Below are 57,671 nucleotides of genomic sequence, written 5' to 3'. Positions count from 1 at the left end.
GGACGAATCCAATGACTGCACCAAGCACACTTACGATGAACAAGATCAGAGCAATAATCCGTAGTACGTTCAGTCCATCGGCTGATTTATCCATCAGTGTTGGGAAAAGAATAGCCGGAATCAGCGTGCTGAACGCAATCGCGAGCCAGTAGACTGTACGTTGCTTGCCACTTACAGCAGCGGATACTGTTGCAATCTCGTTGCTAACCGCTTTACGTAGCAATGGCAGTCTGAGCAACAATGTAATCAACGGCACAATCATCAGGAAGAAACCGATCAAGGCTACAAAGTTAAAGGCTTCCTTCGCCCACCAGATCTGATTGTCCGCTCCAAGATTGGCATTGGTCTGGTTCGGTGACGTTACTCCATTAAAGGCATGAGCGTAAAAGTCGATCAGATGTCCCGTCGTTGTTGGAGAGAAATGGTTCCACGGGTGAGTCTGATTCGGAGTGAACATGATGTGCTCGCCCGTTTGCGAAGGACGTACCACTTTGCCATCAACCATCAAGTCACCAGACTGAACTTCCCGGAATTTGTCCGTTTCCGCTCTAGGTGCATCTGCCGCGAGACCAAGGAATGCTTTACCTGAGATGGTTGCGGCAAAATCCTTACGCATTACGGTACCTTTGATTTCTTTTTCAGCGGCTGTCTTCTCTTCGTCGGATTTGTTGAAGAAAAACTCGTCATACTTACCGGCAATCATCCCTACTGTACGGCTTCCAAAAGCTGCTTGTAGCTGATCCTGCGGAGCCACGGCAGCGGCATACGAATAATCCGCGCCTACAGAGATGCCTGTATAGATCATACGGTGTCCTGTTTGCAGTGAAGTCATCTCGTCCATGTACATGGAGAGCAGTGTCGAGAATCCGCCCATGGAGTGACCGCTAACGGCAACGTACGCGTTACCTTTGTCATCCTTTTTCGTGAAGTCCTGATCATAGATATATTTAGCCGCATCGAATTGAGAATAGATCCAGAACGTGCCGAACATATCTTTCACCGGAATAGGTGCACTCCAGCGAGAATCCCCATGATCATACATATCGAGTGCCAGCACGATGTAACCACGTCTGGACATTTCAATGGCAGGTGCATCCTGCATTTCTTTGGTGTTCAAATAACCATGCGTCGTAATAATAACCGGTCTTTTGTCATCGGCACCCGCGCCTTTTGGCATGTACAGCAGACCCGATAACGTTCCGTGATCGGCCTGGAATTTGATCTCTTTAACCTTGACGGAATAGAAGGATGTGTTGAACATGCCGGCAAACAAGCTGCCGAAAATGACTAGAACGAGTGATAAAACCAGCAACCCCTGCGGTTTTTTCAAGAATGATGTGACTGTTCTCATTGGTTGGCTCCTTTAAGCAATATAAAATGCCATATAACTTGAACTCCATATATTTACACATGCAATTCGATGACAGAATAACCTTCCGATCGCTGTTATCCCCAGATTTTTTGATTCCCTTTTAAAAAGGGAAAATCCGGTGATAAAGGCGAACGCTTCGCTTCTTCAGGTTTTTTCTGTCCTCTCCGTTATTGTGTAATTTAATAGTTCAAATTATATAGATAAATAGATATCACTATGCATACGCTTCCGCTTATATAATGAGCGAAACAGCATGTCATAATGCAGTAAACAGTAGGCGCCAACAATAAATCCAAATTGAGCTATTTAAATTTGATGTAAATGAGTACATGTAAATATTGACTCAATATGGCCTAAAAAAGGCACACATAACGACGCCGGACTCCGGCGCCGTCACCTGTGTCAGTTCATATCTGTATAGCCCTGTATATCTATATCGTCATACAAGCAAAATTTAATGAACTCTCTCTTACTTCAAAGACTCGGACAGCTCAGTGAAAATAACACCCAGCGCATACGCGCCAGCATCCGGATATCCCAGGCTACGGTCACCGACCGTACCTGCACGTCCCATACGCGCTACGATGTCTTCCGTTTTCTTCGCGCCTTCAACCGCTGCGGCCGCACCTTTGGCAAATGCAGACTTGAAGTCATCGCCAGATTCCGCGCTTTGTGTCCAGGCATCTGCACATGGAACGAGTGCATCGATCAGTGTTTTATCGCCTACAACCGCACCTCGTCCGAAGGAACGCTCACCTGTTGCCTGAATGCCTTGTACCGCTGCCTGCATCATTTCTGCGAATTCAGCGACATTCAAATGTTGCTTCTCACCTACCGCTTTGCCCGCTGCACGGAATGCCGAACCCCAGATTGGGCCGGATGCTCCGCCGCAATACTCCATGATCACCAGGGAGCACGCATCGAGGAATGACCCGATATCTGTTTTCTCTTCGTTAAGGATGTGGTTCCACTCACGCTTCAATTGGCGGAAGCCTTTGGCTACACTCATTCCGAAGTCGCCGTCACCGGCATGGGAATCGAGTTCACAGAACGGTACTTCGTTCTTAATGATGATCTCGCCCATTTTATCGATCAGGTAAACCATGTTATCCAGCGAGAACTGATTATTTTCAACAACAGCTACTGATGCATCCGTCTGCACCTCATAGGATACTGGAGCGTCTTCCGTCACAACTGCTTCGAGCGCTTCAGAGTAAGCAACTTGTGCCACTGGAGGACCAGACACTTTAAATGCAGGTGTGTCGCTTTCCTTAAACAACAAGGTTTTCAATTCGTCATCCAGCTTCAGAATCGTTACCGATGCACCCGCCATGTCAATACTGGTCATGTAGTTGCCTACAAATGTCGTCGCTACGTTAAGACCTGCATGTCCTGCAAGCTCACGTTGAACCGAGTTGTTGAGCAAGTACAGTTCTTGCAGAGGTGTCGCACCAAAACCGTTCACAAGCACAGCAATCTCGGCAGACGCATCCTGATCCAGCTTCATATCTTTGAGTAATGCGGACACCATACGTCCCGCAAGCTCATCTGCAGAGACGATTTTCTCCCGGCGAATACCCGGCTCACCATGGATACCTACCCCGAACTCCATCTCGTCTTCCGCGATTTCGAAGGTTGGTGTTCCCTTGGCAGGAACCGTACAAGACGTGAATCCAAAACCGATGCTGCGCACGTTCTGTGCCGCTTTCTCCGCAACGGATTTCACTTCTTCCAGACTACGTCCTTCTTCCGCTGCGGCGCCGGCAATTTTATGAACCAGAACGGTTCCGGCTACTCCGCGGCGTCCTACCGTGTACAAGCTGTCTTGCACAGCAATGTCATCTTCTACACGTACATATTGCACGTTGATGCCATCTTCTTCAGCCAGATGCGCTGCGTTTTTGAAATTCATCATGTCGCCGCTGTAGTTTTTGATGATAAGCAGTGTACCTTTGTTGCTTGCCGTTGCTTTGATCGCTTGATATACCTGGATTTGGGAAGGGGATGCAAATACATCTCCGCACACCGCCGCATCCAGCATACCTTTGCCGACATAACCAGCATGTGCTGGCTCGTGACCACTGCCGCCGCCGCTGATCAGGCTGACTTTGTCCGCTTGAATCTCTCTGCGTTTGATCACTTTATATTTTTTCAGGAATTCCAGCTCCGGGTGCGCGAGCGCAATCCCGTTGCACATTTCCATGACAACATGTTCAGCCTGGTTGATGATTTTTTTCATTTATTTTGCCTCCTGGCGTGCTTTGTACTCCCGTCCGATTCGGTCAGCTGCTGCAATCGCTGCGGCTACTTCAGGAACTGTAATCGGGAATGGCATCGCGTGGATGGATTCCTCAGGAATGCAAGCAATCTCTGCTACTTTCAACAATTCTTCTTGTGTGATGGTTTCTACGCCGATATCTGCAAGACTTACAGGCAATCCTACGGAAAGACAGAAATCCATCACTTGGTGCAATTCTTCGGTTGGTGCATTTTCAAGAACGAGCTGTGCAATCGTACCGAAGGACACTTTTTCACCGTGGAAATAGTGGTGTGTGCCTTCCAGAACCGTCAGACCATTGTGAATCGCGTGAGCTGCAGCCAGACCGCCGCTTTCGAATCCAAGACCGGACAACAGGATGTTGGTTTCTACGATGTTTTCCAGGGCTTGAGTTACCACGTTGCTGTCACTCGCTACCTTTGCTTTGGCGCCGTCTGTCAGCAACATTTCGTAACACAATTTAGCAAGCGCCAGCGCTGCATTGGTTCCTACAGCAGAAGGTGTGTATCCTTCACGGGAACCCATCGGCAGACTTGCATTCACACGGGAATAAGATTTGGATGTCGCTCTTGCCTCGAAGTAAGTGGACAATGCATCTCCCATACCGGATACGAGGAACCGTGTTGGTGCGTTAGCGATAACGGTAGTATCTACAAGCACTACGCTTGGGCTTTGTTTGAAATATGCATAATCGTCAAAAGAACCTTCCGGTGTGTACAATACTGCCGAGTGACTTGTCGGTGCATCTGTTGCTGCAATCGTTGGGCAGATAATCAGTGCATCGCCTTCAGCTACACATTTTGCTGCATCAATGGCTTTACCGCCGCCTAGACCGATCGTGCATGTACAGCCTTTTTCTTTCGCAATTTCTTGCAAACGAGCGACTTCCTCGCGTGAGCATTCGCCTCTAAAACCGCTTTCAACAAACGAGATATTGAATTTCTCTGCTGTTGCATCCAGTTTAGCTTTGACACGTTGTACATCATCCGGATGAGCAATCAACAATGCAGAATCTCCGAAGGATTTTACGAAATACCCCAGGTTCAACAATTCGTCTTCGCCTTGCACGTACTTGGTTGGGCTGATAAATGCTTTTCTCATAATATGATATGCCTCCTAAAAGTAGATTTAATAGAATGTCTTGCGGTGCAACGCTTGTCCCTCTTGACTGATATTCAGAGATTAAGGTGCCTTGCTCCGTGTTACATCAAATTTTAATTGTTGCAATTGACCTAAATATAACGCAGAAGCAAGAGGTTTACAGTGGACTTTGATAACAAATTATTATAATTTGCAATCGTAATTTTTTGCTTTTTCGCGTAATCGTGGTATGTTATTGTCATGAGATGGTTGAATTTTGACCTCCCATGTTCCATTACCCGTCCTGTTCACGTCTTAATATGTACAACTTTCAACTTTTTAACGACTCTCCGATCAAAGAATTCGGTCTGCCACGGAGGTTTTTCACATGATTAAAGAATATCTGCACATCAATAAAATACTCGATCTGGATAAGTGGAAACGCCTTCAGGATTCCCTTGCCACCGTCACCAAACTTGCCATTCTTACCGTCGATTATAAAGGCATTCCCGTCACAAGCCATAGCAGCTGTCAGACATTTTGCCAGAACGTTCGCAAAGACCCCGAGCTTCTTCCTTATTGTCAAAAATGTGACTCTCGCGGCGGTCTGGAGGCTGTTCGCCTTAACGAACCTTACGTTTATCTCTGTCATTTCAATATCATTGATATTGCGATTCCAATTACAATTGATGGCAAATATATTGGCGCGGTGATGGCTGGACAAGTCAAATTGGCCGATCCCGAGAAGGGAAGAGATCTGGAGCAGATCGTGACGTCCAAAAACGTACCCATGCATGATGCGAAAATGAAGGAGTTGCAGGCAGATTACGACCAATTACCCGTCATGACGTATGAGGAGATTGTAAAAATTTCGAATATGTTGTCGCTACTGTGCAACTATATTGTAGAGGAAGCTTTGAATAAAAACCTTCTAGTCGAGATGTTCGAGAAGGCTTCTGGCAATCAGGAGTCCGTTAACTTGTCCACCATTCTGCCAGGGTATTCGATCCGCAACATCGAGTCGATTAAAAAGGAAATGACCAATGCCATTGCGGATGCTTATCTCAAAAACAGTCCCAGTGATACGGAGAGTCTCAATCCGGTACTTCAGCCTGCTTTTGAATATATCCATAGCCATAAGAGCGAACAAGTATCGCTCAAACAAGCCGCCGAGCTGTGCCACTTGAGTCCAAGCTATTTCAGCAGGTTATTCGCCCGGGAGACAGGTGAAAACTTCACCACCTATCTCGCCAAGCTCAAAGTCAAGTGGGCCAAGCAGCTGCTGGAGGTCACGGACATGCCCGTTTCACAGATCAGCGATGAGCTGGGATTTAATGAATCGGGGTATTTTATTAAAATATTTAAAAAGTTCGAGGAAATCACGCCCGCCCTCTATCGTAAATATATTCAGGAGAGCTGATTAACCTGTGATATGTTTTCCATATCAATCATGCGCTTAATAGATATTTCACCTAATTATCTGCACTTGCTACAATGGAGTCCAGATTAGTAAGGAGGCATGACAAATGGAATATCGCAAATTGGGAAACAGCGGTTTAACCGTCAGCGAGATTTCGCTGGGCAACTGGATTACACATGGATCACAAGTTGATGATCCAACAGCACAAGCTTGTGTCCAAGCTGCATTGGAGGCAGGTATTACGACATTTGATACGGCAGACGTATATTCGGATACCAAGGCGGAAACTGTGTTGGGACAGGCTCTCAAGGGAGTACCAAGAGAGAGTATTGAACTATGCACCAAAGTCTGTCATCCAACCGGCCCAGGTCACAATAACAGAGGACTTTCCCGCAAACATATTATGGAAGCCTGCAGTGCTTCATTACAACGATTGCAAACGGATTATATCGATGTCTATTACGCTCACCGCTATGATATACACACTCCACTGGAAGAGACATTCCTTGCATTTGCTGATCTTGTTCGTCAAGGCAAGGTTCATTATATTGGGGTTAGTGAATGGACAGCTGCTCAGATTGAGCAAGGCTCCGTACTAGCTAAAGAGTTGCGTGTACCTTTCATCGCGAGTCAGCCGCAGTATTCAATGTTATGGCGTGTAATTGAGCAAGAAGTTGTGCCCGCAAGTGTACAGGCAGGTCTGGGACAGATTACATGGTCTCCACTCGCTCAAGGCATACTATCGGGTAAATACCTTCCGTATGAAGCAGTGCCACCCGGATCACGAGCAGCAGTCCAAGCAGGGAAACCCTTCTTCAACAAGCTCGCCGGTCGTTGGTTGCACGATGATGTGCTGACTGCTGTACAACAGCTTCTTCCTCTAGCGAAGGAACTAGGTCTAACTCTTCCTCAACTCGCTGTTGCCTGGGTTCTTCATCATCCCTACGTCAGCTCAGTGATTATTGGGGCATCCGGGCCAGAACAAGTACTGGAAAATGTAAAAGCTTCCGGTGTGAAACTGGATCAGGATATCCTCACTCGAATGGATGAAATATTAGGAAAATGGATTGAGAGGAATCCTGTCCTGACAGGTTAATATAGTTTAGTCGTTCTTGTCCATGTGTATAAAACGGGTGACCACACCCTGATTCATGTCCGTCCGCCAAGTCAGTAATCGACACTTGAATCTGCTCTGCCAAAGGGTGATCGTCTGGAACCACCACCATTAACGTTTCTTCCTGGAAGATCTGGAAAGACACATTTGGCGTATGCTCCTGATATCGTAAAAATCCAATATGGATCTGTCCATCTTGCAGTGCCTGCAGCTGTTCAGAAGATGCCATCTCACGCAGTGTAATTTCGATCTGTGGGTACGCTGCTCGAAATCGCCTTAACACATCGACCATCATACTGCCTGAAGCCGAATCCACAAAAGCTACCGTTATATGACCAACGATGCCTTGGTCAACCTTCTGTGTGAGATGGATCGATCGTTCAAGCTGAGTCAAAATTAATCTTGCCTGATCCAGAAATACGGCTCCCGCAGGTGTTAGCCTAACCATCTTTTTCGTACGTTCCAACAGCTTAACACCTAGTTCTTCTTCTAAATTTTGGATCTGTTGGCTCAGCGGCGGCTGAGTCATATTTAATCTTTCGGCCGCACGATGGAAATGAAGTTCCTCCGCCACGGCGATAAAGTAACGTAACTTTCGAATATCCATTACACCTGATACACCTCCCCTCTCCCCGTTACTTCATCTGCTCCTCCACCCAGATGGCAGACTCTGCATGCATCGTCATGATTGCACAAAAATCAGACTCGATCTCTACTAACGGAACATCCTCCCCGCTGTCATGAATGAGCATCATCACTTTGCCAGAGGTCTCATCCAGAACGGCTATACTACCCTCACCAAATCCGCCGATTGGAAAAAGCTGAAGCCCGCCGGGCAGGTCGTATTCTTGCTCGTACTCTCGATATGCATCCAGAAACTCGGGATACGCCCAGTCTAGCTCTTTTACTGAATACAAAGCGGGGTCACCAAAGTTACAGGCCCCGAATTCTAGCAACAACGCTCGGTATGCCGCAGGAAGCTTCACTTGGTACTTTTGCTCAAAATTCTCGATGTCCTGCTCGGTTTCAGGTTTACTGCCACTTCCCATCGTTGTACCATATGCTTGCACCAACAACTCTCGAATCGGGTCTAGTTCCACGGATCTCATCTGTTTTGTAACTCCCCATCCAGCCAAGTTAGTGCGGCTCGTAGCTTGTCCTGCGGCACCGTATCGTATCGATCCCCTGTCGACATTTCGAATGAGCAGCTATTACCTCCGGTTTTGTTCAGATACGATGTAATGGCGATATCAAACTTCTGCGCCATCTGCACGAGCAAGGGCTCTACCTCGGAAGCTGCGAGTGCAAAGTGAACGTGAAACATATTGGACACAGGCTGATCAGGAACCGTTCTGATTCCGTGGCATGCATTAAACAGTGAGGCCAGTTCCTTGGCCTGCTCGTAATAATGTCCCATTTTGCCAACACGTTCGTTGTAATAATACCGGGAGCTGAGAATATACGGGTACAACCCGATCAAGTCGCCGCCATGCCGCCGTTTCCACACCTTGGATTCCTGCATGATGTCCTGTTCCCCAGCAAGAATAGCTCCTGCAATGCCGCCAATACCTTTGTAAAAAGAGATGTATACACTATCAAACAAACTGCAAATCTCCGCAGGTGTTTTCCCATAATAAGGTGTGATCTCAAACAGCCGTGCTCCGTCCAGATGCAGCTTGATCCCTTGCTCGCGGCAATACGCCGAGATTGCTTCCAGTTCCTCGTAAGCCGGCAGTTGCCCGCCAATTTCACGCTGCGGTAGCTCAAGTAACAAACAAGCGTATTTCGCTTTAATCCCTTTCACATCGCCCAGTGTAATCAAACGATCCGCCTCGCCCAGCAAAATGCTTTCAATCTGATGCAGCTCCTTTAGCCCATCTTCTTCATGAATCTCCAGGTGAGACAGCGGATGATACGCAACTCGCTTGATACCTGCCCGGTCACACCAGATGCGAAGTGCAATCTGTTGCGCCATCGTACCACTTGGGAAAAAAACCGCCGATTCCTTCCCTAGCACATCTGCCATCTCCTGTTGAAACTCATCAATGATTGAGCCATTCCCGTAGTGGTCACTGAACGTTTCTCCATCCACCTGTTCCAGCGCTTCCTGCAGCACTTTCACTTTGCGGCTGCCGTGCCCGCCTACAATGTACGCCGCCTGACCGAATGCGTCGGTAAGTGTTAATTTGTTATTTGCCAAAATCAACCTCTCCTTTACTGTTCCGGTATCGTCATAATCTCCACTAGAGCCTGAAGTGCGTTAGAAGTATGTTCACCATGAGCATACACAAATCCTACTTCCAAACGAGAATACGGATCAGGCAGTGATACAATGTCTACCTCACCTCTGGATGCCGCTTGAACCACCGAAGAACGGGGCAATAAGGACACGCCTAACCCGGAAGTAACGCCGTTAATAATGGTATCGAGTGTCCCATATTCCATGACGTTTAATGAATGAACCCCTTGGGTTTTCAAAAAATCCTCCGCCTGAGCTCGGTGCGTGCATCCAACCTCAAAAAATAACATCGGCTTGCTGAGCAGTGTTGACATGTCATGTTCGCCCGGTTTAACGATGAGCACCAGTTCATCGTCATACATTTTTATATAATTCAGCTTCTCATGTTTGACCGGGCCATACACCAAAGCGCCATGTAACTCATGGGCGATAACCTTCTGATTCAGCTCGTGTGTGCCACCAGTGACAAGGGAATAACGTACCTTCGGATAACATGCGCAGTACTCCGCCAGAAGCGGTGTCAGGAAACGGGAGGCTGCAGTCTCAATCGAACCCAAACGAAGGTTTCCTGTCGGTGGACTTCCTTCCTGTGCGGCCTGCTCTGCTTCATCTAATAATTCCAATATTCGATCTGCGTATCCCAGCAGGTTCTCCCCTGCCGGAGTGAGCAGCATCCCCCGATTAGAGCGATGAAATAACGGCACTTGAAGCTGATCTTCCAATTGTTTGATCCGTGTGGTCACGTTGGACTGAACATAATTAAGTACAATAGCGGCTTTGCTGATACTGCCTTCGCGGGCAACCGCCTGGAATATTTTCAAATCACCTGCATCCATTTGCTTTTCACCTGCTTGTTTTTATGTGAACGTTTCTTATCTATCAATATTCATGATACTGACCTTCATTTTTGTTTATTTTACGTGTTTCCATCTCACCTGTACAATGACTCCGTAATGAGTCGTCTATCTACCTTATAAGAGCTCTAAGAACGATGACAGAATAACTTATATCATACAGGGAGGTAACATCCATGAACGTATCCAAAACGATGAATGCAATTATACATTCAGGTCAACCCGGCCTTGAAGGTCTTCAATATTCAACCTGTCCAACACCTGAAGCAGGCCTCGGACAAGTCGTTGTAGAGCTTCGCGCAGCTGGACTTAATCACCGGGATCTCTTCATTATGTCAGATCGTACGCCTCAAGACACGCCGCTTATTCCCGGATCGGACGGGGCAGGCATTGTGGTTGAAGTCGGCAAAGACGTGCAACATATCTCCATAGGCCAAGAAGTCATCATTCATCCGACGCTTGGCTGGGAGCATACCGCAGACGTACCTGTCGTTCCAGATATAGTCGGAGGCCCTTCGGATGGAACACTAGCACAATATATCACGTTGCCTGCCAGCAATGTGCTGCCCAAACCTGAACATCTCTCCTGGATCGAAGCTGGTGTATTGTCTCTGTCCGCGCTAACGGCTTATCGTGCGCTGTTCACTCGCGGCGGGCTGAAAGCAGGCGAGCACCTTCTAATTCCGGGCATTGGAGGTGGCGTCGCTACGTATGCCCTGCTCATGGCTGTAGCTTCTGGAGCCAAGGTAACCGTAACCTCCAGAAGTGAGGTTAAACGAATGGAGGCATTGCGTCTTGGGGCTGATCAAGCCTGGGATAGTCATTCGGATTGGAATAACACGATGAATTCTGGCGAGCCTGTAGACATCATTCTGGACAGCATTGGACACGTGATGTTTCCCAAATACGAAAGTGTCATCAGACCTGGCGGGCGAATTGTGATGTTTGGCGCAAGTTCAGGCGATGATTTACATCTGCCGATTCGTTCGATCTTTTTTCCGCAGATCAGCTTGATCGGCACTTCTATGGGCAGCCGTGAGGAGTTTGTGCAGATGCTGGATTGGGTAAAAAAACATAAGATTCACCCTGTGGTAGACAGCACTTATCCACTGCAAAATACGGCACAGGCGTTTGAACGCATGGAAAAAGGCGAGCAGTTCGGCAATATCGCGATTACGATGCACTAAACAACGACCTTTTTACCATGAACTTTCCCCTTATCAATGATAGACTAATGCTTAGACTGGTCTTCAGATAGGGGGTTTTGTCTTTGACTCGTTTTCTTAAACGTTACATGAAACGCGCTATCATTGTGCTGATTGTATTTTTGCTCTCTGCTCAGATCCCTCTGGTGAAGGAATTGCTGGCTAGAGGAGCTACAACCTTATACGTAGCTGTCAAATATCCAGATCAAACGATCACATTTGAACACTTTGAATATGAGCCGCACTTTGGGGAATATATCATTTCTTATAGGGCGTCAAAAGGTGCTGGCCCAGATCTCACATTAGCACCAAAAATGCTACCCATTTTCGTAAAATATGATCGATGGGACGAGCCTATGTCCGACTAAACGAGCCTGCACCACCTTCTCATTTAATACATTTCATTATTCAGGAGGTACTGTAATGTCCAATCATGAACATCTCGTCGTATTAGTTCGCAAAATCATGAACGCGGAAGGGACGGAGCAAGAGTTGGATGATATGTTAACAGAGGTGCAGGAGGCTTTGCCTTATGCAGAGGTTAGCAATCTGATTTTTTGGGACGAACGTGAGTTAACCGCGGAGCAGGTCATAGAGGAGGCGCTTCAAGTACGCCCAATTCAACTCCCACCCCAATCTTGAACTTATTCAGGAGGTGAATGATATACATGTCTAATGAAGATAAAGAAAAACATGTTGCAATTGGATCTCCTCATTTTGATGTAGCCACATCAGGAGAAAAACAGGAAGCACTTCGTCAGATCATCGAATTACATGATGCTGAACTCACTGCGCAAGTCCTTGCTCTTGGTATGAATATGCAGGAGGAAGATTTAGTACGTATCGAAGCTTGGCGTGCCCTCGGTATGGCAGAAACTTCTCCCCTCTTGCCTAACATCCGTGAAGCTGCAGGACAGCTGGTACGTAATCCCGAAGAAGACGAGGATGTACAGATTTATGCTCTACTAGCGTTAGCTCTTCTCCCCGTTACCGAAGCAGAAATTCAGCTGGCTCTGGATGTTATTCAAGCGGAAGCCTACATCCTGGTTCAAAGTGCTGCTTTTGATATTGTAAAAGCAAACAAACATCTCCCACATGCTGTGTTGGCGCTAGAATCACTGCAAACGCATCCCGATTTCGGTACTTCGGCAGCACGGGAACTTCAATCTATCTCGGGTCGTGATCATTAATGAATTCGAACGACAAACAGCAATCACCAGATCAAGCTGGCGAACGTTTAACAGAAGAAACGACTCAAACAGTACATCTTACTCAAGGCGAGATTCATGCCATTCAGAAGGCACTTCTTTTTCTCAAATTTGAATGTGAAGAGACTGAATCCTTGTTGTATGCAGGCAGCCCTTTATTAAATAGTGCACTAAGCAAACTGAGAGAAGCAGACGTTCACGGCGAATATGCCAAACAGTTTCACTCTCGCCCTAATCCCCATGCGGAAGCCTTTATGCGCAATAAGCTGGAACGGTCTTACGCCGAAGAGCATGTTCCGCATGAACGGACAGAAGCACAACTGAATGACATTTGGCAGAGTTGCATGTTCCCTTTTCCCGTGGAGCAATACAAGCAGGAGCCTGATCCCAAATAGATTAAAGCCCTTCCCTTGTGGAAGGGTACCCTACGTGAGTTGTTTATACATTAGTTTATCTCGTTAAGCGTTTCTACGTTAAGGTTCCTATCTTGAAGATTTCTGTACAATCATACATACGCCAGCCTTCGGATTCTCGGCGATCTAATAATCTATAGTTTAAATTCTTTCATTTCGGTCCACTATTGAAGCAAATTACAGGTATAATGTAGAAAAGTTGGATGATTCATTACATACAGGAGGCGAATTATGGAAACGGAAGGTTTACGGGGTGTCGAGCAGCTTGCTATGAAGAAACACAAAATCTACAAGCAAAGTTTGCTGCGATATCTGTCACGCTCCATGCTGGCCAGCATGTTTATCGGCTTCGGGGTCATCGTGGCTTTTAAGACGGGCAATTTCTTCTATATGGAGAATTCCCCGTTTACATACCCGATGGCGGCCATTACGTTCGGTGCGGCAATTATTTTGATTGCCTATGGCGGCGGTGACTTATTTACAGGCAATACGTTTTATTACACCTATGCGGCATTACGCAAAAAGCTGCGCTGGCTTGAAGTCGTTAAGCTGTGGATTGCGAGCTATAGCGGAAATCTGATGGGAGCGGCGGTGTTCGCGTTGCTGATCTACCTGACGGGACTATTTGATTCAGCCCAAGTTAACGGTTTTCTGCTAAGTGTAGTCGAGCACAAAATGGAAGCCCCGGCGATGCAGCTCTTTTTCCGCGGAATCCTCTGTAACTGGCTTGTGTGCCTGGCGTTCTTTGTGCCGATGTTTATGAAAGAGAATGGTGCCAAAATGTTTGCCATGATGCTCTTTGTGTTCTGCTTTTTCATCTCGGGATATGAGCACAGCATTGCGAATATGTGTACGTTTGCGATTGCGCTTGTGTTAAACCACCCGGGCACGATCTCGTTCGGTGGTGTGATTCACAACCTGGTGCCTGTGACGCTTGGTAATCTGGTGGGGGGCGTGTTGCTGATGGGCTTCATGTATTATGCAGTAAACAAACCGTTCCTGGACGAGGAAGAGAAACATTAATTTTTTTGAAAAATAGCCCCTCCCTGCCCGGTTTAATGACCGCGGTTCACCAGTAAGGGAGACTCAAAACCCCGGTGGTAACTCCCATACAGGAGTTACCACCGGGGTTTTTACTTTTACCTGTCGTCACTTTACTCGACAGGCTTGATGAATAGCCGCACTGAACCAAACATGCGAAGTAATTCAGATTCATTTTAAACCATTCTCACTCAAGCCTGACAGATGATTTCCCCTAATTAAGCCTCTGCTCGCTTCATCTCCAGATGAAGCAACGGAAAAGGATTACCTGAGCTGTCCAGTTCAGATCGTCCTGTCTGTACAAATCCCATCTTCTCATAAAACCGGGCTGCATCCTCATTCTGCTCATTTACATCTACTCTAAGCTCAGTGCCCTTCATTTTCATCGTTTGATGAATCAGAAATCGCCCAACGCCCTGTCCCTGAAAATACTCGTCCACGAACAGCATCTCAATAAAGCTATTGTCCAGACCGATGAAAGCGATCGGTTCTTGTTCAGTATCCAGCGCTTCCCATATTTCTACTTGTTTTTGTTCCAATGCTTCACTGACCATCTTTTTATAAAACAGAATGTGGTGCTCCTCCAGAAATGTATGCGTTGCTCGAACAGCACGCTCCCAGATGGCTACTAACTTGGCGTGATCCTGCTCCCGATAAGGTACCATTAACATGTCTTGTGCACTCTCCTTTGCCTGAAAACATAATGTAGCTCAGAATCCCATTCATACTTACTCGTGTACCGATTCGTATGTACCTTGATTCCTGCGTATATCTTAACATATCCTGTCATCCTCAGCATCTGCAAACAACACTATTATATAGGCCAATCCAATGCATAGATTACACCGCTGCTTCTCTCATTAAAAAATGGTATAACCAATAGACCGCCTCAAGTGAGGCGGTCTAAATTCATTCAGGCGCACTAATGCTGCACCTCTACCTTTTATCTTTAATTCTGAAGCTGTGCAAGAATCTGCGGATCTTTAATTTTCTTGTCCTCAGCGAGCAGTACGATCTTGGACAGAATCTCGGCAGTTCTTGGATCTTCATCCAGGAACGGCAGGAAGATTCGTCCGCGATGCTGGCTATGCACAGGCACGATATACATTGCACCAGTGGCTTGCCTGAAGACATTGCCGCTTCCCAAATGAACGGCATATTCACCCAGTTCACCATCGATTCGTGCATAATTGCCGTCCAAACGCACATTATCCATCTTGAGCAAACGCAAAGACTCACTCACAATGACATGTCGCATCTCTATGGTCGTCAGACTTGCCTCTGGGTCCACACCGCCCACATGTGCGATGCTAACCACGAGATCAATGTCACGCATGACCTCAGAGAAGAACACCTGCGGTACATCCTTCAGTTCTACAGGTTTATACGTGCGACGATCATAGAATTGAACGGTCTCCAGCGTAGGTGCTTCCGTATCTGCTGGAGAGAACCAGTCCGCCATTGCATAGAGGTTAGCGATCAAGTTATGCTCATAACTCACCTTTTGCAATCCCTCTTCATAACTTACCGTCCACTGACGGCTTTTCAACAAACTTACCGTTTTATTCGGCTGAATCTGATAACCTGCATAGCGGCGAGAAACCATACCTTGAGCAAGCTCATCTTCATTTGGCAGATACAGTTCGCGGAACACTTGTTTAAACGGCTGACGTTCCTGACGAACAAACAGATCACGCTGGAATTCACTCCACTTGCCGCTCTCATACAAATGCAGCGGATGCGCAATCAGCAATTGATCCTCTTCCTTCAAGGCATAAGTAACTCCCTCTGTGCCTGGAGCAAGCAATCCACCGGAGGCAACATCAAATCTTCCAAGCTGTTCACCTGATTTGAAGATCAACGTCCTGAGTAGCGGATGAATAACCGGATTGAGCATCAGACTCGCGATCTCCTGACGAGCAAAGGTCGTGCCTGCTATCATGGAACGCTCCAGTTCCTGTCTAGCGCGTCGATACTGATCGGTCAGATCGGACTTCAACTCCTTTAACTGTGCAATGTATCCGTCCTTTTTGAGACGAGCCGGAACCGACTTCAGCACTTTGCCTTTGCTGACAATGACGAGATCAGACTGCCCCTCCTCATCAATGACGAGTTGAGCCGTCGTATCGTCGTCCAGTGCATACGGTTCGAAATACGATTTCACCTCATCCAGCTTACGCGCTTCCATATCCCACATGAGACGTGTTACATCAACATAACCCGCGTTTCGTGCAAGGTTACCCAGTGCAATCTGGGAAGCCAACCCTTCACTCGCGCGCCGCTGTGCCCCGAACTGCTTGCTCTGCAACTGGAACTTCTGGATAAAGTCGTAACGCTCTCTTACATCCCGATCCCGTTCCTCTGCCAGCGGAATCAGACTGTAGGTCAATAAATGATCCTTGTTACGCTTGTCAGCGACCGAATCATGCATGTCCTTCAGACTGAGTTTGCCAAGCGCAGCATCCGCGAACAATTGTGATCTGCGATGGTTGGCTCCGCCAGAGATATATTTGGCACAATCGTATAACAGGTTGAATCGCTCTTCTCCAACCTCAGCATAAGCCTCTTCAAACCAGGCGATATCGAAGGCCCCATCATTAAAGTCCTGCGGGGTAATTGGAGAATAATGCGCAACAATTGTTTCCTTCTCCGCACTGAATTGTTCATTGATGTGAGCATGGAAATACCAAGCCGCACTGCGGAGTCCTTTCCAGCCTAGATGTTTCGCCACAAGTTCCATCCATTGCGGTGCATACATGGCGGCCTCCAGCAGCTTTTTCTCCTTAACCGGATACTTCTGCAACAATTCTGCCAGCAGCTGCTCATCTTCCCCAGTCCGTGGATGACAGTGCTTAATCAGATAACTGAACATTTCTTTACGCGTTGTATTCCCTTCACCATAACTATAAATATACCCACGAACAAACGTATCCTGATCCATGGCCGCAACCAGATGCACCCAATGTTCCATGCCCTCAATGCGTTCCAGTTTCATAGCCAGATTACTCACTTCAGTGGATAGTTCTCCCCGGGTCAGTTCAATCTCCAGAATGCGATTGACCACCGTATCTCGCAGATGAATCAGCTTCGGATCATCTTTGATCCGCTCTGTACGCGCCGAGGTCATGTCACGGATGAACAAATAACGTGACTGTCCGACCAACAGCTGACGGTAAATCTCCTGATCGTCAATCAGCTCTAATTGATAGGCTCGCAGGAAATCATCGAGTGACAGGAGAGACAACGGATGGTAAGGCTCTACCAGATGAGAGAATTGATAAGCTGTCTGGAAGTATCGCTTAAAGCTCGCATCGTTATACACGGCATTCCGGACGATATATTTCCACGGGTCTGTCAGAATCTGAAGCATCCCCATTTCCTTCTCCATCTGCTCTCCAGGCATACTTAAAATAATGGAAGCCCACGTCTTCTCTGCAGTCTCAAAGATTTCAGCTGAATCACTATCCAGAAATGCAGCTGAGATCAATGTATGAACCTGGTCCTTATATGGCAGTGTGCCCATCATCTCGTGCAGCTTCACCATCTCATTCAATGGGTAGGTCTGTTCGGCAAATGTTTTGCGCCAACCCTCTAGTAATGGCATCTTCCTTAATTGGTCGTAATCATACTGCTCTCGATAAAAGGAGTAATGTTCATCCAAGGTGCCGTTCAGCTTGCCTAACTGCAGTTCGACATATAGCTGTAACAGTTCAATACTCGTTAGACCGTTTTGCTCGAAATACTGCTTCCACACTTCTTCCAGCGGAAACTGATCCAGTTGTTTCATTTTCGACCGATCGCCATAAGGAACCTTGGAACGAAGGCTGGTTCCAACTAAGAGAGTATCTTTGTAACCTGCATAGTACTCCACCACATATTCATGATCCCTGTGCTCATGAACCAGTTCATTTAATCCTTTCAGGAAAGTACTGATCTTATCCAGTGAACCATTAAATATATCCTTCGGTTTGTTGCCAGAAAGGTCACGTTTTTCATCCAACAGCGGCTGCCGTTGATTCGGGTCAAATAAACCATATCCGTTGGAGGCCGTGTAACGACTTCCTTCATCCAGCAGTTTGTCGAGCAGCTTCTGTTCCTTGGCTGTAGGCTTCTCTAGTTCTTCTGCGAATGGCTTGAGCTGTTCCAGCTGCTCAGTCCGTGTTGCATCCGTCTTAATCTCGGTTAGCAATTCAAGCACACCCAGACGCTGTAGCTCATTCTTCGTTCTCAGTAATCGCTGAACTGAATCCTTCAAATTTTCAACAGGCTGCAACAGCAGAACTTGAATTACCTTTTGCCGGAGTGATCCCGTTTTGAGCCTCAACAGTACTTCCATCTGCTGCAACTCATCGCCAGTTAGCGAGAGTCGTTTCACCTTTTGCAATGCACTTTCACGGTTACTCATGCTTTTGTCAGACAAACTTTCAAACACAAACTGGCGCTGCACCTCGTTATCAGGCTCTTGCACAAACTGCGACAGAAGCTCTCCGCGCATTTCGGGGCTTAATCGATCCTTGAGAGCAATAATCTCAGCAATCCAGTCCGCATCCATATCATAAGCAGCCAAATACAACATTTTTTTGATGACGTCATCACTATCGATCTGATAGTTCACAAAATCCAGCACACCTGAAGACCCGCCTGCACCGCCCTTAGGAATGAAATCCAGCATCTGTTTGAATTGATCAAAATCATGGCGCCGTGCCTGTTTATCTTCAAGCACATCCCAGCGAGGCACATAGACACTGCGTTGGTGTTCTCCCTCTTCAAAGCTCCAATTGTGCGAATACGCCGCCGTATAATTTTTCACAACCCAGTGAATCAATTCCGGTTGCTGTACACCCAGATGATTACGCGCCATAGCAAGACGAAGCCCCAGGTACTGGCTGTTGGCCAGAACGTACTGGGCTACAATCTTCTGGTACATCTCACCCTGTTCCATGATCTCTGTAACCTTAGGCTGCAAGTCATTCTCTTCAATGACCGCCGTTGCCCACAGACTGATGTACAGCTTGTTGGCATTTTTCTCCTGTCTCCACGACTCACGAATATCCTCATGTACTAGCGCTTCGTAGACCTGTTCAAGCAATTGTGTCGCCACACGCTGGTTGGCCGCTTCGATCCCGATCCCTGTCCACACGCCCAATGCTCTGACGACAGAGCTGAAGCGAATCAGATTGTTGTCCAGAATGATTTTTAATATGTAAATATACGCTTCTAACGTGCCTTCGTCCATTCGTTCCACAATGCTCTGACGAAGTCCTTCCTGCAGTCTGGCTGCAACCAGGAGTTCACCCACCATGTGATAGGCTTCGGCCTGTTCACTCATAAAGATACCCTTGATCATTTCGCCCGTCAGCAATGCAGTCTGGTTATCCCCATAAATAATATCGTGCAGTGCCTGCTTGACTTCTATGTTCGAATGATCCAGTTCATAAGCGATACAGTCGGGCAATACCGAACGGAACTCATGCTGATGAAGCATGTTTGGCTCGCGAACGGTTAAATACTCGTTCAAACTAACCCCTCTGGCCTCCATCCGAAATAAACCAAGCAACTTGCGCATCACATGAACGACATGTTGTCTTGGATCGGAGGTCCGGAAAGGTCTGCGTTCATAGCTTGTACTATATGGATACAGCGTAGCTCCTTCAGCAATATAGCGGAATTTGGAAACAAACGCTTCAGAGGCCAGGTGCTCAAGCACCTCAAGGATCGGCTGGAATAATGGCTGCTGCGTTTCCAACGCAATGTTGACAAGCTGTCTTTCTATATTAAAATAGTCCTCTTCATCCCCACGCAAGTATGTTGATTCTGCCAATGTTATTACATATTTCGCTACTTCCAGCTTTGCCCCTGTAAGCGTAGCTGCTTTCTCCTGTAATCCCTCAATATACGCCTCTACCTGAACTTCCTGATTCATCCTGTTCTCCTCCTTGTCATACTACTTCTGCTCTCCTTACCACAGACGTCCGGCTAGCATCGTGAAGCGGATAAAGGTCACATGAGCTCCATCCTCTATGTTCAGTGGCTGATCCAAATCTTCCAATTCTTCATCATTCAGAAATACTTTGTACAGCCCGTCCTCATAAGCAAGTATCGCGGCTTCCTTCGCTTCCCCAAGATCGGGAACGCCCTCGCCATGTATTGTGCCAAAACCCACTTTTCCCGCAGCACCCCGCGCGTCGATGTCTTGGGGCATCAGATAAGCAAGCATCCCCGCTGCGTCCTTTCTCTCTCGAAAAGCTTGCACCTGTTGTCCAACCATGTTCTCGATAAGCAGCCGAAGCGTGCTTGTTGTTTCCGGAAGTTCAGCGGCTTGTTTCGCAAGAGCCGGTTTGCGTTTGCCCAGACTTTTCACTGTAATCCATACATTCAACGCCGCATTCCTCCTTTCATGAATTCAATCAAAATCAATTCAAAAAACCATTTTATTACAAATATATAGATTCCTTATTCATCAACAGTTAATACCCTGTAATGGCATCTTGCAAAACAGAACAAATACGCACATATGTACCCCTAATGAACATCATAACGAAATTGCTCACCTCTTTCATGGGCCAATATTCATGTTTCCATCGAACCAACGAACTAGGGCGTGTGTTGAAACCCACTAAAGCCCGGTTGCACATAAAACGCAAAAAGCCGCTCCATCCCGCGAAACCTCATGAGATGGGCAGCAATTTATTTTTGGAACAATGCATTGATTAAATGGTTAGACCAGTCGTAACGGCTGAATTTTCACGGCCGCTGTCTTAAATCCAGGCATCCGGCAGAAGGGATCCAGATCAGGCCTCGTCGCCCGGTTCACATTTTGGATTCCACCCCAGTGCATGGGCACAAACAGCGTATCCTCGCGGATGGAAGCCTTGATTCGCGAACGGACCGTGAAGCTTCCGTAGGCCGACTGAACCTCTACCCACTCTCCGTCACGGATGCGATGGCGAGTTGCCGTTGACGGGTGCAGTTCCACAAAGTTCTCTAACTCACGAGCAGCAAGGGCTGGACTTCTGCGTGTTTGCACACCTGTTAGATAATGAGCGAGAATACGCCCATTCGTTAGAATCAAGGGAAAATCTTCCGAAACATCATCCCACCCTTGACTGGCTCCCGGAGTAAACGTAGCTTTTCCGTCGACATGGGCAAATCGTTCATGAAACAACATTCCCTCGCCCTGCTCTTCTACAGAAGGACAGGGCCAGTACACTCCTTGTTCATTTCGCAGCCGTTCATAAGTGATTCCATAATAATCCGCCACCCCGCCACGACTCGCAATTCGCAATTCATTAAAGATATCCTCAGCCTTCGCATATTGGAACAACGGACCTTTGCCCAGCTTCTCGGCAATGCGGCACAAAATGTCCCAATCGTCTAACGTTTCTCCCGGTGCAGACCTTCCTTGTTCCCGCAGGAGAACACGCCCTTCGAGATTCGTGAGTGTGCCTTCATTCTCCATATAAGCGGTTACGGGCAGTACAAGATCGGCCAATCTGGCCGTTTCAGACAGAAACATATCGGCTACGACGAGAAAATCAAGCTTTCGCAGACCTTCCTCTACCAAGCTTACATTCGGATTCGAAACGATCGGATTAGAACCCATTACAAGCAATGCGCGAATGTCCTGCTCATAGATACGTTCCATCATTTCATAAGCCGATACACCTTTGCCTGGCAAAAGAGCGGGGTCTACCCCCCAGACAGATGCTATATATGCACGGTCTTCCTCATTTTCAATGGAACGGTACCCTGGAAGCTGGTCGGCTTTCTGTCCGTGCTCCCGTCCCCCCTGTCCATTTCCTTGTCCGGTAATTGCCCCATATCCGCAACCCGTTCTGCCGATCTTTCCGGTTGCCAGCACCATATTCAGAAAATGCCTTACAGCCATGTGTCCGTCCGTCTGTTGCTCCACCCCGCGTGCCGTCATAATCATGCCAGTATGTGCCTCGCCATAAGCCATTGCCGCCTGACGGATCAAGTCCAGTTCGACCCCACATGCTTTTGCGGCCTGCTCAAGATTGAGACTTTCCATCTCCTGCACAAGCTGTTCATATCCGGTCGTACGTTTCTGAACAAAGCTGGAATCAGCTAAGCCCGCATCCATAATTACCTTCAGCATCGCATCGGCCAGCAGTGCATCCTTACCCGGTTTCACTTGGAGGTGAAGATCAGCAATGGCTGCCGTTGCTGTCTTGCGAGGATCAATCACGATAATAAACGTTCCATTTTCCTTCGCTTCATTAAAATACGGTAAGAGCGTTGGCTGACACTCAGCTACATTCGTTCCTGCCAGTATGATACATGCTGCTTTAGGGATGTCCGAAAGCGGAAACGTTAATCCGCGATCCATTCCGAAAACCTTGCTACCGGCAGAAGCTGCTGCTGACATGCAAAAGCGGCCGTTATAGTCGATGTACTTGCTGCCGAGTGCTACGCGGGTAAATTTTCCAAGCAAATATGCGGTTTCATTGGTCAACGATCCTCCGCCGTATACGCCTACGGTATCAGAACCATACGTCGTTTGTAGCTGTTGCAACCGATCAGCAATCGTCTGCATTGCTTCATCCCATGAGCACGGCGTCAGTTCTCCCTGACGGCGAATGAGCGGATACATCAGACGCTCGGAACTGAACACTTGCTGATGAGCATTCATCCCTTTCACGCACAGGCGGCCCTGCGAAGCCTTATTAGGAACGCCCTGAACCGTATACTCCGCCACTTTCTGACCCGCAACGGGAGCAGCAAGCTCTTCTACGGACATTTTGCATTGCACACTGCAATAAGGACATTGGGTCTCTTTTACATATAACCTCGACTTCGCTTGGTCTGTATTTACCGCGTCCATCATCATGCTCTCCTGCCTTTCCGGGTTATTCTTGTAAGCCTTCAAGCTTTCACCTGAGCAATGAGGTTTTCAAAAAGGGTCTCCGTTCCACGCTCAACATCCTTCTCGCGCTCCTGTGCGCGATTAAACGTAAGTTCTCGCTGGAATTGTGTATTCAAAAGCGTTTCCCGAATCGACATCACTCCCAGACGTTCAGTCCACATCCATAAAGGTTCATCAAACCAAGCCGTTTGTCGATACCATTGCAGACAGGCCGATGCGAGAAAGAACGCTTGTTGCTCTGATTCAGTTGTCCCGAGCAGGGAGGCCTCCTTCACCGGATGCCCGGCATGACCTCCGACGTAAATCTCCCATCCAGCCGGAGAAGCCTGCAGTCCTAAATCTGAAACCAGTACATTCAACGGGGATCGAGAACCCCAGGCAATAGCGATGTTCACTTCGGAAGGCATCGTTGCAGTTTTCCAATCGGCACGAAGTCGCGTCTCCAGATCGCTTGCAGTATTATTAGAAGCCAGTGATGGTACATTTCGCTCCGAATAGATGCGAACCATCTGATGATGTTCCTGCGCAAGTTTCCCTTGTAAATCTTCCGCTTCCAGTCCGTAAGGGTCTGTTTTCAGGTCTGTTATCACATCATTTTCTGCGGTGGACTGCATGAACCCTGATACACAAACATAATAGCGAATTGCAGGAAGACATGCCGGGCACCCGTGTTCCGAATGCCAGTTCAGCTCCTTCAACAGTGAATTGATCTGTGTGTCTTCCAACGGAATGACTCCAGATCCAACGTTCGAAATGTCTGCTTCTTTTTCATATGACTCAAGGATAACGCTCACCCGATGCTTCAGCTCTGCTTGGCTCATCTCCGTACAGTGACATACAGGGAGCGCGGCGGGTTCCTCCTTCGTACCGCCTGATTCAGGACTTGTGCTAACACCTCCATCAAGTTCCAGACGTTTAGCGTGTTTCAGCAGAGCGCCTACCATAGGTTTGCAACCACCGCATGAACCTGAAGCTTTGGTTTGTTGCTTCACTTGTTCTTCCGTTTCCAACCCTTGCTCCTGAATGGCTTTTAAGATCGTTGCTTTGGTTACATTGTTGCAAGCGCAGACCGTTTCCTGGCTTGGAAGAGCAACAGCTGCTGCTACTGCAGGATCTGGCGCATCTTCCTTGGAGGCAAGCTCAGCTACATCGGCTCCACGTTGTACCAGACCAAGGAGGGCCGTGCCCTCAACCGTGTTGCCAAACAAAATGGCACCTCTAACCTTGCCAGCTTGCATCAGCACTTTTTTATACGTGCCCTGAATGCCATCCAAGTGCTGAATCGCTGTTTGCATTCGGTCACCGCTGATTTCTCCTGCCGAGAAAACATCTACCCCCGATACTTTCAACTGAGAATAAGGAACAGAACCTGTATACCCCGGCACCTCCTGTCCGCACAATGTGCGCGCCAGCACCTTTCCCTGCTCATACAGCGGTGCTACCAGACCATAACTGATCCCCCGATGCTCTGCACATTCTCCCACGGCATATATATCAGGTACGCTGGTACGCATATGATCGTCAACCACAACAGCACGATGTGTAGCAATGCCGCTTCTCCTGGCCAAATCCACATTCGGTCGAATTCCGACAGCGACAATGACCAGTTGCGCCTCCAGTTTGGTTCCATCTGTGAAAAGCAGTCCCTGCGCTTGTGAACGTCCGGTAACTTTTTGCGTATTTTTATTCAAAAGAAAGGACATGCCCTGATCTTCAAGCTCACGTTGAAGCATCGCTGCAGCTTGGTAATCCAGTTGTCGATTCATAATATACGGTGCATTGTGGACCACCACCGCCTCCATCCCCAGATGCAACAGTCCCCTTGCAGCCTCCAGCCCAAGCAATCCGCCACCGATGACAGCCGCTTTGCGGTATTCTTTGGAGTAATCCGACATGCGAGTACAGTCATCAATGGACCGAAAAGACATTACACGCTCCTTATCGATGCCCGGGATTGGCGGAATAAACGGAGAAGATCCTGTCGCAAGGATCAATATGTCATATGTTTCCTTTTTGCCAGTTTCCGTCTCAATGAATTTCGTACGAGGGTCAATCCGCTGAACTGTCTCGCCTGTGCACAGCCGGATATTACGCTCCGCATACCAGGTCCAGTCGTTGATGATAATGTCTTGTATGGAATGCTCACCTTGGAGTACTTTGGATAACATAATTCGATTGTAATTGGGGCGAGGTTCCGTCCCGTAGATCACAATCTCATACATATCCGGCTCCAGGTTATTAATCTCTTCTACACATTTCACTCCAGCCATGCCATTGCCGATAACCACTAATTTCTTTCTACTCATGGGCCGCCCCCTATCCCTTTCTCCGATTGAAAACGCAATAACCCCTTTTCCTTATGGGGAAAAGGGGCACCATTGCCTCCGAGCTCTACACGCCATTGTGTAGATTCTTATTAAATTCAGATTAATTGAATTCAAAACATATGTCAATTAAATTGACATGAAATAATGAAAAATGGGTTATGGAATAATTATTTTAAAATTTAATGTTATTTTTGTTGACATTATATTTTTCCCTTTTTATAATTTGAATCAAAATCACAGCGATGTGATCATCTCAGAAGCGGGAACACAAAGAAGTGTACCGCCTGTCGGCAACGGGGCCGCAAATCGTTCTAATTCAGGACGGCTTGCGGCCTTTTTCTGCCCGAACGAAAACATAGAGACATAACAAAGAACCTACTTGGATGAGGAGCGATGAGGAATGGTAGAGAGCAAAAGTTTTTGGAAAAGCGGGCATAAGCCCACGCTGTTCGGAGCATTTATGTATTTTGACATCAGTTTTATGATCTGGGGTATGCTCGGTCCGCTCGCTGTTATTATTGCCATGGATTATCCGATGACCCCATTGGAAAAAGCGAATCTGGTCGCCCTGCCCATTCTCGGGGGCTCTATTCTGCGGCTGGTGCTTGGCTTCATGTCCGACTATATTGGTCCCAAATTAACCGCTCAAATCGGTATGTTATTCACCCTCGTTCCATTGTTATTGGGCTGGTTATGGGTGGATTCGCTCAGCCAACTGTATGTCGTAGCTCTTTTACTCGGCGTAGCGGGCGCTTCATTCGCAGCCGCGCTGCCGCTTGCAGGACAGTGGTATCCTAAAGAACATCAAGGTCTTGCCATGGGGATTGCCGGGGCAGGTAATAGCGGAACGGTTCTCGCTACCCTGTTTGCCAATCGTCTGGCCACTCATTTTGGTAGCTGGGAAGTTGTTTTCGGACTCGCGATCATCCCGATTGTTATCGTCTTTATCCTCTTTTCCATCTTCGCTAAAAACAGTCCGAATCGTCCAGAGCCTAAGAAGTTATCCCAGTACGGAACCTTGCTTAAGCAAAAAGATGCATGGGTCTTCTGTGCCTTCTATTGCGTCACCTTTGGCGGTTTCGTTGGACTGTGTAATTATCTGACCATTTTCTTTAATACCCAATATGGACTTTCTGCCGTTCATGCCGCCGACATTACGACGTTCTGTGTCATTGCAGGCAGCTTCTTCCGGCCTGTTGGTGGTTTTCTGGCGGATAAAATCGGCGGAACCCGGATGCTTACCTTCTTGTACTCCGGCGCCTGCATCATGCTTCTGGGTGTATCCTTCCTGCCGCCGCTTCCCGTAGTCATCGCCATGCTGTTCCTCGGTATGATGTGCCTTGGGGCCGGGAACGGTTCTGTATTCCAGCTGGTTCCACAACGTTTTGGCAACGAGATTGGCCTGATGACAGGTATCGTAGGTGCAGCCGGAGGTTTGGGAGGTTACGCTTTACCACTCATTCTGGGCCAACTTTACAGCACTTATCAATCTTACACGCCAGGATTTGTCATCCTCAGTCTCATCGCTGCCGCTTCGATGTGCCTTGTTCTCTTCATGCAATCCCGCTGGCGGGTAAGCTGGCTAAGCAGAAGTGGCAAAGGTATTGCGGATTCAACTTCCCTGACGTCTTGATTCCTTGCCTACACATGAAAACAGCGCAGCCATATTGGCGGCGCTGTTTGTTTTTATAATGCCCGTTTATCCAGCCATCTGCTCATGCTGAATATTTCTGAAGAATAATAACCGCATTATGTCCGCCGAATCCGAAAGAATTGGACATGCCCGTCTGCAAGACTGCTTCTCTCGCGACATTTGGGACATAATCCAGATCGCATTCGGGATCTTTCTGCTCCTGATTAATGGTTGGCGGTATGATGCCTTGTCGCAGCGTTTGAACGAGAGATATCGCTTCTGCTCCCCCTGCGGCACCAAGCATATGCCCTGTCATGGACTTGTTCGCTGTTACGGGGATATGATAGGCCAACTCACCAAAAAGCTGTTTAATCGCTCTCGTTTCAGAAAGATCCCCCGCCTCTGTGCTGGTCGCATGAGCGTTGATCACACCGATATCTTGAGGCTCCAGCTTCGCATCGCGCAACGCTGCCCTCATGGCAAGATAAGCTCCCCGACCCTCAGGATGGGTGGCTACCATGTGGTACGCGTCAGAGGTAGCTCCATATCCGATCACCTCAGCGAGAATATTCGCCCCCCTTGCCAGTGCATGAGACAGGGCCTCCACGACCAGAATCCCTGCCCCCTCTGCCATCACAAACCCGTCTCTGCCTGCATCAAAGGGCCGGCTTGCCGCTGTATAAGCTTCATTTCGGGTAGATAATGCTGTTGCATTGCCGAAACTCGCAAGCGATATTTCTGTGACTGCTGCTTCTGTACCTCCTGCAAAAATAACATCTGCTCCTCCGTGGCGAATCAGCCGGTACGCTTCACCAATAGCTGTGTTTCCAATGGAACAAGCCGTTACCGGAGAGAGCGTTGGCCCCCAGCATCCGAATCTCATACTAACGGTGGCCGCCGCCATATTGGATATCATCATCGGAACAAGCGTTGGACTAACCCGCGATGCTCCGCGTTCCGACAAGACACTGCCCTGATCCATCAAGGTCTGAATACCGCCTATACCTGAGCCAATATACACACCTACTCGCTCCCGGTCCAGCGATTCCAGCACTAGACCGGAATCCGATAACGCCTGATCTGCTGCCGCAACAGCAAATTGTACAAACCGATCCATACGCCTGGCTTCTTTGCGTCCGAATCTAGCTTCACCATCAAAATCACGAATCAATCCGCCCATTCTCGTTTTATACAAAGCGCTGTCCAGATGTTCAATCGGAGAAATTCCTGATCTGCCTTCCTTCAAAGCGCCCCAGAATGTATCTACATCATTGCCGAGTGGAGAAATTACTCCCATTCCTGTAATCACAACTCGTTCCATACTCATCCCGGTTTGTCCTCCTTGTAACGTTCTTCATTCAGTTTCCTGATGCTTATGCATTCATAGTGCCATTTCTGTATATCCTATTACAAGTTGTCATTTATCATAGTATAATGACTACCATGATAAACAGATTGAAGGTGATCCATTGAGTGATGTTATTCGACTACAGGCGTTATCCACTTTTTTGAAAACACAGCGTTCGAAACTCTCTCCGGAATCCGTTGGCTTGCCTGCCGGAGGCCGGCGAAGAACACCTGGTTTAAGAAGAGAAGAAGTCGCCCAATTAGCTAACGTTAGCACGACTTGGTATACCTGGCTGGAACAGGGACGAAGCATTCAGGTTTCACATGCTGTACTGGACAGCATTTCTTCTGCTCTCAGACTCACTGCAGATGAACGTAAATACTTGTTTTCTCTAGCTACGGAGCATTATTCGGATCTGCCCGTGCCGGAACCAGACACGCTTCAGCTTCACCCGTCATTGCAGAAAATCTTGCAGGAATTGCGCTATTGTCCTACCATTATCTCTGATCGGCGCTGTTTCATTGTCGGCTGGAATGAGGCTGCCGCACAAGTTTTTATGAACTTTGAACAGATCCCCTTAGAACAGCGGAATATGATTAGTCTGGTATTTGATCGAAAAGAGTTGCGCAGGCTTGCAGTGAACTGGGAGGACTTCGTCAGCGGATTTTTATCTATTTTTCGTGGCTATTATGGTCGTTATGTCGACGATGAATGGTATAATTTATTTTTGAATGATATGATGAATCGCCACCCTGATTTTCAAGCATTGTGGAAACAAAGCAGCGTAAGCAGTGCTCCTGATGTATGGATTGAATTCAGACATTCCAGAGCGGGAAAAATGTTGTTCGACCTGACCTCACTACAGATTCAAGGCAATTCCGATTTGCGATGCAGCATTTATACACCCGCACCAGAAACGGCAACAGAGCGTAAACTCATGCAACTGCTTGATCGAAGTAATGAATCCTGAACTGCTTACTTGCCAGGGAGAGCGACATCTATTACCTAACATACCTATATAACGTGGATTCAGAAAGGAACACCATGACTAAAGTGCTTATTATAGAGGACGACAACATGCTGGGCGACACTTTATCCCTGTATTTACAAGGTGAAGGCTACGAAGTAGATCGTGTGGACACCATCGGGTGTGCACTTTTGCAGCTTGAAACCAGACCAAATATCATTTTAATAGACCTGATGTTACCTGATTCAGGTGGGAAAAATCCATGCGCAATCATGCGTGAACATACCTCCCTACCGATGATTGTCATTTCTTCGTTAACTGAGGTGTCTGAACGTATTCGCTCCTTAACCGACGGCGCAGATGATTTTGTCTGTAAACCGTTCAGCATGCAGGAACTGAAGGCTCGCATCGAGGCTGTTTTACGCCGCTATGCTTTATTGGAAAACTCTGTAGTGACCGAAACGGAATCAGGGTTAAGCCTTGATGTGGCACGCAGGACCATTCTGTTAAACCATCGCAGAGTCGAAACGACGTTCTCCGAATTCGAGATCATGAAGCTGTTTGTGCTTAATCCTGGCAAAGTGTTCAGTCGGTATGCTTTAATTGAAGCCATTCGCGGAATAGATGCCTATATTAATGATCGGACCATTGATGTACATATTACGAAACTCCGCAAAAAAATTGAAGATAATCCGAAAAACCCCCAATATATTCAAACCATATGGGGGGTCGGGTATAAATTCACACCTTAGGCATAACCTCTGCTAGCCATCTTTACCATGGTAGTGACTCTGAAATATGATCAATTTCTTGCTGAACCCATTGCAGGCTGAGGGTCAACTCTACTTCCGAAGATGGATGAGACAAAAGCGATTCCAGATGCAGAACGGCCTGCAGCAGTTTCACAGCATGCAGGTGGGCTGCAACACCTTTGAGAGAATGTGTACTCCGTACAACATCATTCATTTGCTTTTGCTCAAGATAAATCTGCATTTTTTGCTCAAATCCGCTATATTCTAGAGCAAACTTATTCAACGCGTACTGCAAAATGTGCGGTTTGTTATCCATCTGTTTCAGGGCTTTATCCGTATCAATCCCCCTGATTTCATGCAAGCCCTTCAGATCGATCCAGGCTACCAGTACATCTTGGAGCTGTTGTTCATCAATCGGTTTCGTCAGAACAGCATTCATACCTGCCTCTATATATTCCTTATGATCTTTCTTCATGCTATTTGCCGTAAGTGCAATAACGGGTAAGTGATCGTACTGTCTCATCTGACGAATGTGTTTAACAGCTTCTAGTCCATCCATTAGCGGCATAAATAAATCCATCAAAATCAGCTTCCATGGCTGAACAGGTAGTTCGCTCAGTATCTCCTTTCCATTCTTCACCACTTTCACTTCAAAGCCAAGTTGCTGTAGCATCGCCCGAATGGCGATCTGATTGATCTCATGATCCTCTGCCACCAAAATGGCTCCCTGATTCATTCGATTTGATGACTCATCCTGATTTGTAATTCGGTTCAAATTCTGCACTTCTCCATCCTGCAATGTCAACAACGTTTCAAACAGCCCGACACGGGTAATCGGTTTAAACAAGAGTGCATTCGGATCAATCGAATTTTGCTTGCCTTCAAGAGCATTCTCACCAACCCCACGCGTATACCCTAACACCTGAATTCGGATATCCTTCAGCCGGTCCTTCAAACGCTCCCAGCTCGGTTCATCGTCTACAGGTTCCGTATCCATATCGAGCATGATCAAAAGAGAAGATGTTTCATCCCCCTCGTCATCATATTTATCGTTGCCCAGCACTTCTCGAACAGAAGAATAGATTCGAGGCCTGAGGCCAAATGAGCGCAACATCTGCTCCAGATTTTCCGCAACTCTTCTATCACTTTCCACAATCATCACATCATTCACTGCATATAACAAAGGGTAGGTTGGCAAGAAAGAAAGATCCTCTGTTTCTGTCAGTTCATACACCAACTCAAATGTAAACATGCTGTATTCACCAAGCACACTTTCTACTTGCAAACTTCCACCTAAAGAGGTGATCAGGTGGTAACAGATGACCAAACCCAAGCCAGAGCCTCCGTACCTTCGATAGGTCGATGGTTCGGCCTGACTGAAAGGAACAAATAAACGCTCCATCTGTTCGGGGGAGATGCCAATCCCGGTATCCTCTACCTCAAACCGAACTTCAACATGTTTATCCTCAAGTGTGAGCACTTCTGCATGAAATATGACATACCCTTCATCCGTAAATTTAATGGCGTTGTTAAGCAGATTAATAAGAACCTGTTCCAACCTGAACGGATCACCAATGACCGTTAAAGGCAGCTCGGGATCGGTATGAAAAATAATTTTAATATCCTTGTTACCGATAGCTGTACTGATCTGATCCGCCACTCGTTTAAATACATCTTCCAGAGAAAAGGGGACATTCTCCACATTAAACATACCTGCTTCAATTCTCGAAAAATCTAGAATATCATTGATCAACGCAAGTAAAGATTGTGAGGATACGGTGATCTTGCCAAGATAGTCCTGTTGCTGAGGAGTAAGATCTGTTCGTTGCAACAAGGAACTGAAGCTGGTAATACTGTTCAGAGGCGTACGCAATTCATGGCTCATCAAGGCCAGAAACTCACTCTTCGCCTGACTGGCTTTATCCGCCTTCACCCTGTGATATTGATCTGTCATATCTTGAAAGACAGCTTTAATTTGCTCACAGGAACCGGATGACTTGAGCGGATAAAGATGAACGCGAACATGCAATTCATCACTTTCTCCGATCCGGAAGGTCAATTCCGCTTCATGATTGGTTTTAGACGAGATAACCTTTTGCAAAACGGTAACCCAGCAATCTGATTTCTCCATCACGAGTAAATCTGCGAGCGCACGACCAATGACCTGTTGCCGATCCGCCTGAAGGACATCGAGAAATTTCTGGTTAATGGAGACGATGTTTCCCGCACCGTCCAATCCTGCAACCCAATTGGAGGACACCCGCTCCAGCAAACGATAGCGCTCCTCACTTTCCTGAATCCTTCGCCTGACAGCACGATGTTCTGTAATATCAAGTCCATACCCGATAACATACTTCACCATTTTGCCCTCCAGAAAAGGCCCGAGCTTAACCAGAGCATAGTTTCCTTTGTGCTCAATCTCGAAAAAAAAGTGTTCGCCTCTCCAGGCGCGGTTGAATTGTGTTTTCAAAAATTGAATTTTCTCCTGAGGCAGTGCGTTAATGGTTCCCAGCTGGAAGCTCTGCTCCAGACTTCGCATGTCCATACCCAGATGAGACAACATCTCCCCTTCGAGCAAAAGAAATTCAAACTTTCCGTTCAGCTTGTGCAGTTTAAATGTAAACCCTGGCTGTCTACGCAGCATCTCCAGCATTTCCTGCTCTTTTTGTACCACCAACTGTCTGTATTGATGATTCTGATTCAGGAAATAGATGAACAATACAATCAGAAGCATACATAGAATTTGAGACATTAAGGTAATCCCATGACTATAGGGTGACGCCGGATACGTCATGTACATCGTGAACTGATAAACCGCAATGAACAGGAACGATCCGGAAAACCATCGGAAAATAAATCGGTGTATATACTTGAAATTCAGGGATGCAGCTAATACAAACAAAAGCTCATACAAAGCATAATCAAGATTTTCAATGGACGGCCAAAACCCGGCATTAATTCTAAAAACCCACAAACCTGCAAAGGTAATAAACGCCGTTCCGCCTCCCCCATAATAAGCGGCGAGAAGGTATACAATGGATCTAAAGTTTAGCATCGTACCGTCATCCAATATAATGGAGAAGTAATATAACGCCGTACCTAACATGCTCATTGCTATCCCAATAATCAGGCGAGAGGTAAATGATGGCTTATGCCGATTGCTTAATTGATTCAGATAGTGATGAATGAGGAAGACGAAAATCAAAATTAAAGTAAAATTTAAAACAATATCACGTAGCAAAGTTCACCATCCAAGTTACGACTTCAGCGCTAATTCATTTATGAAAAAAGGTCCCATTGGCCGATTTTATCTCTGCAATAATCAAATCATATTACGAGCCCCCCCCCTTATTCAATTGCGGATATTGCCTTAATTCTCCACAATTCTACCTCCTTTCTTCTAACATTTACCCATCGATACACATTCCAGAAATTAACATATTACATCTGACACAATGTAAAAAGGAGCCTCTCGGCTCCCTAGTACTTGAACTGCTGGATTAGACGCTGCAGATGTTCTGCCATACTTGACAAACTTCTTGCAGAAGCTGAAATTTCCTCCATCGAAGCCAGCTGTTCTTCCGATGAAGCTGCGACCTCCTCAGAAGTGGATGCATTAGCTGAAGCAATACCTGCCAATTCACTCGATACTGCTCCAACCTCCTGCACTCCAGCCGTAATCTGCTGTGAAGTTGCTGCGATCTCTTCAATCTGAGGTGTGGTCTCCCGCATACTCTCCAGAATACGTTCGAACTTCTGAATAGCTTCAGTGGAAACCTCCATGCCTTGTTCGACCTCTAAAGCAACCTTCTTCATCATATCAACGGATTCCAACGTATCTTTCTGTACGGCAGACGTCAGGACAGTTATATCTTGCGCAGACTGCTGGGATTGCTCAGCGAGCTTGCGCACTTCCCCAGCGACTACGGCAAACCCATTCCCGTGTGCACCTGCACGTGCAGCCTCAATGGACGCATTCAACGCCAGTAGATTCGTTTGTTTCGCCATATTTCCCATCAGCTCTGTGATCGCCGAGATTTGCTCAGAACGTTCATCCAAAGTCTGAATGATACGACTCATCTGTATGACGGTCTCTTGAATGGATTTCATCTGACCTACCGTCTGCTTAACCGTGTTGCCGCCTTCTTCTGCCTGTAACGTGGTCTGTTTGGCTAACTCGGAGACATGAACCGATCTCTCTGCAATATTGGTCACACCAGACGTAATTTCGCGCATGGCCTCATGATTATGCTCAATACCATGCATTTGTTTCTCGGCCCCCAGCGTAATTTCCTGAATGGCTCTAGCCACCTGTTCACTCGCAGCACTGGTCACTTCTGCACTCTGCGTCATCTCTTCGGATGAAGAAACGACCTGACTTGCGCTATGCTCTACATTCTGGATCAGCAAACGCAGATTGGTCTGCATTTTGCCAAAAGCGTCACTAAGATCACCAAGCTCATCCGAGCTTTTACTGACAATAGTCTGTGTCAGATCTCCTTCACTGACTTGTATCGCTAGATTTTTCAATTCTCTGATCGGTCTAATAATGGAGCGCATGACAAGCCAGATGATTACGGCCCCAACTCCAAGGCAAGATAACAGCACAATCATCATTCGATGCAGAATCGGAGCTGTCGCCTCATCCACCTCGGCGGTGAACATCGTACCTGCGATTTTCCAATTCGTTGAACCATTCGTTAAAAAGTACATAAACTTGGGTTCATCATTATAGAGATAATCAAATGTGCCCGATTCGTGATTAAATACCTCTGCCCAAAATGGCTCTTTCGCCTCTGAACCAGCCGGGTTGTCCGGGTGAGAGATATATTTTTGGCTACGATCCAACAAGACCACATATCCCTGCTCCCCTACCTTGATCTTGCTTATACTACTGCTAATATCATTCAGATCCAGATCAAGACTGACTACACCAGACCGGTCGTCCAATGCTTTTGCAATTGAAACGGTAACTGAATTCGTTGCCGTGGAGGTATAAGGATCTGTGACGATAACCTGACCAGGTTGACTCATTGCTTCTGTATACCAAGGTCTGGTTCGCGGATCGAAATCTTGTGGGGTAGCTGTATCCGAAGAAGATATATATTTGCCATTTTGATCACCTACACTGACGAGAACCACATCCGGGTTCTGTCCGATGAATCCCTTTATTTCCTCCAGCATGTTTGCTTCTGAATTTTTCATGGTGTCTGCGGTAAAAACCTTCGCATAATATTCAACCTGTTTACGTTTCACATTGATGATTAAATCAATCGTACTATTAGCTAAATTCACGTTTTCCTCTGCGCTATGTAGAATTTGTTTCGTTACTTCCTCTTTGGCATTGTTATAAGACAATACACCTATAGTGATAGAAGGGGCCGCCAAAAAGATAATGAAGGACATGATCAATTTGACCTTAAAATCGGTTGCCATCTTTCCTAACCAACCTGTTTTTTTGTTTTTCAACGACAATTCACTCTACCTCTTCCATATTAAATTGATATTTGCACTAACATACAAAAAAAATATTAACTAAATTAAACGAATTTAACTCTCGTCCTATTAAGTTTCTAAACAGTTGTTAACAGAAGTCAGATCAAAAACAAAAAGACCCAAGCATATTTGCTCGGATCTCTATGTTTAAATCTCTATACTGGTCTGTACCTTAGAATGCTGGAATAGCAATATCTGCGTAGTTTTTTTCGAAAAAGGCTTTCACTTCAGGGCCAGCCATACGTTTAGCCAGCTTCTGAATGGCTTCGGAGTCCTTGTTATCCTCACGAGCTACCAACGTGATTGCAAAATGAGAATCGTCCTTCTCGGTCAGCAGGGCATCCTTCTTCGGTGTCAAACCGAGCGGGCTCGCATAGGCAGGAGTCATGGCTACCAGATCTGCATCATCCATCATGCGGGCAAGCATCAGCAAATCTACTTCTTTGAACTTGAAGTTCTTTTTGTTCTCTGTGATGTCCGCTTGTGTCGCATTAAAACCTACACCCTCTTTGAGTTTAATCAGGCCGTTTTGCTCCAGCATGACGAGGGAGCGCCCGATGTTTGAAGGATCATTCGCGATCGCAATCGTTGCACCTTCTGGCAGTTCATCAATGGACTTGTACGTTTTGGAGTATCCACCATAGATCGCGTTGTAGATGGGCTGAACAGGCACCAGCGTCGCATTGTTCGCCTCGTTATACTGTTTCATGTACGGCACGTGTTGGAAGAAGTTCGCATCCACTTCCTTGTTCGCCAGTGCTGTATTCGGCTGTACGTTATCCGAAAGTACAACAACTTCCAAGTTTACGCCATCTTCTTTAAGAAGCGGTTTAACGATGTCCAGTACATCCGTCATTGGCGGAATCAATGTAGCTACTTTTAGTGTAACTTCCTGTCCGGCTTGTGATTCTGGCTTCGCCCCTTCAGTAGCAGGCGTTTCTTCTTTTTTACCGCAGGCGGATACAACGAGCATAACCGCGAGCAACATGAGCATTAATTTTGCTTTCATTTGGATGTTTACCCCTTCTCTGTGTAATGTATAGTCGTTTTTAGCGGGTTCGTCAGGATCTGCGATCCAGCCAGCGAGACAGTCGACTGCCGGTGAATTGAATCATCTGTACCAGCACAATCATGATAACAATGGTAAATATCATAATTTCCGTTTCGAAGCGTTGGTAACCGTAACGGATAGCAAAATCACCAACACCGCCGCCGCCCACAATCCCCATTACGGTAGAATAGGAAACAAAACTGATCGTTGCTGTGGTAAGTCCCAGCACAAGACCAGACCTTGCCTCCACGTAAAGGAATTTAAGGACAAGTTGCACGGTTGAGGCTCCCATAGAAGAGGCCGCTTCGATGACACCTTTAGGCACATCGAGTAGCGCCTGTTCGACAAGGCGGGCATAATAAGCAATAGCAATGACCGATAAAGGCACCGTTGCAGCTAACGTACCGATGGATGTGCCTACAACCAACCGAGTGAACGGGATCATGAAGACGACTAGCAGCAGGAATGGAAAGGAACGAATGATATTCACAAGACTGCCCAGAACCGTGAACAAGGCTCGATTCTGGTATCGTTGCCCTTTACGAAACAGGTACAATAGCGTACCGAGAGGCAAACCGACCAGCACTGCTGCCGCGATGGATATTCCCACCATCACAAATGTTTCTCCAATGGCCTGCCAGATTTCATGCTGATATTTAAGGACCGAATCAGGTAACATCATCGCCTGTCCTCCTGTTCCGCCAGACGGTGGAGAGTGGTTCCCGTTCCCGTTACCTTTTTCGTTCCTGTTCCACCCATAGTGTCGTCTGCAAGCAGTGAAGTAAGAATATCCGGCTGCGGAACCGGGATACTGCGAACTTCTGATTCAGATAGGGTACGCACAATCTGACCCTCTTTCATCACCGTAATGCGGTGACATAACCGACGAGCTACCTCCATCTCATGGGTAACAACGACGATCGTTACCCCCATCGTTTCGTTCACATGACGAAGCACATCCAATATTCCACCTGTTGTCTGCGGATCAAGTGAAGACGTTGGTTCGTCGCAGAGCAATACAGCCGGATGACTGGCAAGCGCTCTGGCAATAGCAACGCGTTGCTTCTGTCCTCCGCTCAGCTGAGCCGGATACTGGGTCGCTTTGTCCTCCAGTCCTACAAATCGAAGTACTTCTAACCCTCGCTCTCGCCGCTGCGAACGTGATTTGCCCGCCAGTTCCAGGGGCATACTCACATTGCTCAGCACCGTGCGATTGCTGACCAGATTGAAATGCTGGAAGATCATACCGATGGACCGCCGTGCCTGACGCAAGTCTCGCTCGTTCATTCCGGTTAGTTGCTGACCATTGACGGTAACCTCTCCAGCATCAGGCTGTTCCAAACCGTTGAGCATCCGCAGCAAGGTGGACTTTCCTGCCCCGCTGGAACCAATAATGCCGTGAATCTCCCCTTTACCTATTTCAAGCGAGACGGATCGCAAGGCCTCGAATCCCTGATCCGCACGGGAACCGCGCTCGTTGAACCGTTTGCTCACACCATATAATGAAATCATGGAGATTCCTCCCGTGAATGATCATGTATGGTTCCTTCAAGTATCTCTCAAGAATCTTTCAAGAACACATGAAGAAAGCCCGCACAGCCGATAACCGGAGCGCGAGCAATCCTGTTCATATATAATAAAACAACATGGCGGCTCAGACAAGCTTTTAAAAAGAGATCTCTCCTTCCAGCAGATCAGCTGGAAGGACACGGAAACGTCCATTAGCTGAGCCAACGTAAACCATATCGTCAATTCGGTTGACCATGCCATTCTTTGCATCCCGATCCCGATGCTCCGGAGCGCCCATGACTACATCATGCACACGCCCTAGCAGCGTCCCATCCTTTTTATCCATCACAAGCAAGTCTTCATTTCGCGGAAGCAACAAACGATCTCCGATAATGAGGTAACTGCCTTGATTGGTCGAATATTGGTTTGCTCCAACAGATTCTTGCGTATCCCACCTTGTCTCCCCGGTACGGTAATCGACAGAGGCAGGATATCCGTTTCTAATGACATACAGCTGATCCGCTTCTCGAAGTCCGCGTTCAATCTTCGCATCGACCGTCCAGCGAATCTTGCCTGTATTTGGGTCAAACAAGGAGGTTGTATAGTCGCCGTAATCACCGTAACGATCTCCTTTTTGATTCTCACGAATCAGCACCATACCGTCATTCAGCACTTCTAACTGCTGCCCTGTACGGGCAGGAAATTGAGATCGCTTCTTGCCAGAAGTCAGATCAAGTAACACCCATTGATCTTCCAGCAACATCCAGCGTCCAAGGGGTGCTGAGGCAAAAGGATCATAACGATGGATGCCGTCAAAATAGGAATCGTTCTCGATAAGTTCTATCGCGGGTGGTGCTGCCTCCACCTGCCAAACCGTTCGTCCCGTTAGAGGATCTGCGGCAACAAGCTGATTTTTCTCCTGATACAGAACATAAGGCTCATCGGCATTCCGATTAACCAATTGATATCCTGTCGTTAATTTCTTAGTCCATAACCGTTTACCGGTTGAACTATTAAGCACATGAATCCATCCATTGCTGGAGCCTTCAGCCGCAGGGATATCTACAATAACTACATTTCGGGCAGCCTTGATGCCGTTCAACCATACCCTATCGTCAGCTGTATTCTTCTTGTTTGTATCGTTATTCCGCTTATCTTGTCCCTGCGGCCTATATTCCCATAAAAGCTTTCCGTCTTTCAGATTGATATGGCGTACGCGATCCAGATATTGTTTGCGATCTGTGTCATAACTTGTATATAGCGTAACGGCATCCCGCTTGGTATTTAAAACCGCTTGAGCTGGACCGTATCCGTTATGCACTCTCCAGAGTAGTTTCCCTGTATGTCGATCCAGCGCGTAGTAGGAATCATCATAATGCATGCCGCTAAACCCGCCGTCGTCCCCCTTCATGAGGAGCACATCATCTGTACCCGCTTGTAAAAAGGTATAGTTCAGATCTCCCTGATTCACCCAATCCGGTTTCCATGATAGTGTTGGCGGGAGAGACCTCCCTACAGCAACCTGAGTGATATAACTAAACGTACCCATACGCTCGTAACTTCGGAGATCTGCCTCATTATCCTGACTCGCTGGCATATTCCAGCGAATCTCAGTTAGCTTGCCGTTGTTATTAAAGGTTAACAATACATGTGCATCATGCCTCTCATATCTCCAGGTCTGCCTAACTCGCATCGAATCACCTGGTTCATTCAGATTCCTGGACTGCTCCTTCCAATCCGGCTTCCCTAACCACTTGGCAACCTGATTGGTCGTCGTGGTCTGATTCAGCTTGGTATCTACTAGATGGCGGATCATAGAGATTGGTAACGATGGCTCACTTACAAACCATCCATCTGATACAGGCGTTTGACCTGTAACATCCCGTTTCTTAATCCAAAGCAGTGCATGGTGGTAACCTGTCCATTCCTTGCTCCAAATCCGGGGAGCAATGGACACGCCGACCCAATCCTTCCACTCAGCCACGGTGAATGCGCTCTTCAATATCGCCTGGTCAGAAGGCCAAGTTATCGTACTGTCCGGAGTGAGATATAGTTTGCTGCCTGTACGAACAGTGAACGTATGAGGATCGGTTTGCGTTATGCCGTCACTCTGCTTAAGCGAATACCAGGCAGGAAGCCAGTAGCTATCTTGCTGCTGGTTCTTGACCTGCATCCACTCCCCCTGAACTCCAGTCAGCGTATACTTTTCCTTCGGTATAGTAAGATATGTAATCTTCATCTGATCTATCGCAACGCGGTGATCCTTCCGGCCACTGAAAAGAGGCAAGCCCTCTCCGAGTTTTACTTGTTCTCCCTTCTTGTAGGGGATCTTGGCGGAAATTTGCTTCGCTGAGAGCGAGGTTGGTGAACCGGGCAACGCTAAGTCGTTATAAATCGTATCGGAGACTTGAATTGGAGCTTTCATATCAGCGGCCTTTATCGTTGAGTCCTGAGCCTGTCCGCCTAACGCATCCGTTTGGGGATCTGGCGTCATACATCCTGTTAGCAGTAGCACGGTTATTCCCGTTAGGGTAACGCAGCAAGTATAACGCCATATGCTCTGATTACGCTCCTTTTTCACACACATTCATCTCCCAATAGAAGTTATTTCCATATAAGACGCTCCCCATCTCAAAAAGTTACCTATTTTCCGAATGAATTTTGGAAAAATCATATCCTCTATACTTTATTTTATGTCCAACTTCACAATATCTGTGCCTTCCTTAGCTGAGCTTCATTTTACGTCCTCATCCTACAGTTTAATATACAGGAATTAGGTTAATATCTTATGGATGTTCCAATAATATGCAACTTTTAGGATAATCAGTCCGTCTAATGATCTGAAAGGAGATTGATTATGAAAAAAACAACACTATCACACAACTCCATTTGGAAGCAGAAAAAATGGAAGATGCTGCTGGCCGCCTCCATTCTGACCGCAGGAGTAACTCCTGCACTGTTCACGCCTACGGTGGCTGAAGCCGCCGCTACAACAAAACCTATGGCCTATGTTAACAATATGCCTGCAGAATACGATGTGGTCATCCGCCAAGGAGTCACGTACATTGCCCTGACTGAACTGCAATTTCTCGGAGATTATACCTTCGGTTATGATAATAAGAGCAAACAAATCACCATCAAAACAGGCAGTGACCAATACGTGCTGACACCCAATAGTAAAACGATGAAAAAGAATGGACAAAATGCCTCCTTGTCCTCGGCTCCAATCTTGGTCAAAGGGAAAGCTATGCTTCCGCTTCGTGCCATCGGTGAAACGTTTGGCGCACAAGTACGCTGGAATCAGGCTGCCAAGGAAGCTTATATATACACCACCAATGCTTCCGTAGTGAAGGACTACAACGGCTCCGATTTGACGGTTGCCCGTGAAGCAGCGTTGCAGCTGCCACGGCTTTCAAGTCTCGGTCAACCGCGCCTGCAGGTGAAAAGCCCGCTTGGACCCGTGGATTCATCGACAGCTTATATTTTTGAGCAGGGTAAAAAGGATCACTTCTTCATGATTGAGGATAATGATCTGGTCAGCTACTATACAATTGCAAACGGCAATGCCCTGCTGAAATGGCAGGCAAATCTGGGTAAACAAGCCGGAACGCTTGGTGATTTGTTCTTTATTAAAACCAAGCCCGTTGCTGAAGCAGGAATCCGCCCTTCTGTTGCAGGTAAAACACTCGTATCCTTCAAATACTCCCTCATGCTGGAGGAAACCTCATACGAGATGATGAACAAGAAAGGCTCACTTGAAAGCGGCTCTGCTACGCCAGCCAAAGGCAAGGTTATCGTTGAAGTACCTGAGGAACAAAAATAATTCACAACAACAAAAAACGGGATGAGACAGCCAAAGCTGCTCCATCCCGTTTTTTGTTGTTTCTTCAGTTTTTTCTTCGCAGATACCCGTTTGCCCGCAGCACTAGCGGGTCACTACTTTGCACCTGCTTGCAACAAAATAGCTTCGATTTCCTTAAAGCCTTTTGCTCTAGCATGACGGAGGGGAGTCACACCATCGCCATCTGCCAGATTAACATCGGCCCCATGATGAATAAGCAATTCAATGGTCTCCTGTTGCCGTTCATTGCCATCGTTTAGAATGATCGCTTCCAGCAATGCGGTCCATCCTAATTTATTCACATGGTTCACATCTACCTTGGTCTTGGTCAGCAGCTCTCGAACCACGTCGACGTATCCATGCTCCGAAGCGGGGATGAGTGCTGTCCCCCCGTAACGGTTAGTGATAGCAGGGTCTGCCCCTGCCTGAATAGTAAGCTTCAAAATATCCAAATACCCTTCAGCACCCGCATATAAAAACGGACTATTTAACATGTCATCCTGCTGGTTAACATCCGCACCTGCTTCAATCAACTTTTGCACGGATGCGGTATCCTGATTGTACGTTGCAATCATCAGGGCCGTTCTTCCGCTCTGATCTTGAGCCTGAACATCTGCCCCTTCCTGAATGAGCTTTTCGATACTCTTGGTATCCTTTGCTTCAGCTGCACTGAATAACTGTTGATTTAGTGAGGCCATAAGGCTCCCCTCCTTTGAGTTACTTTTTTCGTTAAGCATACAGCCTTGAACGAACAGCACACTGCTGATCAACATGATCAGCATCAAGGATTTGTTCATGGGTCCTCCTTACTGCTGTACCACCGTTACCGATGATGCTACACTCCAATCGCCAACCGGGTTCAGCGTATAGTTTGTGCCAGAGATGAGCTTTTCTCCACTCGCAAGTTCAAATACACCTGTTGCACCTTTCCGGCTCGAATATTTATACGTAGCTGTCAGGACTTGCCCATCTGGTGCGTTCAGGGTAACACTCCGTCCAGAGAATAGTTCATCTCCCGGATCTTGGGCAAGTGTCACTTCAATGGACGTTTCCCCTGCAACTTGGGCACGCTCAACCACGAATGATTCAAACGATTTCGCCGTAAACGAAGCTTGTTCGATATTCGCCCACTCAGAAGTCACGGTATAAGATACCCCTGGTTTCAGAATCTGACCTTCTGGCAATCGGAATTTGGGTTCTTGTCTGCCATCCGTCGATTGCGTAAACGGAACATACTTGGCAATGATCGGTTCGCCATTTTCCGGCGTAATGGTAACTTGTCTTGCCTGCATGGACGAAATAATCTGATATGTTTTGCCGTCTGCCTGCTCCTGATCGTTCAGGATGAAGGCGTTATCCCCCCGACCAGCGCTGTATGCCGAAATAATATAACCGTAATCCACTACTCCGTTTTCCTTTAAAGCTTCAATCTCAAACGTATCATTCGTAACCTGACGCACTTGAGTCATATTTACTTTAACGTCACTGCCTTCGAATGAACCGGCATCTTGACCTTTATATGTCAGAGTGTACGTTTCCCCAGCTTGTTGAACGGATGTCGGCACGATGTATGTAGCAACAGAACCTGTTTTCAAACGAGGCATATTGGTTAAGGTTAGTCCCCCGCTAAATGCAAAGTCTGTTCGGGATTTGGCAAACACTTCATCTTCTGCCGTGAGCGGCTTGTCCAAAGTGATTACGAGCGTCATGTTATTCAGCGGTTTGATACTCTCAATGCGGACTTGATCCGAAGGAATGGCTTGATACGCCTTTTGCAACAACACTGCCGTTTCGCCCCGTGTCACAGAGCCCGTTTCTTCGTAGAAAGCACTCATCCAGTGATGTACGGACTTCACATCCCGTTTTAATGCTTTAGATACGACCTCTTCCAGCTCCGCATCGGTTACCGGGCTTTGAGGATGGAACTCTCCTTCCACGGACTGCATGATGCCCATCTCCACTGCTTTCAGAGCATACGGTGCATACCAAGCATTCGCCTGAACATCCGTTATCGTTGCTTCAATGTCTCCTGTCTTGTTCTGCAAATCGAATGTTCTATATATCAATGAAGCTAACTCTGCACGTGTGATCGCCCGAAGCTCGCCCATCGATTGATCGCTATATCCGTTCATGATCCCCAGACGGTTCAGTTCTTTGATGGCCGCCTGCACCTGCTGATTCGTAAGCTGTGTTGCTGTAGCTGAAATCGAAGTTGTGAAGCCAGCTGCCTGAGCTTGAGGTGTTGTGAATGGAAGTGCCGCTGTTCCCAATGCGGTTATCGTTAATAGTGCTACTAGTTTACGAGCTGTTAGATTCATGAAATGTTCTTCCCCTCTGTAGGTAGTTATTACATCTATCTATAGCGTAGGGGATAAAAAGAAACTCCAACGGACAAATATATTAACAAAATATAAACTGCAACGAATCTTTCTCTAAACTTATACGGTGAAACGATACCCTGCACCCCAGACCGTTTCGATGTATTCGGGATGTTTCGGATCACTCTCCAGTTTCCCGCGCAGCTTGCGAACATGCACCGTCACCGTTGCAATATCGCCATTCGACTCCATGCCCCAGATTCGTTCGAACAGATCGGATTTGCTGAACACGCGGTTCGGATGACTCGCCAAAAATACAAGCAAATCAAACTCTTTGGTGGTAATGCCCACCTCTTCTCCGTTCAAAAATACACGGCGTGATCCCTTGTCGATGTGGAGTCCGCGAATGTGGATCTCATCCTGTTCGGCAGGTTTGCTCTTACCAAGCAATCTATCGTACCGGGTCAGGTGGGCCTTGGCTCTGGCGACCAGTTCGCTTGGGCTGAACGGCTTCGTAATGAAATCGTCGACACCGAGATTAAACGTGCGGATTTTATCGATCTCCTCTTTTTTCGCGGAAACAACAAGGATCGGCACTTCCTTCTCTTCACGAATGAGCCTGCATAATTCAAAGCCGTCCATACCCGGAAGCATTAAATCTACGATGACAAGCCGGTAATTCTCTCCCAGAGCACGACGCAAACCTTCATCCCCGTTATGACACAGATCTACCGTAAATCCGTGGAGTTCAAAATAGTCCCGCTCCAGTTCGGCAATGGTCGTTTCATCCTCAATGATCAGAATATCAGTCATGGATTCATCCCCCTCTCGTCTTTGAGTCGTCTCAATTGAATATGGATGCTCGTGCCTTCACCGGGCTTGCTTTCAGCCCATATTAAGCCCCCATGTCCGTCTACAATCTGGCGGGCAATAGCCAGCCCAAGACCGCTTCCGCCCGTAGACGAGTTGCGCGACTGCTCGGCCCGGTAGAAACGCTCAAATATATGAGGCAGATCTTCCTCTGATATGCCTTTTCCATTATCTTGGAATGTAATGGTATTCCACTCCTGATCGGCTTCAAGTATAATGCGGAATCGTTTGTCGTCATCATTCATATATTTCAGTGCATTTTCTACGATGTTAACTACCGTGCGTTGTAATTTATCGAGATCAACAGCAGACACCACGGAGCCTGATGCTCGGTTATGCCATTCAAGTACTACACCCTTATCCTCCAGATCATATCGCAATTCCTCGATGCTATCCTCTATAAAATCAACCAGATCTATCGGATTGAACACAAAGGGTTCCTGGTTCAAATCCAGTTTGGAGTATAGAAACAATTCATCCACCAGTTTATCCATGCTAACCGCTTTGGAATGAATAATGTTGACGTAAGTGTCCATCTTCTCCGGTGTGTTCGCTACCCCATCCCGAATCCCCTCAATATACCCTTTAATATTAGTAATCGGCGTGCGAAGATCATGCGAAATGTTGGAGATCAACTCTCTGCGGTTAATCTCATCTTGCTGCCGCAACTCATTGGAGCGCTGCAACTGATTCCGCATACTCTCAAATGCCTCACTAAGCTGGCCAACTTCGTCATTGGAGGAAGGTTTAAGCTTAAAAGACAAATTACCGTTTTTAATCTGTTCGGCCGAACTTCGTAACTGATGCAACGGTTGAATGAAACTGCGTGTAATCCAGCGGAACAGAAGCAGGTTAGCGATGATCAGGACACCAATCAACAGTAGAGACATCACAGGTAACAGCTTGCGTGTCAGTTCTGCAAACGGACTTCTCTCCCGAATGACAAAGATACTGCCTCGTTCTCCATCTGAATACTGAAAATCAAACTTGGCATATGCGTAGAAGCGCTCACCGATGTTAAACGTGCTTCGAATCTGGTTGTTGTTCAGATCATAGGCGGGAAGGGCCTGTCCCAATCCGGGTTGATGGAATGTCCGCGATTCAAAGATCGGACTGTCCTCACGCCTCACGTAGAGCCCGGATTTCTCGGCTCGAAGCTTCATATCATATTCCCGGAGCAATACCTTGTCCTGTAGCTCGTCCGGATTACTTTTCGCCGTAAACTTCATCTCTTGAAAGATCGTCTCTCCCTGTTCCGTCAGTGGATTGATCTGATAATGGACTTTGTATATATCTCGAAAACTTTGCAAATCTCCTGTTGCCGCAATGGTATAAAGACTTGCTGTAAGCAAAATAAACAGGAGACTGATAACAAGCATGCCTGTAAACGAAAGCAACATTTTGATGCGAATTGACATAAGTATCCCCTCTTAATCTTGCGATTGGTACAGTTAGTGCACATGTTATCACAAGATGCTTCCTGTTGCCCATATGCAAATCAAATAGGCTAGATGTTGTCGTACGGTTATGAGTACAAAAAAACAGGGTGAAGCAGCATTTACGCTGCTTCACCCTGTTTGGTGCATATAGCTTAGTTATATAAGCAACATGCTTATTCAAACGATTAATGGATAGATTTATTCAATGGTTAGATTAGTGATTCCTACCGCACTGTTCGACAAATAAATTTGGTACACTGATCCAGTCTACCTAGTTTGGATAACTAAGCTCCCCACAGTTTAATACTGCGTATTACCGGACTGGCTCGTTTTACCCGAAGCAAATCCTTTGAAAAGCGTTGGCACTTTGGAATAACGTGTATTGGTAATTTTGCCTTGGGAGCTGCTGCTGTCTGTACGCATAATGGCATCTTTTACATTCGAGATGTTGGAATTATCAAGAGTCATGTTGACAGTGAATGTTGTGCCTCCATTTTGCCGCACCAGCTTGCCGATATCATCGGCACGGAAGTTTTTAATGTTAATTGTACCTGCCGCGTTGATCTGGAACACCTTATCGTACGCTTTGTATGCCGCACCGCCTGTAATGTTTACCGTTCCCGACGATTTCAATGTCAACGCGTCCTCGCCCACATCCTGCCATACCACATTCGAAATATTACAGTTACCATAACAATGTACACCGTCTGCCGCTGGCGCACCAATGATGACATTTTTCAGTGTAGCACCTGCTTCCAGCCGGAAGACCGGCTTCTGATTCTCTGCTTGAGAACCGTCACCCAAGGTGGATGGATTAGCCACAAAGGTTTTCCCCTGTCCATCATACGTCGTGCCCTTAGGTACAACAATCGTTGAGTTTACAACCGTTGGCGCAGCCGCTGCGGGCAGTACACCAAATATGGAAGCGACCAGACCGGCGGACAACAACAGCGTTAACATTCTTTTCATCATGAACATCCTCCCTTAATATGAGTGAATTTGTCTCCAAGCACGCTAGCTTGTCTGACAGAACCGCAGAAGTAGATCACTGCTCGGAGCCTATCCTAATCCTACAAAAAAAGGGAGATTACAGGAATAATCTTGAGATCATATTTACACTTATTAGAGTAAAATCAATAGAAACGCCTTGTTATTTGATTTTTGTTTATTTGATATGTACCGATGTTAACTCGCAATATGCTGTTTTTACCGTTAAGTTCCATCAAAAAAAGACCCTATCGTCTGATATCAGACAATAGGGCCGCAGAACGTTCCATCTATACTTCAGCAGACAAGCCTGAATTCACTAGAAATTATTCTACGATGTGCCACACCGTCTCATGCTCCTGCTCCAAAACGCTGGCGGTATCCGCATTTGCGGCAAAGTTCTTCTACAGCTTCCCGTTTGGAAAAACCGTATACCAGATTGTTCGCACGCTCTCCATCCACAATATCGGAAAAAGACTTTTCATGAATGTTTCCAAGGTTGATGACACCTTCTCCATCCAAACAGCATGGAACCACGGTTCCATCAACCAGCACTGCTGCCTGACTGCGTAATGCATGACAAAAACCTTTTCCATCATCTTCAGGTGCATCCAGACTTGGCCATTGGAATTCATGGTCCTGATTCAGGTATACGTTAGGTGCAATTTTCACGCCACTACCTGCAACAACCTTTTCTTCAATATTGAAGTCCAGATTGAATTCCTTTTCCAGCACCTCAAGTGTCTCCCGATTGCGATTCATCTGAGCATTGGTGAAGTTATCCTGCGTCAGATTCCATAGTCGGAACGAGACAATGACGTTATGTTTCACCGCTTCACGAACAAAAGACAAGATGTTATGCAAGTATCCGTCGCGATCCGTAGAACCTTCATGGCCGTCAAAGCTGTGCAACGAGAAATTCATCTGTCTCAGTGCAGGTTTGCCCAATAATTTATGCTGTGTCTTCGGCAGTAGCGTACCGTTGGTCGTAATGTTCACTTTAAATCCCTTGGCATGAGCCATATCCAGCAACAGGTCAATTTTGGGATGAAGCAGCGGTTCCCCTTTGACGTGCAGGTAAATATGTTTTGTGTGTGGTTTGATCTGATCCAATATATTATTAAAGACTTCAGGGTCGATAAATCCTTTGGCTCGCTTCGTTTGTGGACAAAAGCTACATGCCAGATTACAGATGCTCGTAATTTCAATATATACTTTCTTGAACGTTTTCAACTCAGGGTCCCCATTCTGCCGGGAGGAACAACGGTCCTGCCCTCATTCGTAGTACGGCCATATGAGCCAATCCCCATTATATCGGGTTAACGAGCTAAGGTAAATCACAATAGCGGATCTATACAAAGTTCCGGTATATTCCCCGCCCATTTTCAAGACTTCGTTGCCGTCCTATTTACATTAAGACGAGATGGATATATGCTGAGGATATAACTGCATATCTTGTACATTTTCACTAGGGGAGCCTTAAGGCTGAGACGAATACGACGATTCGGACCCTTCGAACCTGATCTGGATTATACCAGCGGAGGGAAGTGGAGCGGCTTTTATTGGCAGTGGATGATCTCTATCCTGGACGGGGATCAACTTCAGTTCACACGTATAGCTCTGCTCATTTCTCCGGAAATGGGCGGGGCTTTTTTTGTATTTTGGCGATGTGGCTGGGATTCAAATGTTCTGAATATGAAATCTCTGTAATCCCATGAGAAGAAGGTAGTTATTGGGAGCAAGACGCAAATTGCTTTTCTTGTCTATATCTGAGTGTGGTTCACTCTCATCACCATCAAGATCATTCTAAATCAAGGAGGAAATGAAGATGTCTTATCTTGAACGTGTACGTTCACTCAATCCTTTGGTTCATAATATTACCAATCTTGTGGTTGCCCCTTTCACGGCGAATGGCCTGCTTGCTCTCGGAGCCTCTCCGTTTATGGCCTATGCCCATGAAGAAGTCGCTGACGTCGCTCGCATGGCCGGCGCGGTGGTTCTGAACATCGGCACATTGGATGAGAAGGTCGTTCAAGCGATACGTCTAGCCGGACAATCGGCCAATGCACATCATGTGCCTGTTGTCCTTGATCCTGTTGGTGCAGGAGCCACGACATATCGCACCGATACAGTACAGATGCTGGTTCGTGAGCTTCGGCTTACGGTATTACGAGGCAATGTCGCCGAAGTCGCTCATGTTATTGGTGTACCATGGAATATCAAAGGTGTGGATGCCGGGGTTGGCGAAGGAGACCGGATTGGCATTGCCGAGCAGGCAGCGCAACAGCTTGACTGTATTGTTGTCATTACAGGTCAGTACGACATTATTACAGACGGATATCATACTTTTCTCACAAGCAACGGACATGCATTGCTCACCCAAGTTACCGGGGCAGGCTGTCTTCTCAGCTCAGTCATTGGTGCTTTTGCTGCGATTGGCGAGCCGGGACGCGATATGCTGAACAGTGTGGTGGAAGCTGTCTCAACCTACGGTATAGCCGCTGAACAGGCCGCAGCACGAACGGCTCATCAGGGGCCAGGCAGCTTCCAGATTGAATTGTTAAATCAACTGGCGCAGATCACACCTTCGCTGTTCTCCGAGCATGCACAAATCCGTCAGATTCGTGGGGGTGTGTGATGAATATTGCTCAAGCGTTAACGATTGCCGGGTCTGATAACGGCGGCGGTGCAGGAATTCAGGCGGACCTCAAAACCTTTCAGGAACTTGGTGTATACGGCATGACGGTCATTACTGCAATTGCCGCGCAGAACACAACAGGGGTTCAAGGGGTGTTTCCGATTGATTATCATGGCATTGCCCAGCAACTTGATTCAACGGGAGCCGACTTTCAGCCGCGTGCTATTAAAACAGGTATGTTATATAGTGCCGAGATTATTCGTCTTGTCGCGGCAAAATGCCAGCAGTACGGCTGGTCTAATCTGGTGATTGATCCCGTGATGGTTGCCAAAGGCGGTGCGCCTCTGCTTCAGCAGGAGGCTGTGCAAGCACTCATTCAGGATCTGCTTCCCCATGCCTTGCTTATCACACCTAACATCCCGGAAGCTGAACTGCTTATCGGGAAGCCGATTCGGAACCTGAGCGAGCGTGAGGAAGCCTCCAAGCAATTGGTGCAGATGGGTTCAACGTATGCTTTGATCAAAGGAGGACATGATACGGGGAGCGCTGTGGTTGTTGATGTCCTGTATGACGGGCATTCCTTTCATTATTTGGAGAACCTTCGTGTTATGACACGTCATACCCACGGAACAGGCTGCACGTTCTCTGCTGCCATTACGGCGGAACTGGCGAAGGGCTCCCCTATTCTGGCTGCCGTTACGACCGCGCGAGCATTCATTCAGGCAGCCATTGAAGATGAGCTGGGATTCGGGGCCGGGCACGGGCCGACGAATCACTTTGCGTACCGGCGCAGACAGCGGGGTGAACGCTGATGCGTGGAAGGGATTCGGAAGCGGTGCGCCGCGCGCTGCCGTTGTATTTGGTGATGGGCAGCGTCAATACGACGCGTGACCCGGTGGAGGTGCTCCGCCAGGCGATCACTGGCGGCATCACGCTGTTCCAGTTCCGCGAGAAGGGAACTGGTGCCCTGACAGGCGAAGCCCGCATAACGCTTGCGTTGCGGCTTCGCGAGGTGTGCAGCCAGCACGGGATACCGTTCATCGTGAACGATGATGTGGAGCTGGCTGTGGCGGTGGAGGCCGACGGCGTGCACGTCGGCCAGGACGATGCGGACGCGGCGCTGGTACGCGCCCGCATCGGAGATGGGCGGATGCTTGGCGTATCCGCCCACTCCGCCCTTGAAGCCCGCCGTGCCGTGCAGGCGGGCGCAGACTATCTTGGCGTCGGGCCGATGTACCCGACGCGCTCCAAAGCGGATGCCCACGCTGTGCTGGGCCCCGCCGGGGTTGCGGAACTGCGCGCCGCAGGCATCGCAGTTCCGGTGGTCGGTATCGGCGGCATTACGCCCGATACCGCGGCCGCCGTGATGGCGGCAGGAGCCGACGGCGTAGCCGTCATCTCCGCCATCGCGGGCGCGGCCGATGTGCACGCAGCGACTGCACAGCTCGCTGCGATCATCCGCCGGGAGCAGGCATAGCCATGCTCCCGCCCGGTAATGCAAAGGATGTAGCCACTCGCTCTGCATCCTTTGCATTCTTGTTTTATTCTTCGCCCCTTTCCATTCTTGTTTTATTCTTCGCCTCCTTTGCCTCCTTTTGCAACCTATACATCCTCCTGCATCCATTTAATCCTTATCCTTCCGCAACCTGTTCATCCTTTTGCGCCCCCTTACCCCTTCTGCATTCTTAAAAATTCTTTCATTCTTCTCGCCTTCTTCCCACTTGCATCACGCACATATCCATTTCGTCTCCTGCCTTTCCATCCCAAACATCTTTAATATATAAATCATTTCTGTTATAAAGCTTCACATTTACAAAACATTATCTTTTAATTACTATGAATATAAAAGTTCCTTCACGAAATAACCTATATAATAAAAGGGAGTTAATTTATGGATCAGATCGACAGAAACATCCTGTTTCATATGGAAAGCCAAGCCAGATTGTCTATGACCGAATTAGGAAAATTGGTGGGACTTTCACAGCCAGCCGTCACGGAACGCGTAAAACGACTGGAGGAAAGTGGTGTTATTGAAGGATATCGCACTATTATTAATCCGCAAAAATTAGGAAAACAAAGTACATCCTATCTACTATTTCAGACTAGAGAATGCACTGCTTTCCTTGATTTCTGCCGTACCTCGCCTGAAGTTGTAGAATGTTATCGCGTCAGTGGAGAACATAACTATTTATTAAAAGTCATGACAGATTCTATTGCCGACTTGGAGGCATTCGGAAATCAATGTGACAAATACGGAACCTACACTACACTTATCGCAATGTCTTCGCCAATTGCGTGCAAAAACCTGATTGAAGAACCCCAATTCCTGATCACAAAGGATTCCTAACCATTCATCTTCTCAGATTTGTTTATGGAAATATCCTCTTTTAGCGCGAACTGGGAAATCCATACCTTTTAGAGCATAACGTGATAAGAAGAGCAATACACAACAATAGCACCAATGAACCCGGCAGGAATCTAGCTCCGATCCAATGAAGCAGGATAGCACCAACCATACCTCCCGCACCGATCCCTAGATTCCATGCCGTTACCAACATCGATTGAGCAATATCCGCACTGTGGCCTCCTGCATGTGCAATGGCTGTTTGTAGCAACGTTGCCGCTCCGCCAAAGGTCAGTCCCCATGCGATTACTCCTATAATGATAACGGCCGGCTGATCGATCCAGATCCCCATCGCCGCTGAGGCAAAAGCAAATATTGCAATACTTAATAGAACCAGTGTCCTTAAGTAACGATCAATCAGTAGCCCAATCATCCAAATGCCAATTACTGAAGTTACGCCAAATATGAGCAAAACCAGATCAACTCTATGGGCCAGTGTTGTCTCTGCCAGAAAAGGAGAAATGTAAGTATACAAAATATTATGAGCCAGCACCCAGGCAAGCACTACAAACAGAATCGGCCGGATTCCAGGAAGCAAGAAAATCTGATGCAATGGGAGTTGATTTTGCTTGGCCTCGCCTTCATAATCTGGAACTTTCCAGAACACCCATACGATCAGGACAAGCGTCAATATGGATACCGTTCCAAAGATTAAGCGCCAGCCTGCATATGTTCCCAAAAAAGTGCCGATCGGAACACCAAGCGCCAATGCCAAAGGTGTACCTACCATAGCAACAGCTACAGCCTTTCCTTTTAATGACTCAGGCACCATGCGACGCGCATAACCAGCAGTCATTCCCCACAACACCCCCGCTGCCACCCCTGCACAGAAACGTGCAATCAACGTTATAACATATACAGATGATAAGGCAGTCACCGTGTTAAATATGAGAAAGCCTAGTATACATAACAGCAAAAGAGGTCTGCGTCTCCACCCCCGTGTTGCCACAGTCAGCGGAATTGCAGCTACCAGAGAGCCTGCAGCATACAACGTAACAAGTTGTCCGGCTTTTGCCTCCGTTATGCCAAGATCGTTGGCAATTTGGGGTAGTAATCCAGCAGGCAGACTTTCAGTAAGTATGCAGATAAACCCTGCCATAGCTAACGCCAGCAAAGCAACCCATGGAAGACGTTGTTTTTTGGCATATATGTCTTCTTTAATGGAATCCATCTCGTTTGAAATCACATTGAAAGCCCCTTTATTCTGTATTTTGGATAGCTCAAATGTTCATTTGCTATCTTTGATAAGCTTACAGAAATGAGCAGGGATTGTGCATACAGCATCAAAGGTAGTTGAGCATAATAACAAAGAAAAACCTTTTTTTTCGCATACTTTGCTTTGAATTCCATTGATCCGCCTGTTGTGCCCTTGAATGGAAAAGGTGTCCGTTACATGAACGAAAAACAGTTATTCGACTTGGTTGCCTTTCTCCTTCATAACCAAATGAACATATTGACTCTCACGTAACGTGACATTGTACAATTTATGGTGTAAGGAGGTTTCACCCATGGCCATGAAAGTAAAGGAAGTCTCCGAACTTGCTTCGATCAGTGTGCGCACACTGCATCACTATGACGAGATCGGGTTACTTGTTCCGGAAGAGGTCACTGTTGCCGGATATCGATTGTATTCGGATACCAATCTGGAACGACTCCAGCAGATTTTATTTTTCAAAGAACTCGGCTTCTCGTTAAAAGAAATCAAAAACATTTTAGATGACCCCGCCTTTGATGCGGAGGAAGCATTGCGTATGCATAAACTGATTTTGCTGGAAAAACGCCAGCGTCTGGATCAAATGATTACCACCATCGATAAAACCGTACTACATCTGAGAGGAGAGATTGAAATGACCCCTAAAGAACAATTTCAGGGTTTTGATTTTAGTCAAAACCCGTACGAACAGGAAGCCCGTGAGCGCTGGGGTGACAAAGCCGTCAATGAGGCAAACCAGAAATTAAATGACCAGCCGGGTGACAAACAAAATGAACTACCTAACCAGATGAATGATATCTTTAGACGGTTAGCTACCATTCGCCACACTGCACCCGAATCTGCCGAAGCCCAGGCCGAGATTAAACAGTGGTACATGGTTCTGAATCGATTGGGGAGCTATTCCCCAGAAGCCTTCAAAGTCCTTGGCCAGATGTATGTAGACGATGAACGTTTCACACGGAACATCGATCAGTTTGGGGAGGGGCTAGCACAGTTCATGTGTAATGCCATGGCTGTATTCGCCGAGCAGAATCCATAACATCAAAAAGGACGTAACCCCTAAGGCGTTACGTCCTTTTAACCATCTTCACCGATCCCGGCCGCAATGTGAACCATCCTGATATCGATGTCCACTCCGAGAACTTCGTACCTTCCTTACGCTCTGGGTGCTTGATCAGAGCTTGATGCGTCTGATGCCATGCTTGTTTTCGCCATCCGGCCTGGAATTTGCCAAGCAGATACAATCGCCAAAACGATGAACAACCAATCTGTAGGCTCGCTAAAGTATTCTTGTATCGTTTCTGCAAACGCACTAATCATTTCTCCGTCAAATACCAGAGTCAGCATACTTGTATCGGTAAACAATTCAGATGTAAAATAAACCACTGTCAAGTATTTACCGAGCAAGATACCCACCAACGCGAAAACAACAGCAATAATCTTGTGCACCGTTGCGATTTTTTTGTTTGAGAACAACACGACAGCGTACCCGCAAAGCACGCCAACCAGTATCGCAATAAGTCCAACCTCATACTCCGTCATAGCTGCAATCGCAGCCCATACCACACCTCCCAGTATGGCAGCAATCAAACCACCGATGATCGGCATTCCAATCTGTACTCCTTGCTTTTCTTCCACGATGTCTTTCCCTCCTGAGTCATGCTTATACTATATTTCCATAATTCACCTTTCCTATAAAACCACAAAAAGCTTCAAATTTCAACATTTTTCTGTATTTTTATAGCTATATACATACATATTCCAATAAAGCTTGATTAACTAAATCCTTTTTTTTGGAATTGACCTATATAAAAATCAAAAAAAGACACCCCTTCCACAGCCTGAATCACTGTAAAACAGATGTCTATTTCGCCTAAACTTGTCCTACGGAGGATCAATATAATTAATTATACCTGAGCTTCTTTGGAAGGCTTAATAACAGCCGCAATCTGCCCCAGAATAGCATCGACTGAAGCGGGATCATGCACATCGTACTCATCAATGTTCAGACGCAGTACCGGACACGCTGTAAACCGGTTAATCCACACGGAATAACGCTCATGCATATGCTCCCAATACGAGCGATCTGTCTGAATCTCCATCTCACGTCCACGTTCGTTAATCCGGTTAAGAATCGATGGCAAACTGCCTTCCAGATAGATCAGAACATCCGGGTGTGGAAAATAAGGTGTCATGACCATCGCTTCAAATAAGCTGCTATACGTCTCAAAGTCGGTAGCAGACATCGTGCCCTGATCGGCATGCATCTGTGCAAAGATGCCCGTATCCTCATAGATGGAGCGATCCTGTACAAAACCACCGCCCAATTCAAAAATCTTTTTCTGTTCTTTAAAACGTTCAGCGAGAAAATAAATTTGCAGATGAAAACTCCAGCGCTCAAAGTCATGATAAAACTTTTCCAAATACGGATTATGATCAACCTGCTCAAGCGACGTTTTGAAATTCAATCGATCTGCAAGTGCCGCCGTCAGTGTGGATTTCCCCACCCCTACGGTTCCTGCTACTGTAATTAATGCATTCGCTGGAATGCCATAGTTATTCATATGATAAGCTCCTTTACTTGATTAACAATCTGTCTGAAGTCCTCAGGATGTTCCACAAAGTCAAGTTGCTCTGCATCAATCTTGAGAATGACTGGCGGATTCGTTCCATTGGCCAAATACTCCATCCCTGTTTTGTAGTCGGCAATTAACTGCTCCATATACGCTGGGTCCATATCTTGCTCAAAGGAACGCCCGCGCTTATTAATCCGGTACATCAATGTATCCAGCTCAGCTTCAATGTAGAGCACCAGATTGGGTTTGGGCAGGTCATCCGTTAACAGATGATAGATTTGGCGGTATTTATCCCGCTTCGTTCCTTTTAAGGTACGTTCAGCGAAGATCAAATTTTTATAAATATGATAATCCGAAACGACTGGGCTGTTCTGTTTAATAAATTGAGCGCCGGTATCTTCTAGTTGCTTAAACCGGTTACACAGAAAAAACATTTCGAGTTGGAAGCTCCACTCGTCGATATCCTGATAAAAGGAGGCCAAAAATGGGTTCTCCTCGACAATTTCTTTAACCAATGGGAGATTCAATTCCTGGGAAAGCATCGTAGCTAACGTTGTTTTCCCCGCTCCAATCGGACCTTCAACAGCTATAAACGGGGCTGATTTCATGGTGTTACGGTTCCTCCTCGTAATTATGCGTGTTCCGTTTCTATATAGACCTCACCTATTGTATCACAGCTTGGCACAATGGAAAGACAGTATTTTATGTATAAAGCAAGTCAAAATAAGGGTGTTTCGTCAGACTTGTTTCGTATCATAACTGAAACTGTTTTCTCACTTAGCTTAAACTTAATTGTCCACACAAAAAAACACACCTGATTTTCATCAAGTGTGTTTTTTCTTTGCTTGGCGGCGTCCTACTCTCCCAGGACCCTGCGGTCCAAGTACCATCGGCGCTAGAGGGCTTAACGGTCGTGTTCGGGATGGGTACGTGTGGAACCCCTCCGCCATCGCCACCAAACGCGATTGGATCAAAGTTTACCTTCTTTCCATTCCATTGGAACTGAAAATCATACACACATTCCGTGATGTACCGATTTTCATTTCACCATTCAGAGTTGTTGTTCTCTGAAAACTAGATTCGAAACGAAACGCACGCGATCAAAACTTGCATTTTGGATAAGCCCTCGACCGATTAGTACTGGTCAGCTCCATGCATTACTGCACTTCCACCCCCAGCCTATCTACCTCG

General features: G+C 47.0%; 46 protein-coding genes, 2 rRNA genes and 1 riboswitch (1 of these 49 running past the window's edge). Of the genes, 17 read left to right on the top strand and 31 right to left on the bottom strand.

Annotated elements, in window-relative coordinates; genetic code table 11:
* From FS818_RS14905 to FS818_RS14895, 3 genes are all read right to left on the bottom strand, one after another.
* Window positions 1-1,351, bottom strand: partial view of an alpha/beta hydrolase family protein gene (locus FS818_RS14905; RefSeq protein WP_145332961.1) — the 5' portion only. It extends 797 nt beyond the left edge of the window; the window shows 1,351 of its 2,148 coding nt (coding positions 1-1,351); its start codon is at window positions 1,349-1,351; its stop codon lies off the left edge, out of view.
* A gap of 490 nt (window positions 1,352-1,841) precedes the next feature.
* Window positions 1,842-3,611 (bottom strand): dihydroxyacetone kinase subunit DhaK, encoded by a 1,770-nt coding sequence (gene dhaK, locus FS818_RS14900; protein WP_145332960.1) that lies wholly within the window; start codon window positions 3,609-3,611, stop codon window positions 1,842-1,844.
* Window positions 3,612-4,751 carry a glycerol dehydrogenase gene (locus tag FS818_RS14895; protein WP_145332959.1) on the bottom strand — a complete coding sequence of 380 codons (1,140 nt, stop codon included), beginning with the start codon at window positions 4,749-4,751 and terminating at the stop codon, window positions 3,612-3,614.
* A 367-nt stretch (window positions 4,752-5,118) separates the two neighbouring features.
* Between FS818_RS14895 and FS818_RS14890 the strand changes: the two genes are divergently transcribed.
* A complete protein-coding gene (locus tag FS818_RS14890; protein WP_145332958.1) occupies window positions 5,119-6,150 on the top strand; it encodes a PocR ligand-binding domain-containing protein in 1,032 nt (343 codons plus the stop codon).
* 106 nt (window positions 6,151-6,256) lie between these two features.
* Window positions 6,257-7,246 (top strand): aldo/keto reductase family protein, encoded by a 990-nt coding sequence (locus tag FS818_RS14885; protein WP_145332957.1) that lies wholly within the window; start codon window positions 6,257-6,259, stop codon window positions 7,244-7,246.
* On the opposite strand, the gene FS818_RS14880 is transcribed toward FS818_RS14885, so the two are convergent.
* From FS818_RS14880 to FS818_RS14865, 4 genes are read right to left on the bottom strand one after another with little or no spacing between them, the layout of a single operon-like run.
* Window positions 7,185-7,871, bottom strand: a complete 687-nt coding sequence (locus FS818_RS14880; protein ID WP_260989879.1) for a LysR family transcriptional regulator — start codon at window positions 7,869-7,871, stop codon at window positions 7,185-7,187. The genes FS818_RS14885 and FS818_RS14880 overlap by 62 nt on opposite strands.
* A gap of 28 nt (window positions 7,872-7,899) precedes the next feature.
* Window positions 7,900-8,373, bottom strand: a complete 474-nt coding sequence (locus FS818_RS14875) for an SMI1/KNR4 family protein (protein WP_145332956.1) — start codon at window positions 8,371-8,373, stop codon at window positions 7,900-7,902.
* Window positions 8,370-9,464 (bottom strand): threonine aldolase family protein, encoded by a 1,095-nt coding sequence (locus tag FS818_RS14870; RefSeq protein ID WP_145332955.1) that lies wholly within the window; start codon window positions 9,462-9,464, stop codon window positions 8,370-8,372. Before FS818_RS14870 ends, FS818_RS14875 begins: the two co-directional genes overlap by 4 nt.
* A gap of 14 nt (window positions 9,465-9,478) precedes the next feature.
* Window positions 9,479-10,339: a LysR family transcriptional regulator gene (locus FS818_RS14865; RefSeq protein ID WP_145332954.1), complete on the bottom strand. Its 861-nt coding sequence runs from the start codon at window positions 10,337-10,339 to the stop codon at window positions 9,479-9,481.
* Window positions 10,340-10,551: 212 nt separating this feature from the next.
* Here FS818_RS14865 and FS818_RS14860 point away from each other — a divergent pair, with 212 nt between their 5' ends.
* From FS818_RS14860 to FS818_RS14835, 6 genes are all read left to right on the top strand, one after another.
* A complete protein-coding gene (locus FS818_RS14860; protein WP_145333465.1) occupies window positions 10,552-11,544 on the top strand; it encodes a quinone oxidoreductase family protein in 993 nt (330 codons plus the stop codon).
* A gap of 83 nt (window positions 11,545-11,627) precedes the next feature.
* Window positions 11,628-11,930 carry a hypothetical protein gene (locus FS818_RS14855; protein WP_145332953.1) on the top strand — a complete coding sequence of 101 codons (303 nt, stop codon included), beginning with the start codon at window positions 11,628-11,630 and terminating at the stop codon, window positions 11,928-11,930.
* A gap of 55 nt (window positions 11,931-11,985) precedes the next feature.
* Window positions 11,986-12,204 carry a bacteriocin immunity protein gene (locus tag FS818_RS14850; RefSeq protein ID WP_145332952.1) on the top strand — a complete coding sequence of 73 codons (219 nt, stop codon included), beginning with the start codon at window positions 11,986-11,988 and terminating at the stop codon, window positions 12,202-12,204.
* Window positions 12,205-12,230: 26 nt separating this feature from the next.
* The gene (locus FS818_RS14845; RefSeq protein WP_145332951.1) at window positions 12,231-12,752 is read left to right on the top strand and encodes a HEAT repeat domain-containing protein; all 522 of its coding nucleotides are present in this window, start codon (window positions 12,231-12,233) and stop codon (window positions 12,750-12,752) included.
* Window positions 12,752-13,165: a hypothetical protein gene (locus FS818_RS14840; protein WP_145332950.1), complete on the top strand. Its 414-nt coding sequence runs from the start codon at window positions 12,752-12,754 to the stop codon at window positions 13,163-13,165. The genes FS818_RS14845 and FS818_RS14840 overlap by 1 nt, the downstream gene beginning before the upstream one ends.
* Window positions 13,166-13,414: 249 nt before the next feature.
* Window positions 13,415-14,206 carry a formate/nitrite transporter family protein gene (locus tag FS818_RS14835; RefSeq protein ID WP_145332949.1) on the top strand — a complete coding sequence of 264 codons (792 nt, stop codon included), beginning with the start codon at window positions 13,415-13,417 and terminating at the stop codon, window positions 14,204-14,206.
* A 236-nt stretch (window positions 14,207-14,442) separates the two neighbouring features.
* Here the strand turns inward: FS818_RS14835 and FS818_RS14830 are convergent, their stop codons facing one another.
* The 5 genes from FS818_RS14830 to FS818_RS14810 all read right to left on the bottom strand — a co-directional run bounded on the left by FS818_RS14830 (window position 14,443) and on the right by FS818_RS14810 (window position 25,417).
* A complete protein-coding gene (locus tag FS818_RS14830; RefSeq protein ID WP_145332948.1) occupies window positions 14,443-14,895 on the bottom strand; it encodes an acetyltransferase in 453 nt (150 codons plus the stop codon).
* A 278-nt stretch (window positions 14,896-15,173) separates the two neighbouring features.
* Complete coding sequence (locus FS818_RS14825; protein WP_145332947.1) at window positions 15,174-20,147, bottom strand: DUF4132 domain-containing protein; 4,974 nt, start codon at window positions 20,145-20,147, stop codon at window positions 15,174-15,176.
* Window positions 20,148-20,183: 36 nt separating this feature from the next.
* Window positions 20,184-20,603 (bottom strand): hypothetical protein, encoded by a 420-nt coding sequence (locus FS818_RS14820; RefSeq protein ID WP_145332946.1) that lies wholly within the window; start codon window positions 20,601-20,603, stop codon window positions 20,184-20,186.
* A 339-nt stretch (window positions 20,604-20,942) separates the two neighbouring features.
* Window positions 20,943-23,069, bottom strand: a complete 2,127-nt coding sequence (nasC, locus tag FS818_RS14815) for an assimilatory nitrate reductase catalytic subunit NasC (RefSeq protein WP_145332945.1) — start codon at window positions 23,067-23,069, stop codon at window positions 20,943-20,945.
* Between the two features lie 41 nt (window positions 23,070-23,110).
* The gene (locus tag FS818_RS14810) at window positions 23,111-25,417 is read right to left on the bottom strand and encodes an FAD-dependent oxidoreductase (RefSeq protein ID WP_145332944.1); all 2,307 of its coding nucleotides are present in this window, start codon (window positions 25,415-25,417) and stop codon (window positions 23,111-23,113) included.
* Window positions 25,418-25,838: 421 nt separating this feature from the next.
* Between FS818_RS14810 and FS818_RS14805 the strand changes: the two genes are divergently transcribed.
* Window positions 25,839-27,071 carry a nitrate/nitrite transporter gene (locus FS818_RS14805; RefSeq protein ID WP_145332943.1) on the top strand — a complete coding sequence of 411 codons (1,233 nt, stop codon included), beginning with the start codon at window positions 25,839-25,841 and terminating at the stop codon, window positions 27,069-27,071.
* A gap of 82 nt (window positions 27,072-27,153) precedes the next feature.
* Here FS818_RS14805 and fabF read toward each other — a convergent pair whose 3' ends face one another.
* The gene (gene fabF / locus FS818_RS14800) at window positions 27,154-28,392 is read right to left on the bottom strand and encodes a beta-ketoacyl-ACP synthase II (protein ID WP_145333464.1); all 1,239 of its coding nucleotides are present in this window, start codon (window positions 28,390-28,392) and stop codon (window positions 27,154-27,156) included.
* 148 nt (window positions 28,393-28,540) lie between these two features.
* On the opposite strand from fabF, the gene FS818_RS14795 reads away from it, so the two are divergent.
* Together FS818_RS14795 and FS818_RS14790 are read left to right on the top strand one after the other, a co-directional pair.
* Entirely contained in the window at window positions 28,541-29,389 is an 849-nt protein-coding gene (locus tag FS818_RS14795; RefSeq protein WP_145332942.1) for a helix-turn-helix transcriptional regulator, read from the top strand.
* A 74-nt stretch (window positions 29,390-29,463) separates the two neighbouring features.
* A complete protein-coding gene (locus tag FS818_RS14790) occupies window positions 29,464-30,138 on the top strand; it encodes a response regulator transcription factor (RefSeq protein WP_145332941.1) in 675 nt (224 codons plus the stop codon).
* Between the two features lie 22 nt (window positions 30,139-30,160).
* Here FS818_RS14790 and FS818_RS14785 read toward each other — a convergent pair whose 3' ends face one another.
* The 6 genes from FS818_RS14785 to FS818_RS14760 form a co-directional block, all read right to left on the bottom strand.
* Window positions 30,161-33,343 carry a response regulator gene (locus FS818_RS14785; RefSeq protein WP_186375496.1) on the bottom strand — a complete coding sequence of 1,061 codons (3,183 nt, stop codon included), beginning with the start codon at window positions 33,341-33,343 and terminating at the stop codon, window positions 30,161-30,163.
* A 275-nt stretch (window positions 33,344-33,618) separates the two neighbouring features.
* On the bottom strand, window positions 33,619-35,574 hold the full coding sequence (locus FS818_RS14780) for a methyl-accepting chemotaxis protein (protein WP_260989878.1): 1,956 nt from the start codon (window positions 35,572-35,574) through the stop codon (window positions 33,619-33,621).
* 232 nt (window positions 35,575-35,806) lie between these two features.
* Window positions 35,807-36,643 carry a MetQ/NlpA family ABC transporter substrate-binding protein gene (locus tag FS818_RS14775; RefSeq protein ID WP_145332938.1) on the bottom strand — a complete coding sequence of 279 codons (837 nt, stop codon included), beginning with the start codon at window positions 36,641-36,643 and terminating at the stop codon, window positions 35,807-35,809.
* 52 nt (window positions 36,644-36,695) lie between these two features.
* The gene (locus FS818_RS14770; protein ID WP_145332937.1) at window positions 36,696-37,367 is read right to left on the bottom strand and encodes a methionine ABC transporter permease; all 672 of its coding nucleotides are present in this window, start codon (window positions 37,365-37,367) and stop codon (window positions 36,696-36,698) included.
* Entirely contained in the window at window positions 37,364-38,197 is an 834-nt protein-coding gene (locus FS818_RS14765; protein ID WP_145332936.1) for a methionine ABC transporter ATP-binding protein, read from the bottom strand. Before FS818_RS14765 ends, FS818_RS14770 begins: the two co-directional genes overlap by 4 nt.
* A 154-nt stretch (window positions 38,198-38,351) precedes the next feature.
* Window positions 38,352-40,775: an outer membrane protein assembly factor BamB family protein gene (locus FS818_RS14760; protein ID WP_186375495.1), complete on the bottom strand. Its 2,424-nt coding sequence runs from the start codon at window positions 40,773-40,775 to the stop codon at window positions 38,352-38,354.
* A 276-nt stretch (window positions 40,776-41,051) separates the two neighbouring features.
* Between FS818_RS14760 and FS818_RS14755 the strand changes: the two genes are divergently transcribed.
* Window positions 41,052-42,017 (top strand): copper amine oxidase N-terminal domain-containing protein, encoded by a 966-nt coding sequence (locus tag FS818_RS14755; RefSeq protein WP_145332934.1) that lies wholly within the window; start codon window positions 41,052-41,054, stop codon window positions 42,015-42,017.
* A 113-nt stretch (window positions 42,018-42,130) separates the two neighbouring features.
* Here the strand turns inward: FS818_RS14755 and FS818_RS14750 are convergent, their stop codons facing one another.
* From FS818_RS14750 to FS818_RS14725, 6 genes are all read right to left on the bottom strand, one after another.
* Window positions 42,131-42,817, bottom strand: coding sequence for an ankyrin repeat domain-containing protein (locus tag FS818_RS14750; protein WP_145333463.1), 687 nt, complete (start codon window positions 42,815-42,817; stop codon window positions 42,131-42,133).
* 24 nt (window positions 42,818-42,841) lie between these two features.
* Window positions 42,842-44,353, bottom strand: coding sequence for an S-layer homology domain-containing protein (locus FS818_RS14745; RefSeq protein ID WP_145332933.1), 1,512 nt, complete (start codon window positions 44,351-44,353; stop codon window positions 42,842-42,844).
* 120 nt (window positions 44,354-44,473) lie between these two features.
* Window positions 44,474-45,166 (bottom strand): response regulator transcription factor, encoded by a 693-nt coding sequence (locus FS818_RS14740; protein WP_145332932.1) that lies wholly within the window; start codon window positions 45,164-45,166, stop codon window positions 44,474-44,476.
* A complete protein-coding gene (locus FS818_RS14735) occupies window positions 45,163-46,641 on the bottom strand; it encodes a sensor histidine kinase (protein ID WP_145332931.1) in 1,479 nt (492 codons plus the stop codon). Before FS818_RS14735 ends, FS818_RS14740 begins: the two co-directional genes overlap by 4 nt.
* Window positions 46,642-46,962: 321 nt before the next feature.
* Window positions 46,963-47,631: a pectate lyase gene (locus FS818_RS14730; protein ID WP_145332930.1), complete on the bottom strand. Its 669-nt coding sequence runs from the start codon at window positions 47,629-47,631 to the stop codon at window positions 46,963-46,965.
* A 369-nt stretch (window positions 47,632-48,000) separates the two neighbouring features.
* Window positions 48,001-48,882, bottom strand: a complete 882-nt coding sequence (locus tag FS818_RS14725) for a radical SAM/SPASM domain-containing protein (protein ID WP_145332929.1) — start codon at window positions 48,880-48,882, stop codon at window positions 48,001-48,003.
* Window positions 48,883-49,109: 227 nt separating this feature from the next.
* Window positions 49,110-49,212: riboswitch (TPP riboswitch) on the top strand.
* A 265-nt stretch (window positions 49,213-49,477) separates the two neighbouring features.
* On the opposite strand from FS818_RS14725, the gene thiM reads away from it, so the two are divergent.
* The 4 genes from thiM to FS818_RS14705 all read left to right on the top strand — a co-directional run bounded on the left by thiM (window position 49,478) and on the right by FS818_RS14705 (window position 52,634).
* Window positions 49,478-50,287, top strand: coding sequence for a hydroxyethylthiazole kinase (thiM, locus tag FS818_RS14720; protein ID WP_145332928.1), 810 nt, complete (start codon window positions 49,478-49,480; stop codon window positions 50,285-50,287).
* On the top strand, window positions 50,287-51,099 hold the full coding sequence (thiD, locus tag FS818_RS14715) for a bifunctional hydroxymethylpyrimidine kinase/phosphomethylpyrimidine kinase (protein ID WP_145332927.1): 813 nt from the start codon (window positions 50,287-50,289) through the stop codon (window positions 51,097-51,099). Before thiM ends, thiD begins: the two co-directional genes overlap by 1 nt.
* Window positions 51,099-51,764, top strand: a complete 666-nt coding sequence (thiE, locus tag FS818_RS14710) for a thiamine phosphate synthase (protein WP_145332926.1) — start codon at window positions 51,099-51,101, stop codon at window positions 51,762-51,764. The genes thiD and thiE overlap by 1 nt, the downstream gene beginning before the upstream one ends.
* Before the next feature lie 414 nt (window positions 51,765-52,178).
* Window positions 52,179-52,634 carry an Lrp/AsnC family transcriptional regulator gene (locus FS818_RS14705; RefSeq protein ID WP_145332925.1) on the top strand — a complete coding sequence of 152 codons (456 nt, stop codon included), beginning with the start codon at window positions 52,179-52,181 and terminating at the stop codon, window positions 52,632-52,634.
* A gap of 40 nt (window positions 52,635-52,674) precedes the next feature.
* Here FS818_RS14705 and FS818_RS14700 read toward each other — a convergent pair whose 3' ends face one another.
* Window positions 52,675-53,862 carry an MFS transporter gene (locus FS818_RS14700; protein WP_145333462.1) on the bottom strand — a complete coding sequence of 396 codons (1,188 nt, stop codon included), beginning with the start codon at window positions 53,860-53,862 and terminating at the stop codon, window positions 52,675-52,677.
* A gap of 337 nt (window positions 53,863-54,199) precedes the next feature.
* On the opposite strand from FS818_RS14700, the gene FS818_RS14695 reads away from it, so the two are divergent.
* The gene (locus tag FS818_RS14695) at window positions 54,200-54,943 is read left to right on the top strand and encodes a MerR family transcriptional regulator (RefSeq protein ID WP_145332924.1); all 744 of its coding nucleotides are present in this window, start codon (window positions 54,200-54,202) and stop codon (window positions 54,941-54,943) included.
* 116 nt (window positions 54,944-55,059) lie between these two features.
* On the opposite strand, the gene FS818_RS14690 is transcribed toward FS818_RS14695, so the two are convergent.
* The 5 genes from FS818_RS14690 to FS818_RS14670 form a co-directional block, all read right to left on the bottom strand.
* The gene (locus FS818_RS14690) at window positions 55,060-55,542 is read right to left on the bottom strand and encodes a hypothetical protein (RefSeq protein WP_145332923.1); all 483 of its coding nucleotides are present in this window, start codon (window positions 55,540-55,542) and stop codon (window positions 55,060-55,062) included.
* Window positions 55,543-55,811: 269 nt separating this feature from the next.
* Window positions 55,812-56,468, bottom strand: coding sequence for a deoxynucleoside kinase (locus FS818_RS14685; protein WP_145332922.1), 657 nt, complete (start codon window positions 56,466-56,468; stop codon window positions 55,812-55,814).
* Window positions 56,465-57,088, bottom strand: coding sequence for a deoxynucleoside kinase (locus FS818_RS14680; protein ID WP_090917349.1), 624 nt, complete (start codon window positions 57,086-57,088; stop codon window positions 56,465-56,467). Before FS818_RS14680 ends, FS818_RS14685 begins: the two co-directional genes overlap by 4 nt.
* 235 nt (window positions 57,089-57,323) lie before the next feature.
* Window positions 57,324-57,440 (bottom strand): 5S ribosomal RNA (gene rrf, locus FS818_RS14675).
* 154 nt (window positions 57,441-57,594) lie between these two features.
* Window positions 57,595-57,671, bottom strand: a 23S ribosomal RNA gene (locus FS818_RS14670); the annotation flags it as partial.

It is taken from the genome of Paenibacillus xylanexedens (assembly GCF_007680605.1).
In the GTDB taxonomy this organism is placed as follows: domain Bacteria; phylum Bacillota; class Bacilli; order Paenibacillales; family Paenibacillaceae; genus Paenibacillus; species Paenibacillus xylanexedens_B.
Note: the sequence above shows the minus strand (reverse complement) of the source record. Positions and strands in the feature narration are given on the sequence as shown.

What these genes read in the sequence shown, in the direction of transcription:
- dhaK (WP_145332960.1), bottom strand. Translation starts at nt 3,611, where the DNA reads ATGAAAAAAATCATCAACCAGGCTGAACATGTTGTCATGGAAATGTGC.
- FS818_RS14895 (WP_145332959.1), bottom strand. Translation starts at nt 4,751, where the DNA reads ATGAGAAAAGCATTTATCAGCCCAACCAAGTACGTGCAAGGCGAAGAC.
- FS818_RS14890 (WP_145332958.1), top strand. Translation starts at nt 5,119, where the DNA reads ATGATTAAAGAATATCTGCACATCAATAAAATACTCGATCTGGATAAG.
- FS818_RS14885 (WP_145332957.1), top strand. Translation starts at nt 6,257, where the DNA reads ATGGAATATCGCAAATTGGGAAACAGCGGTTTAACCGTCAGCGAGATT.
- FS818_RS14880 (WP_260989879.1), bottom strand. Translation starts at nt 7,871, where the DNA reads ATGGATATTCGAAAGTTACGTTACTTTATCGCCGTGGCGGAGGAACTT.
- FS818_RS14875 (WP_145332956.1), bottom strand. Translation starts at nt 8,373, where the DNA reads ATGAGATCCGTGGAACTAGACCCGATTCGAGAGTTGTTGGTGCAAGCA.
- FS818_RS14865 (WP_145332954.1), bottom strand. Translation starts at nt 10,339, where the DNA reads ATGGATGCAGGTGATTTGAAAATATTCCAGGCGGTTGCCCGCGAAGGC.
- FS818_RS14860 (WP_145333465.1), top strand. Translation starts at nt 10,552, where the DNA reads ATGAATGCAATTATACATTCAGGTCAACCCGGCCTTGAAGGTCTTCAA.
- FS818_RS14850 (WP_145332952.1), top strand. Translation starts at nt 11,986, where the DNA reads ATGTCCAATCATGAACATCTCGTCGTATTAGTTCGCAAAATCATGAAC.
- FS818_RS14845 (WP_145332951.1), top strand. Translation starts at nt 12,231, where the DNA reads ATGTCTAATGAAGATAAAGAAAAACATGTTGCAATTGGATCTCCTCAT.
- FS818_RS14840 (WP_145332950.1), top strand. Translation starts at nt 12,752, where the DNA reads ATGAATTCGAACGACAAACAGCAATCACCAGATCAAGCTGGCGAACGT.
- FS818_RS14835 (WP_145332949.1), top strand. Translation starts at nt 13,415, where the DNA reads ATGGAAACGGAAGGTTTACGGGGTGTCGAGCAGCTTGCTATGAAGAAA.
- FS818_RS14830 (WP_145332948.1), bottom strand. Translation starts at nt 14,895, where the DNA reads ATGTTAATGGTACCTTATCGGGAGCAGGATCACGCCAAGTTAGTAGCC.
- FS818_RS14825 (WP_145332947.1), bottom strand. Translation starts at nt 20,147, where the DNA reads ATGAATCAGGAAGTTCAGGTAGAGGCGTATATTGAGGGATTACAGGAG.
- nasC (WP_145332945.1), bottom strand. Translation starts at nt 23,069, where the DNA reads ATGGACGCGGTAAATACAGACCAAGCGAAGTCGAGGTTATATGTAAAA.
- FS818_RS14810 (WP_145332944.1), bottom strand. Translation starts at nt 25,417, where the DNA reads ATGAGTAGAAAGAAATTAGTGGTTATCGGCAATGGCATGGCTGGAGTG.
- FS818_RS14805 (WP_145332943.1), top strand. Translation starts at nt 25,839, where the DNA reads ATGGTAGAGAGCAAAAGTTTTTGGAAAAGCGGGCATAAGCCCACGCTG.
- fabF (WP_145333464.1), bottom strand. Translation starts at nt 28,392, where the DNA reads ATGGAACGAGTTGTGATTACAGGAATGGGAGTAATTTCTCCACTCGGC.
- FS818_RS14790 (WP_145332941.1), top strand. Translation starts at nt 29,464, where the DNA reads ATGACTAAAGTGCTTATTATAGAGGACGACAACATGCTGGGCGACACT.
- FS818_RS14780 (WP_260989878.1), bottom strand. Translation starts at nt 35,574, where the DNA reads ATGGCAACCGATTTTAAGGTCAAATTGATCATGTCCTTCATTATCTTT.
- FS818_RS14775 (WP_145332938.1), bottom strand. Translation starts at nt 36,643, where the DNA reads ATGAAAGCAAAATTAATGCTCATGTTGCTCGCGGTTATGCTCGTTGTA.
- FS818_RS14770 (WP_145332937.1), bottom strand. Translation starts at nt 37,367, where the DNA reads ATGATGTTACCTGATTCGGTCCTTAAATATCAGCATGAAATCTGGCAG.
- FS818_RS14765 (WP_145332936.1), bottom strand. Translation starts at nt 38,197, where the DNA reads ATGATTTCATTATATGGTGTGAGCAAACGGTTCAACGAGCGCGGTTCC.
- FS818_RS14755 (WP_145332934.1), top strand. Translation starts at nt 41,052, where the DNA reads ATGAAAAAAACAACACTATCACACAACTCCATTTGGAAGCAGAAAAAA.
- FS818_RS14750 (WP_145333463.1), bottom strand. Translation starts at nt 42,817, where the DNA reads ATGCTGATCATGTTGATCAGCAGTGTGCTGTTCGTTCAAGGCTGTATG.
- FS818_RS14745 (WP_145332933.1), bottom strand. Translation starts at nt 44,353, where the DNA reads ATGAATCTAACAGCTCGTAAACTAGTAGCACTATTAACGATAACCGCA.
- FS818_RS14740 (WP_145332932.1), bottom strand. Translation starts at nt 45,166, where the DNA reads ATGACTGATATTCTGATCATTGAGGATGAAACGACCATTGCCGAACTG.
- FS818_RS14735 (WP_145332931.1), bottom strand. Translation starts at nt 46,641, where the DNA reads ATGTCAATTCGCATCAAAATGTTGCTTTCGTTTACAGGCATGCTTGTT.
- FS818_RS14730 (WP_145332930.1), bottom strand. Translation starts at nt 47,631, where the DNA reads ATGAAAAGAATGTTAACGCTGTTGTTGTCCGCCGGTCTGGTCGCTTCC.
- thiM (WP_145332928.1), top strand. Translation starts at nt 49,478, where the DNA reads ATGTCTTATCTTGAACGTGTACGTTCACTCAATCCTTTGGTTCATAAT.
- thiD (WP_145332927.1), top strand. Translation starts at nt 50,287, where the DNA reads ATGAATATTGCTCAAGCGTTAACGATTGCCGGGTCTGATAACGGCGGC.
- thiE (WP_145332926.1), top strand. Translation starts at nt 51,099, where the DNA reads ATGCGTGGAAGGGATTCGGAAGCGGTGCGCCGCGCGCTGCCGTTGTAT.
- FS818_RS14705 (WP_145332925.1), top strand. Translation starts at nt 52,179, where the DNA reads ATGGATCAGATCGACAGAAACATCCTGTTTCATATGGAAAGCCAAGCC.
- FS818_RS14700 (WP_145333462.1), bottom strand. Translation starts at nt 53,862, where the DNA reads ATGGATTCCATTAAAGAAGACATATATGCCAAAAAACAACGTCTTCCA.
- FS818_RS14695 (WP_145332924.1), top strand. Translation starts at nt 54,200, where the DNA reads ATGGCCATGAAAGTAAAGGAAGTCTCCGAACTTGCTTCGATCAGTGTG.
- FS818_RS14685 (WP_145332922.1), bottom strand. Translation starts at nt 56,468, where the DNA reads ATGAATAACTATGGCATTCCAGCGAATGCATTAATTACAGTAGCAGGA.
- FS818_RS14680 (WP_090917349.1), bottom strand. Translation starts at nt 57,088, where the DNA reads ATGAAATCAGCCCCGTTTATAGCTGTTGAAGGTCCGATTGGAGCGGGG.